Annotated in this window: 50 protein-coding genes and 1 tRNA gene; 19 read left to right on the forward strand and 32 right to left on the reverse strand. The window is 40.4% G+C overall.

Annotated features, from left to right (window positions below):
* The first annotated feature begins 366 nt into the window (after positions 1-366).
* From sbmA to B4C48_RS13945, 4 genes are all read left to right on the forward strand, one after another.
* Positions 367-1,563 (forward strand): peptide antibiotic transporter SbmA, encoded by a 1,197-nt coding sequence (gene sbmA, locus B4C48_RS13930; RefSeq protein ID WP_291357530.1) that lies wholly within the window; start codon positions 367-369, stop codon positions 1,561-1,563.
* Between the two features lie 116 nt (positions 1,564-1,679).
* Positions 1,680-2,750, forward strand: a complete 1,071-nt coding sequence (locus tag B4C48_RS13935) for a DUF1176 domain-containing protein (protein WP_291357532.1) — start codon at positions 1,680-1,682, stop codon at positions 2,748-2,750.
* 324 nt (positions 2,751-3,074) lie between these two features.
* A complete protein-coding gene (locus tag B4C48_RS13940) occupies positions 3,075-4,070 on the forward strand; it encodes a hypothetical protein (RefSeq protein WP_291357534.1) in 996 nt (331 codons plus the stop codon).
* A gap of 273 nt (positions 4,071-4,343) precedes the next feature.
* The gene (locus B4C48_RS13945) at positions 4,344-4,865 is read left to right on the forward strand and encodes a hypothetical protein (protein WP_291357536.1); all 522 of its coding nucleotides are present in this window, start codon (positions 4,344-4,346) and stop codon (positions 4,863-4,865) included.
* Between the two features lie 180 nt (positions 4,866-5,045).
* On the opposite strand, the gene B4C48_RS13950 is transcribed toward B4C48_RS13945, so the two are convergent.
* The 5 genes from B4C48_RS13950 to gatC all read right to left on the reverse strand — a co-directional run bounded on the left by B4C48_RS13950 (position 5,046) and on the right by gatC (position 10,675).
* On the reverse strand, positions 5,046-5,651 hold the full coding sequence (locus B4C48_RS13950; RefSeq protein ID WP_291357538.1) for a hypothetical protein: 606 nt from the start codon (positions 5,649-5,651) through the stop codon (positions 5,046-5,048).
* A gap of 67 nt (positions 5,652-5,718) precedes the next feature.
* Positions 5,719-7,260, reverse strand: coding sequence for an FRG domain-containing protein (locus B4C48_RS13955; protein ID WP_291357540.1), 1,542 nt, complete (start codon positions 7,258-7,260; stop codon positions 5,719-5,721).
* An 82-nt stretch (positions 7,261-7,342) separates the two neighbouring features.
* Entirely contained in the window at positions 7,343-8,830 is a 1,488-nt protein-coding gene (gene gatB / locus B4C48_RS13960) for an Asp-tRNA(Asn)/Glu-tRNA(Gln) amidotransferase subunit GatB (protein ID WP_291357542.1), read from the reverse strand.
* Positions 8,830-10,308, reverse strand: a complete 1,479-nt coding sequence (gatA, locus tag B4C48_RS13965; RefSeq protein WP_291357544.1) for an Asp-tRNA(Asn)/Glu-tRNA(Gln) amidotransferase subunit GatA — start codon at positions 10,306-10,308, stop codon at positions 8,830-8,832. The genes gatB and gatA overlap by 1 nt, the downstream gene beginning before the upstream one ends.
* Positions 10,309-10,360: 52 nt before the next feature.
* Entirely contained in the window at positions 10,361-10,675 is a 315-nt protein-coding gene (gene gatC, locus B4C48_RS13970; protein WP_291357546.1) for an Asp-tRNA(Asn)/Glu-tRNA(Gln) amidotransferase subunit GatC, read from the reverse strand.
* A gap of 132 nt (positions 10,676-10,807) precedes the next feature.
* Here gatC and B4C48_RS13975 point away from each other — a divergent pair, with 132 nt between their 5' ends.
* From B4C48_RS13975 to B4C48_RS14000, 6 genes are all read left to right on the forward strand, one after another.
* Entirely contained in the window at positions 10,808-11,854 is a 1,047-nt protein-coding gene (locus B4C48_RS13975) for a rod shape-determining protein (RefSeq protein ID WP_086174771.1), read from the forward strand.
* Between the two features lie 16 nt (positions 11,855-11,870).
* Positions 11,871-12,728, forward strand: a complete 858-nt coding sequence (gene mreC / locus B4C48_RS13980) for a rod shape-determining protein MreC (RefSeq protein ID WP_291357549.1) — start codon at positions 11,871-11,873, stop codon at positions 12,726-12,728.
* Positions 12,715-13,206, forward strand: coding sequence for a rod shape-determining protein MreD (gene mreD, locus B4C48_RS13985; RefSeq protein WP_291357551.1), 492 nt, complete (start codon positions 12,715-12,717; stop codon positions 13,204-13,206). Before mreC ends, mreD begins: the two co-directional genes overlap by 14 nt.
* Positions 13,194-13,760, forward strand: a complete 567-nt coding sequence (locus tag B4C48_RS13990; protein WP_291357553.1) for a Maf-like protein — start codon at positions 13,194-13,196, stop codon at positions 13,758-13,760. Before mreD ends, B4C48_RS13990 begins: the two co-directional genes overlap by 13 nt.
* A 41-nt stretch (positions 13,761-13,801) precedes the next feature.
* Positions 13,802-15,256, forward strand: a complete 1,455-nt coding sequence (rng, locus tag B4C48_RS13995) for a ribonuclease G (RefSeq protein WP_291357555.1) — start codon at positions 13,802-13,804, stop codon at positions 15,254-15,256.
* A 134-nt stretch (positions 15,257-15,390) separates the two neighbouring features.
* Positions 15,391-15,561: a PA1571 family protein gene (locus B4C48_RS14000; RefSeq protein WP_291357557.1), complete on the forward strand. Its 171-nt coding sequence runs from the start codon at positions 15,391-15,393 to the stop codon at positions 15,559-15,561.
* Between the two features lie 76 nt (positions 15,562-15,637).
* Here B4C48_RS14000 and B4C48_RS14005 read toward each other — a convergent pair whose 3' ends face one another.
* The gene (locus tag B4C48_RS14005; protein ID WP_291357559.1) at positions 15,638-17,023 is read right to left on the reverse strand and encodes a WS/DGAT/MGAT family O-acyltransferase; all 1,386 of its coding nucleotides are present in this window, start codon (positions 17,021-17,023) and stop codon (positions 15,638-15,640) included.
* Between the two features lie 173 nt (positions 17,024-17,196).
* Positions 17,197-17,928, reverse strand: a complete 732-nt coding sequence (locus B4C48_RS14010; protein WP_291357561.1) for a phosphoadenylyl-sulfate reductase — start codon at positions 17,926-17,928, stop codon at positions 17,197-17,199.
* A 198-nt stretch (positions 17,929-18,126) separates the two neighbouring features.
* On the opposite strand from B4C48_RS14010, the gene thrH reads away from it, so the two are divergent.
* Positions 18,127-18,744, forward strand: coding sequence for a bifunctional phosphoserine phosphatase/homoserine phosphotransferase ThrH (gene thrH, locus B4C48_RS14015; RefSeq protein ID WP_174560882.1), 618 nt, complete (start codon positions 18,127-18,129; stop codon positions 18,742-18,744).
* Positions 18,745-18,815: 71 nt separating this feature from the next.
* Here thrH and B4C48_RS14020 read toward each other — a convergent pair whose 3' ends face one another.
* The 7 genes from B4C48_RS14020 to B4C48_RS14050 form a co-directional block, all read right to left on the reverse strand.
* Positions 18,816-20,000: an OmpP1/FadL family transporter gene (locus tag B4C48_RS14020; RefSeq protein WP_291357565.1), complete on the reverse strand. Its 1,185-nt coding sequence runs from the start codon at positions 19,998-20,000 to the stop codon at positions 18,816-18,818.
* Between the two features lie 321 nt (positions 20,001-20,321).
* Positions 20,322-21,548 carry an OmpP1/FadL family transporter gene (locus B4C48_RS14025; RefSeq protein ID WP_291357567.1) on the reverse strand — a complete coding sequence of 409 codons (1,227 nt, stop codon included), beginning with the start codon at positions 21,546-21,548 and terminating at the stop codon, positions 20,322-20,324.
* 721 nt (positions 21,549-22,269) lie between these two features.
* On the reverse strand, positions 22,270-23,412 hold the full coding sequence (locus B4C48_RS14030) for a hypothetical protein (RefSeq protein WP_291357569.1): 1,143 nt from the start codon (positions 23,410-23,412) through the stop codon (positions 22,270-22,272).
* A 14-nt stretch (positions 23,413-23,426) separates the two neighbouring features.
* Positions 23,427-24,449, reverse strand: coding sequence for a nucleoid-associated protein (locus tag B4C48_RS14035; protein ID WP_291357571.1), 1,023 nt, complete (start codon positions 24,447-24,449; stop codon positions 23,427-23,429).
* Positions 24,450-24,563: 114 nt separating this feature from the next.
* The gene (gene xseB, locus B4C48_RS14040; protein ID WP_291357573.1) at positions 24,564-24,758 is read right to left on the reverse strand and encodes an exodeoxyribonuclease VII small subunit; all 195 of its coding nucleotides are present in this window, start codon (positions 24,756-24,758) and stop codon (positions 24,564-24,566) included.
* Positions 24,751-26,013 (reverse strand): exodeoxyribonuclease VII large subunit, encoded by a 1,263-nt coding sequence (gene xseA / locus B4C48_RS14045; protein WP_291357575.1) that lies wholly within the window; start codon positions 26,011-26,013, stop codon positions 24,751-24,753. Before xseA ends, xseB begins: the two co-directional genes overlap by 8 nt.
* Positions 26,014-26,099: 86 nt before the next feature.
* Complete coding sequence (locus tag B4C48_RS14050) at positions 26,100-26,447, reverse strand: hypothetical protein (protein WP_291357577.1); 348 nt, start codon at positions 26,445-26,447, stop codon at positions 26,100-26,102.
* Positions 26,448-26,729: 282 nt separating this feature from the next.
* Between B4C48_RS14050 and B4C48_RS14055 the strand changes: the two genes are divergently transcribed.
* Complete coding sequence (locus B4C48_RS14055; RefSeq protein WP_291357579.1) at positions 26,730-27,389, forward strand: hypothetical protein; 660 nt, start codon at positions 26,730-26,732, stop codon at positions 27,387-27,389.
* 141 nt (positions 27,390-27,530) lie between these two features.
* Here the strand turns inward: B4C48_RS14055 and B4C48_RS14060 are convergent, their stop codons facing one another.
* The 12 genes from B4C48_RS14060 to B4C48_RS14115 form a co-directional block, all read right to left on the reverse strand.
* Positions 27,531-28,703, reverse strand: coding sequence for a hypothetical protein (locus B4C48_RS14060; RefSeq protein ID WP_291357581.1), 1,173 nt, complete (start codon positions 28,701-28,703; stop codon positions 27,531-27,533).
* A 912-nt stretch (positions 28,704-29,615) separates the two neighbouring features.
* A complete protein-coding gene (gene ssb / locus B4C48_RS14190) occupies positions 29,616-29,846 on the reverse strand; it encodes a single-stranded DNA-binding protein (RefSeq protein ID WP_349678585.1) in 231 nt (76 codons plus the stop codon).
* Complete coding sequence (locus tag B4C48_RS14070) at positions 29,749-29,952, reverse strand: hypothetical protein (protein WP_291357582.1); 204 nt, start codon at positions 29,950-29,952, stop codon at positions 29,749-29,751. The genes ssb and B4C48_RS14070 overlap by 98 nt, the downstream gene beginning before the upstream one ends.
* A 333-nt stretch (positions 29,953-30,285) precedes the next feature.
* A complete protein-coding gene (locus B4C48_RS14075) occupies positions 30,286-32,751 on the reverse strand; it encodes a DUF927 domain-containing protein (RefSeq protein ID WP_291357584.1) in 2,466 nt (821 codons plus the stop codon).
* 5 nt (positions 32,752-32,756) lie between these two features.
* On the reverse strand, positions 32,757-33,101 hold the full coding sequence (locus B4C48_RS14080; protein ID WP_291357586.1) for a hypothetical protein: 345 nt from the start codon (positions 33,099-33,101) through the stop codon (positions 32,757-32,759).
* Entirely contained in the window at positions 33,094-33,453 is a 360-nt protein-coding gene (locus B4C48_RS14085; RefSeq protein WP_291357588.1) for a hypothetical protein, read from the reverse strand. Before B4C48_RS14085 ends, B4C48_RS14080 begins: the two co-directional genes overlap by 8 nt.
* Positions 33,450-33,668 (reverse strand): helix-turn-helix domain-containing protein, encoded by a 219-nt coding sequence (locus B4C48_RS14090; protein WP_291357590.1) that lies wholly within the window; start codon positions 33,666-33,668, stop codon positions 33,450-33,452. Before B4C48_RS14090 ends, B4C48_RS14085 begins: the two co-directional genes overlap by 4 nt.
* Positions 33,669-33,758: 90 nt before the next feature.
* A complete protein-coding gene (locus B4C48_RS14095) occupies positions 33,759-33,974 on the reverse strand; it encodes a transcriptional regulator (protein ID WP_131383918.1) in 216 nt (71 codons plus the stop codon).
* A gap of 97 nt (positions 33,975-34,071) precedes the next feature.
* Positions 34,072-34,941 (reverse strand): DUF6387 family protein, encoded by an 870-nt coding sequence (locus tag B4C48_RS14100; RefSeq protein ID WP_291357594.1) that lies wholly within the window; start codon positions 34,939-34,941, stop codon positions 34,072-34,074.
* A 46-nt stretch (positions 34,942-34,987) separates the two neighbouring features.
* Positions 34,988-36,313, reverse strand: coding sequence for a tyrosine-type recombinase/integrase (locus B4C48_RS14105; RefSeq protein WP_291357596.1), 1,326 nt, complete (start codon positions 36,311-36,313; stop codon positions 34,988-34,990).
* Positions 36,314-36,480: 167 nt separating this feature from the next.
* Positions 36,481-36,556: transfer RNA gene (locus B4C48_RS14110), tRNA-Arg, on the reverse strand.
* Between the two features lie 91 nt (positions 36,557-36,647).
* Positions 36,648-38,003: an amino acid permease gene (locus B4C48_RS14115; protein ID WP_291357598.1), complete on the reverse strand. Its 1,356-nt coding sequence runs from the start codon at positions 38,001-38,003 to the stop codon at positions 36,648-36,650.
* Positions 38,004-38,327: 324 nt separating this feature from the next.
* On the opposite strand from B4C48_RS14115, the gene prpF reads away from it, so the two are divergent.
* Both prpF and B4C48_RS14125 read left to right on the forward strand, forming a co-directional pair.
* Positions 38,328-39,518, forward strand: coding sequence for a 2-methylaconitate cis-trans isomerase PrpF (gene prpF, locus B4C48_RS14120; protein ID WP_291357600.1), 1,191 nt, complete (start codon positions 38,328-38,330; stop codon positions 39,516-39,518).
* A 222-nt stretch (positions 39,519-39,740) separates the two neighbouring features.
* Positions 39,741-40,649 (forward strand): polyprenyl synthetase family protein, encoded by a 909-nt coding sequence (locus B4C48_RS14125; RefSeq protein WP_291357602.1) that lies wholly within the window; start codon positions 39,741-39,743, stop codon positions 40,647-40,649.
* Positions 40,650-40,717: 68 nt separating this feature from the next.
* On the opposite strand, the gene putP is transcribed toward B4C48_RS14125, so the two are convergent.
* From putP to B4C48_RS14150, 5 genes are all read right to left on the reverse strand, one after another.
* Positions 40,718-42,208 carry a sodium/proline symporter PutP gene (putP, locus tag B4C48_RS14130; protein ID WP_291357604.1) on the reverse strand — a complete coding sequence of 497 codons (1,491 nt, stop codon included), beginning with the start codon at positions 42,206-42,208 and terminating at the stop codon, positions 40,718-40,720.
* Positions 42,209-42,388: 180 nt separating this feature from the next.
* Positions 42,389-43,243 carry an SPFH domain-containing protein gene (locus B4C48_RS14135; RefSeq protein ID WP_291357606.1) on the reverse strand — a complete coding sequence of 285 codons (855 nt, stop codon included), beginning with the start codon at positions 43,241-43,243 and terminating at the stop codon, positions 42,389-42,391.
* A gap of 14 nt (positions 43,244-43,257) precedes the next feature.
* Positions 43,258-43,731, reverse strand: coding sequence for an NfeD family protein (locus B4C48_RS14140; RefSeq protein WP_291357608.1), 474 nt, complete (start codon positions 43,729-43,731; stop codon positions 43,258-43,260).
* A 98-nt stretch (positions 43,732-43,829) separates the two neighbouring features.
* The gene (locus tag B4C48_RS14145; RefSeq protein WP_291357610.1) at positions 43,830-44,747 is read right to left on the reverse strand and encodes a patatin-like phospholipase family protein; all 918 of its coding nucleotides are present in this window, start codon (positions 44,745-44,747) and stop codon (positions 43,830-43,832) included.
* A 63-nt stretch (positions 44,748-44,810) separates the two neighbouring features.
* A complete protein-coding gene (locus tag B4C48_RS14150) occupies positions 44,811-45,437 on the reverse strand; it encodes a lysophospholipid acyltransferase family protein (protein WP_291357612.1) in 627 nt (208 codons plus the stop codon).
* Positions 45,438-45,583: 146 nt separating this feature from the next.
* On the opposite strand from B4C48_RS14150, the gene B4C48_RS14155 reads away from it, so the two are divergent.
* The 5 genes from B4C48_RS14155 (at position 45,584) to B4C48_RS14175 (ending at position 51,921) form a co-directional block, all read left to right on the forward strand.
* Positions 45,584-46,837: an MFS transporter gene (locus B4C48_RS14155; RefSeq protein ID WP_291357614.1), complete on the forward strand. Its 1,254-nt coding sequence runs from the start codon at positions 45,584-45,586 to the stop codon at positions 46,835-46,837.
* A gap of 126 nt (positions 46,838-46,963) precedes the next feature.
* Positions 46,964-48,082 (forward strand): porin, encoded by a 1,119-nt coding sequence (locus B4C48_RS14160; protein WP_291357616.1) that lies wholly within the window; start codon positions 46,964-46,966, stop codon positions 48,080-48,082.
* A gap of 133 nt (positions 48,083-48,215) precedes the next feature.
* Complete coding sequence (locus tag B4C48_RS14165; RefSeq protein WP_291357618.1) at positions 48,216-49,883, forward strand: phosphoethanolamine transferase; 1,668 nt, start codon at positions 48,216-48,218, stop codon at positions 49,881-49,883.
* Positions 49,884-49,892: 9 nt separating this feature from the next.
* Positions 49,893-50,570: a response regulator transcription factor gene (locus B4C48_RS14170; protein ID WP_291357620.1), complete on the forward strand. Its 678-nt coding sequence runs from the start codon at positions 49,893-49,895 to the stop codon at positions 50,568-50,570.
* 40 nt (positions 50,571-50,610) lie between these two features.
* Positions 50,611-51,921, forward strand: a complete 1,311-nt coding sequence (locus B4C48_RS14175) for a sensor histidine kinase (RefSeq protein WP_291357621.1) — start codon at positions 50,611-50,613, stop codon at positions 51,919-51,921.
* A 48-nt stretch (positions 51,922-51,969) separates the two neighbouring features.
* Here B4C48_RS14175 and B4C48_RS14180 read toward each other — a convergent pair.
* The coding region (locus B4C48_RS14180) for a phosphatase PAP2 family protein (RefSeq protein ID WP_291357623.1) at positions 51,970-52,392 on the reverse strand (423 nt) is incomplete at its 5' end.

The following is a 52,392-nucleotide window of genomic DNA, read 5'->3' on the forward strand; positions in this document are numbered from 1 at the left end:
CACTATGGATTTGATTATTTGTTCATTTTTAAGAGAGCTTTAATCTATCCAGTTTAATCTCAGTTAAGATCTGCCAAATGCTGTTTTTTAATACAGCATTTTTAATGCTGATGTTTAACAATAAGCAGCAAATTTTAAGTCGAACTGAAATGAAGAAAAATCAGCCAAGACTGAGTTAACAACTTGCCTGTTGAATTGACACTTAAAGAAAATCATTTCACCTGAAAAAACATTTCACAAACAGTGTATAAGTTGTTACAAAGATGAAAAGACTAGAATAATAGCCGCGTCATTCCTCCAGCTTAAATAGGCTGCAGGATTGAACGGCAAGTTTGAAACTAAAAAATAAAGGAACACCCCGAGCTAATGTTTAAATCTTTTTTCCCGAACCCGAAGTGGTTCTTTTTGTCGTTGGTGCTGTGGTTTGGAATCAATATTGCCTTGTGGTATTCCGGTGGCAATAGTTGGGGAACCGTTTTAGGCTTTGCACCTGGCTATGCCACTGCAGAATTACCGATTGGGGTAAGTCGCTTTTGGTCACCTTCATTTTTATGGTTCTACCTGTGGTTCATCGTTTCCACCGTCATTTTTGCCCTGTTCTGGCGGTTTAAGTCCAGCAATCCATGGCAGGGCTGGTCGGTCTGGGGTTCGGCTTTTATTCTGTTCAATATCTGGTTTGCGGTACAGGTCAATGTGGTGGTGAATGCCTGGTACAGCCCGTTTTATGACCTGATTCAGAAAATGCTGAGCAGTGGTGGAGGCAATGTCAATTTACTCTACAGTGAAACCTTGACCTTCCTGTATGTCGCGATGGTCTATGTAACCATTGCGGTGTTTAACCTGTTCTTTGTCAGTCATTATATTTTCCGCTGGCGTACCGCCATGAATGACTATTACACCGCGCATTGGGAACAGTTGCGTCATATTGAAGGGGCTTCGCAGCGTATTCAGGAAGATACCATGCGTTTTGCCAAAACCACCGAGAGTTTGGGAGTGAGTTTCATTCAGGCGCTGATGACTTTAATGGCATTTTTACCGGTGTTATTACAGTTGTCATCGCACGTGAAACAACTACCAGTGATTGGTGAAATTCCTTATGCACTGGTCTGGGCTGCCATTAGCTGGGCAGTGCTGGGCACCGTGGTGTTAATGCTGGTCGGTTATAAATTGCCGGGTCTGGAATTTAATAACCAGAAAGTTGAAGCTGCTTACCGGAAAGAACTGGTGTATGGCGAGGACTATGCTGATCGTGCCGATCCGCTGACCTTAAAAGAATTGTTCAATCGCGTGCGTTTTAATTATTTCCGCCTGTATTTCCATTATGCCTATTTCAACCTGGTGCGAATCTGGTACATGCAACTGGACAATCTGTATGGTTTATTCGTGCTGTTCCCGAGTATTGCCGCAGGGACGATTACACTGGGCCTGATGATGCAGATTGCCAATGTCTTTGGTAAGGTACGTGAGTCATTTCAGTATTTAATTGAGTCTTGGCCAACGATTATTGAATTGCTTTCGATTTATAAGCGTTTACGGGCCTTTGAATCGACTTTGCATAATTAATCAATACTTAAATTCAGCAATAAACCCGCATAATGCGGGTTTTTTTATACTGTTTTATATTCCACAATCATGAAAACGCTGAGCTATAGTGATCAAAAAGGGAAAGGACAAGAAAAATGAAAAGGTTTTATACGTGGACTTCGCTTTGCTGTCTGGCCGTGAGCAGTCCTTTAATATTTGCCAAAGAAATACAAGGCGTGTCTTTTTCACATCAGGATTGGGAGGTGTATTGCAGTAATACCGGCACCTGTCGGGCAGCGGGCTATCAGGATGATGATCTGCAAAGCATGCCAGCCACAATCTTGTTGACCCGTAAAGCCGGGGCAAAACAAACTGTGCAAGGGAGATTTGCATTATCCAGTTTTGATCAAGACTTAAATAGCAAAAAACTGAATAATCTACACTTTTTTATAAATAATAAAGATTATGGCCAAGTAAATATTAACATTTCAGAGCAACTGCTGACAGGAACGCTAAATAGCAAACAGCTCAATGCACTGTTACGACAGAGCCGGAAAAAAGCCAACATCGTATTTAAAAATGCTTATTACACCTGGCAGGTTTCTGATGCGGGCATGACAGCTTCACTGTTGAAAATGGATGATTTTCAAAAACGTATAGGGACGATAGGGGCTTTGGTCAAGCCCGGCACTGCAAGTGAGGCGAAAGTATTGGCGGCGCAGCCTAAACGAGTAGTCACCAAAGTGAAAACCGCAGCAAGACCGTATTTAATCCTTCAGCCCAAAACTAAACCGTACCAAAACCTGCATAAGTTACTCATGGCTGCCGGGTCGACACAGCCAGATGCCGCTGAATTTTGTGAAGGTATTTATGATGGAGAGGGTGCCAAACCGCAAGCGATTGAACTCTATAAGCTCACTAATAACAAAGTTCTAGCCACCACACTATGCTGGCGCGGTGCCTATAATGAAGGTTATGGGGCTTGGGTAATGAATCAATCTTTAACAGGCAAAGCGACTTTTGTGACTGAATCTGCATCGGATTTTGCCGCCGGCGAAATCAGCAGTGCGCAAAAGGGTCGCGGTATTGGCGATTGCTGGAAAATGGGTGAATGGATTTGGCAGGGACAAGCTTTTGTTCAAACTGTAGATCGTTGGTCGGGTATGTGTAAAGGTTTTGCTGGTGGTGCCTGGGATCTGGATCTCATTGAAGCCGTGGTGAAATAACCCATTTCATTTATGCTTTTGATTACGCCAGCTAGTTATTTGTATAAAAGAATAAATTTTCATCAGTTTATGATGGAAATTGTCGAATAGCTTCAGGAATAACTGAAGCTTCACCAATCATTAAAAAAAATAAGCTGACGCAAAAATGTTATCCGGTTCAGATTTTAGGGTTAAAAGCTTTAAAAAATTGGCAGTTATTTTGCATTTTTATGCAAAAATGCATTCTTAAGCTCATGAGAATTAATAATAAAATCAAAGTGCTGTATTTGTTATTTCCCCGATTTTCATATATTTTCTAAAGACAGCATTAGTGAGCATTAATACGTGAATTTCAAAACATTCATCTTGATTGGCGGAGTGGGTATCACTTTACATGGCTGTACCAGTTTTAATGCTTTAAGCTCAGATGAACCCGTTCAAAATTTTGCTTCAGCGCAGGAAATGCTTGTTCAAAAAAATATTAATCAGCCTAATGGACAGGCGAAAGAATATGTTTATTCTTGGGGACCAAAACAGAATGAGAAAGAACCTCAGTCTTTATATCCAAGAAAATATTTAAGCAATTACTGTACTGCCAAGAAGGGTAAATTCACGCTGCTCTATAAGAGTTCCATGGCTTTGGTGAAAAATGTAAACGATAAAAAACGCTTGTCAGCATCCGGCAATGTCAAACAGGGCATAGGCGCCTATAAATGTGTACAAAATAACGGACAAAGCTGGATTGCATCGATTGAACCGGTGGCTGAACGTAAACTCAATGATGGCAGTGAAGCCCGGTTAGTAAGTTTACAAACTAGGCTGATGTCTGCGGATGATGCAAAAAAGTTTTATAAAAATATCAGTATAAGCACCAATGTTACCGATAAAAAAATTAATTCCAGTGATACAGGTAATAAAAAAGCACTGAATAAATCTGTCCTTCAAAAAGAGGCGGATGCTAAAAAAGAAACCGATCTGAAAAAAGAAAGCAAACCTACACTAGAGGTAGCTGAAAAACAGCCGTTAAAAGTCGCGGAAAGCCCACAGCAGCAACAGATGAAATTTTATGTCGCTGCACGGCGGGATTTAAATAGCGGTAAAAATCAGATCACTGCCTGTAATAATGCACAGCGGGCTTATAACTATGGCAAGTTGCAGGGAACCGACGGAACCCGGGTTTATACTGAGTCGGGGATGCTGGTAGCGCGCTGTTTAACCAGTGTGCCAAGTTATAGCAGCCGTTTTTCCAATGCCAAAGCTCAGGCGGTAAAAATTTTGCAGAATCTGGCCAATAATTATAATCATGCCGGAGCGAAGAATATGCTCAGGCAGATGAAGTAGGACTATTTTTTATTCTTAATCTCTCCTTCCTCTAGCATTCTCAAAATACATTCTGAGGATGCTTTCACTTGCCTTTCTTTTAAAGTAGCGTCTTAAAAAGTGCTGAACAGAGAGAGGGATTCCTAATCTCAAATTCACATTTACACTAATATGCACCAAATCAGATTAGGTTTTTGCTCGGGCTTGAGTATTGCTATAAATTACAGAGTAATAATACGAGCAAGGCGCGAGTCTATGATACAAAGTAGCTGATTGTTAAAAAGAGATTCGCTTATGTCACGCCAAACTGAGGTTATCCGTCGCAGATTTACAGCTAAAATTCGGTGGGGATTAATGGCAATGGCCTTGATGGGTACCACCCAAATAGCTATTGCGGGGCCAACAGTCGATCAGCTGAGTAACTGTCTGGTGAAATCTACCACGGCAGCAGATAAAACGACTGTATTGCAATGGACCTTTATCGCGTTATCTGCACATCCGGAATTGAAAAAATTTAGCAATGTAAATGAAGAACAAAGAACCCAGCTGGATAAAAATTTAGCCCAAGTATTGCAGCGTATATTGGTCGAGCAATGTTCTGCACAGACCAAAGCGGTAATTACTGCGGAAGGTGTACAAGCGGTGGGTGATAGTTTTCAGGAGCTTGGACAGATTACTGGTGAGGAAATTTTAGAAAATCCTGAAGTGAAAAGTCAGCTCAAAGGTGTGCTGCGTTATGTCGATTTAAATAAATTGGTGATGACGTTTTTGACGCCTGATGTGTGGAATAAGTTGGGGACTATTCGGAATAAATAAGTAAAAAAGTCCCCCTTTAGAAAAGGGGGATTTAGGGGATTTTTCAAGATCATCATAAAATCCTCTCCCTAGTCCTCTCCTTTGCCAAAGGAGAGAGAATTAAGCGTATCAAATTAATTAAATGACACTCCCTCTCCCATTGGGAGAGGGTTGGGGTGAGGGATAATTTAAAAGAGAAAATTAAATAAGATCAGTATAAAATTTCTCATACTCATCATTCACCGCTTCACCTCGCAGCAAATAGCCTTTCGGTTGAATATAACTATAAATTTCCCGTGCAGGTTGCTCATGCCAACCAATATTAAAAGCACACAGTTTTGGGAAAAATGTCATGTGACTATAGTTCAAATTGTTATGAATCCAATATGCCAACTGTTGCCAATTACTTGGGTCTTTCTCATAAAGTTCCAAGAATGATGGAATGACAATACACGCCGTTGCACCGTAACCTTTTTCATCAGGGTAGTCCCAAATGTGGCTCGCAAAGTTTTTCTCATTGCTGGCGCAGTTATGTCCTTTTTCATTGCCCAATTGATTTACGCTTGGTGAACGATATGCAGATCGAATGGCGATACGACCAAACTTGTCTTGCAGTGGCTCAAGCAGTTGCTCGCAAAGTTGTGTGCCTGTGCGAATGGCAATATCAGGATGGTCAGGGTAGTTGGGGACGCCGTACCAATTGGCGATTTCGCTATACAGGAAATCACGCATAAAAAAAGACTTTGAAAGTTGAATGCGTCCTAAGTCTTCGAGTTTGGCGATAGAGGATACTTTTTTGATGGTCATATTGAGATTTTTTATATGTTGGAAGAAAAAGACTCTTTAATAATTAAAAGAGTCTAATTTAATAATATTACTTAGAATCTGCTTCGAGTTCTAATTTTGACTTTATATATTTCGCTGTATTTTCTAGACTAGGATAAATAGTACGAAGGTTAACTTTTAGCTGATCTAGCTCTTTTAAAATGGAGCTTTTGTTAGCTGATTTAATTCTAATCCGTTTTATCTTAAAGACATCATTGCCATCTTCAGGCAGGCTTGCATCTAATCCGAAAAGTAAAAAAGAGCCTGCTTGAGCTATAATCCTATCCTGTGTTAATCGTCCCTTAACACATAAAACCTTGTTTAAATCAGAAATTTTAATCTTAGGTTCAAAGTATGGCTTTTCTTGTCTAATAAAATGAATGTAACTAGCATATGCTTCATTGTTCTCGTAGTCTGTGGACTTGAAAGCCTTTCTAGGAGGAGTTTCTGATTCACATTGCTCTATGAGTTTAATTAATTCTTTTTTTTGTGATTCTGTCAATTTTGCTAAATTTGTCACACAAGAAACAGCATCTGAGTCGAAATATTTAATCTCGCTTTTCTTTATATAGAATAATATGACTTCACCATCAATATCCTTTTCTTTACCCTTATCATCTTTTTCAATTTCACAAGCAAAATATAGTGCTGCTAATGGGTTACTAGAAATATCTAACAATCTTGTTGGAAACGAATAATGTTGCATATGAGTAAGAATATCAAAGCATCTACTTTCATTTGAAAAAGATTTAGGCTCTGTTGTGAGTAAGTCCATGAATGAACTTTTTTCGGACTTTAAATAAATAGGTCCTTTTGATTTATATTGTCTAAATAAGGTTGGTTGTAAAAAATAACGCAAGGCATCTCTATGGCCTCGGAAAAATAGTTCGCGATTTTTAAGTTCATCTTCAGTGCTTAATTCATTGATTTTATCTATGAATTGAGAAACACTAGCAATTGTGTGTTGTGGTTGAGTTTCTAATTCAGCTACTACAGTTACATCTAAACTACTTATTGGAGAGGGAGAGATATATTGAGGTAATGGAAGAGGGTCATTATAGGTGGGAAATAAATTTATGTAAGTGCTGTTGTTGAATATTTGGAAATGGGGATTATTCGCTGATAGAGCAAAGATATCTCCTGATTTTAAAGCCCAATGATTTCTATATTCTTCTAATCCTTCAAATTTTAAATATTCTTTAATTGTGTTTAAATAAAAATCAAAATCCTTATTTTTTTGTTTCCAAGTTTCCTTAGTATCTTCATCTGTGTATGTGATATCTTCTCTAGTTTGAATATTTATAGAATGTAATTTATTAAATTCAACAACTATATTTTGTTCTTCAGAAGAATATGTAATGTTTAAAATTTTACCTAATGAAATTTCTTTTTCAAAACGCTCCATAGTAACTAGAGCAGGGTATTTTTTGAGTAAATCTAATTTTTCTTGGGTTAATGTTTTATATAAAATACGAATATCTTCATCTGTATATTCTAGGAAACGACTCGAATGAAAATTAATTTGATATATTTCATCATTCTGAGTAATTTGATGTTCATTGCTAACTTGTAATATATTGAAAAAACTCATTTATAAAGATAATCCTTGAAATTATAAAAACCCCGCACTAAGCGAGGTTTTTATCTCATGAAAATAACTAATTAGTCAATTATCAACCAATCAATTTCTTCATTAATTCATTGACTTGTGCAGGGTTGGCTTTACCTTTTGCAGCTTTCATTACTTGACCCACAAGACCGTTAAAGGCTTTCTCTTTACCAGACTTATATTCCTCAACCATCTTCTCGTTGGCAGCAAGCACTTCCTTAATAATCGCTTCAATTGCGCCTGTATCAGTTTCCTGTTTCAAGCCTTTTTCAGCAATAATTTCGTCCGCAGTTTTGCCTTCTTCCCACATAAAGCCGAATACTTGTTTCGCGATCTTACCGTTAATGGTGTTATCCACAATACGCGCGATCATACCGCCAAGTTTTTCCGCAGATACAGGAGAATCAGCCAAATCTAAGCCTGCTTTGTTTAGCGCCCCTGAGAATTCACCCATCACCCAGTTTGCAGACACTTTACCTTGTGCAGCACCACCCGCAGAAGCAACCACAACTTCGTAGAAGTCTGATAGCTCGCGTGTAAGCGTTAAAACGTGCGCATCGTACTCAGTCACACCAAAGTCAGCCACAAAACGCGCACGACGTGCAGCAGGAAGCTCAGGCATGGTTGCTTTAATGGCTTCGATTTGCTCATCCGCAATGACTACAGGCAACAAGTCTGGGTCAGGGAAGTAGCGGTAATCGTTCGCTTCTTCTTTCGAACGCATAGAACGCGTTTCCATTTTTACAGGGTCGAACAAACGTGTTTCTTGGTCAATCGTACCGTCCCATTCCAGGATTTCCATTTGACGTTCAATTTCAACATTGATCGCTTGTTCAATGAAACGGAATGAGTTGAGGTTTTTCAATTCACAACGTGTACCGAATGGTTGACCCGGACGACGTAAAGACACGTTACAGTCAGCACGGAATGAACCTTCCGCCATGTTACCATCAGAGATGCCTAACCAACGCACAAGTGTGTGAATCGCTTTAATGTAGGCAACCGCTTCTTCAACCGAACGCATATCGGGTTCAGATACGATTTCAAGCAGCGGAGTACCCGCACGGTTCAAATCGATGCCTGACATGCCTTCAAACTGGTCATGAATCGATTTACCTGCATCTTCCTCAAGGTGTGCACGCGTCACGCCAATACGTTTGGTTGTGCCATCTTCAAGCTGGATATCGATATGACCCAAGCCCACAATCGGGTTATCCATCTGGCTGATCTGATAGCCTTTTGGAGAGTCAGGGTAGAAATAGTTTTTACGTGCGAACACAGATGCTTGGTCAATGTAAGCATCAATCCCCAAACCAAAGCGAATTGCAAGATCAACCACTTCTTTGTTCAATACTGGCAATACGCCCGGCATCGCCAAATCTACAAGGCTGGCCTGAGTGTTTGGATCATTACCAAATTCAGTTGATGAGCCCGAGAAGATTTTAGATTTGGTCGCAAGCTGAGTGTGAATCTCGATACCAATGACAACTTCCCAACCATCAATCAGGTTAGATTTTGGTTTAGCAGCGTTCTTTCCGTTGTTTTGGGCCATTATGCATTCTCCTCAGCAATTGCAGCGCGTTTCGTATGCCAATCTGTGGCTTGTTGATACTGGTGTACCACAGACAGCAATTGCGATTCTGACCAGTAGTTCCCAATCAGCTGTAAGCCAACAGGTAGGTTATCTTGGTCAAAACCAACAGGCGCATTAATTGCAGGCAGACCTGCCAGGTTCACCGCGATGGTATAGATGTCACCCAAGTACATTTCAACAGGAGATAAATTCGCACCGATTCGATATGCAGTCGTAGGTGCAGAAGGCGCAGCAATCACATCGACAGATTCAAAGGCTTTCAGGAAGTCTTGTTGAATCAAACGACGTACTTTTTGCGCTTTTACGTAGTAGGCATCGTAATAACCGGCAGACAGGGCATACGTACCGATCAGGATACGACGTTGTACTTCAGCACCGAAACCTTCTGAACGTGAACGTTTGTACAGGTCCATCAAGTCCACTGGGTTTTCACAGCGGTAGCCATAACGCACGCCGTCATAACGTGACAGGTTAGACGATGCTTCCGCAGGGGCAATCAGGTAATAGGTCGGCACGTAGCTTTCTGTCATGTTGAGGTCAATTTCAACCAACACAGCGCCCATTTCTTCTAACTTTTTCAGAGATTCTTCAACACGTGCTTTGACGTCGGCATCCAGACCTTGAACATTGAAGTACTGCTTGGGAATACCAATACGTAAACCCTTAACTGAGGTAGCGTTCAGGTTTGCCACATAATCATCAACATCTTTTTCTACAGAGGTTGAATCTTTGGCATCATGACCTGCCATCACGTTCATCAGGTAAGCACAGTCTTCCGCAGAACGTGCCATTGGACCGCCTTGATCCAGTGATGAGGCATAGGCAATCATACCGAAACGCGATACACGACCGTAAGTTGGCTTAAGACCGGTCAGGCCACAAAAAGATGCCGGTTGACGGATTGAACCACCAGTATCGGTACCTGTCGCAAATGGAGCAAGATCAGCTGCTACAGCAGCAGCCGAACCACCTGATGAACCACCCGGTACATGGCTTAAGTTCCACGGGTTCGCTGTTGCGCCGTAATAGGAATTCTCAGAAGTTGAACCCATGGCAAATTCGTCCATGTTCACTTTACCAAGCGTTACCAGGCCCGCAGCTTTAGCTTTCGCTACAACGGTCGCGTCGTAAGGAGAGATAAAGTTGTCCAGCATTTTAGAACCGGCCGTGGTTTTAATGCCTTGGGTACAGAAAATATCTTTATGGGCAATAGGCACACCGGTTAATGCGGTGGCGTTACCGGCTTTAATTGCCGCATCAGCAGCGTCGGCTTGAGCCAATGCCTGCTCGGCAGTCACAGTCACGTATGACTTCACTTGAGCATCGATTTTATCAATGCGTTTTAAATAATGTTCTGTCAATTCGCGAGACGAAAATTTAGCCTCAGCTAAACCTTCGGAAAGTTCACGAATCGATAAGCGATGTAAATCTGTCATGAGAAATATTTCTTTACGTTTAATTTAATAAAATGGTTTAACTGAATAAAGATTATTCAATCACGCGCGGAACAAGGTACAAGCCTGCTTCAGTTGCCGGTGCAACGGCTTGATATTCTTCACGATGATTTTCTTCAGAAACCACGTCTTCACGTAAGGGCTGTGGATTGTCAAATGGACTTTTAAGCGGCTCAACACCTTCAGTGTCAATGCCTTTTAAGGTTTCCATCATGCCTAAAATTTTATTTAGACTTTGAGCATATTCAGCAGATTGCGTATCATTTAGCGACAATCGTGCAAGATGTGCGATTGCTGAAACTGTTTGTGCATTTAAATCCGCAGAATGCTGTGCATCCGATGTAGACATAATATTACCTAATCAGTATTAAAAAAATTCAAAATATCGTGCGTTATAATAAGCGATTGACTTGTTCAAATCATCACATTTAGTTAAAGTTGCCACCTTGCGTCCACATAAAGTTTAATCGAGAACGTCTCCGTGATTCTAAAAAGACTAATTGGCTTGTTTTCGCCCGATCTAGCCATTGATTTAGGTACAGCAAATACACTTATTTATGCACCAGGACGAGGCATTATATTAAATGAACCGACGGTTGTGGCAATTCGTCACAGTGGTTCACAAAAAATCGTTGCCGCTGTTGGTCTTGATGCTAAACAAATGCTTGGTCGTACACCTGCAAATATTTCTGCAATCCGCCCGATGAAAGATGGGGTAATTGCCGATTTCGAAGTGACCGAAACCATGCTGAACCAGTTTATTGGTAAAGTCCATGAAAAGCGTCTTTTCCCGCCTGCACCGCGTGTTGTGGTCTGTGTACCGTGTAAATCAACCCTGGTTGAGCGCCGTGCCATTCGTGAAGCAGTCTTCAATGCCGGTGCACGTGATGTCCGCCTGATTGAAGAGCCGATGGCAGCTGCAATCGGTGCGGGTATGCCGGTTGAACAGGCATGTGGTTCGATGGTGGTCGATGTAGGTGGTGGTACCACTGAAATCGCAATCATTTCATTACAGGGCTGTGTTTACGCAGACTCGCTACGTATTGGTGGTGATGTATTTGATGAACAGATCATTAACTACGTACGTAAAGCGCATGGCTGTGTGATTGGTGAAACCACTGCTGAAGTGATTAAAAAAGAAGTGGGTATGGCATTGCCGGATGAAGGTGCTCCAATACTCGAAATCGAAGTGCGTGGTCGTAACCTGGCAGAAGGTGTGCCTCGTGCAATTACCGTGACTTCGGTTGAAATTGCCCAAGCCATTTCTGATCCATTACAAAATATTGTCTCTGCGGTGAAATCAGCACTTGAACAAACCCCGCCTGAATTGTCTTCTGACATTGCAGAACGTGGCATTGTATTGACAGGTGGTGGTGCATTACTGCGTAACCTGGACAAACTTCTTGCCCAAGAAACCGGTTTACCTGTAGTTGTGGCTGAAGATCCGCTGACTTGCGTGACTCGTGGGGGTGGTAAAGTCCTGGAATTCTTCGATAATCCAAATCACGATATGCTATTTGTAGGTTAAGTAAAGGACAAGGCGGGTGCAAACACAACTGTTTTCTCGACAACCGCCATCTTTTCGCTCATTTATCATTGCGGTCATCACATGTCTGGTTGTGCTGTTTTTTAACTGGCGCATGCCCCATGTGATTCAGCCCGCGCGTGATGTCTTGTACGCGGCATATAATCCGATTTATGCCCTGGCAAGTTATCCGGTGTTATCGCGAGAATGGCTCAATCAACAAACCAAGTCTGAAGCCCAGTTACGTCGTGAAAATACCGCGATGCAAGCCGAGCTGTTACAGGCTCAGGTTCGTCTGCAAAAATTATCTGAACTTTCTGCGGAAAACACCCGTTTAAGAGGTCTGCTCGATACCCCTTTGATTATTGATGGGCGCATGGAAATTGCAGAAGTGATCGGTACCGATGCAGATCCTTTAAGACATATTATTGTGATTAACCGTGGTTCCAGCAGTCAGCTCAAAGTCGGGCAAACCGTACTGGATGACAAGGGCATCATGGGGCAGATCATTAATGTCAATTCGCATAGTAGCCGTATTATGTTGTTGTCTGACAAAGAACACTCTCTTTCCGTACGTTTAGAACATACCGGGATGCGTGCCATTGTATCGGGTACAGGTGATTTAGGTCATTTGAAGATGGAATATGTTCCGACCAGTGCCAATGTCAAGGTCGGCGAAAAAGTCTATAGCTCAGGGCTGGGGGCACATTTCCCAGCGGGTTATCTGGTGGGTACAGTCTCTAAAGTGAATCGGCATAATTCGGGTGAGTTTGCCCAGATTGAAGTGATTCCAGCCGCGCAACTGGCAGGTGGACATCATGTGGTCGTCCTGTTTTCTGATTCACTAGCGATGGAGCAGCCGCATGCGACTCGCTAAATTACGTGCTGAAACCAATCGTGATCCTTTAATTGCCATTATTGTTTCAGTCATTTTCTGTTCCGTGCTGATGGTTTATCCATTGTCTTATGCAGTGTCAGGTGCACGGCCTTTATTTATGTTGCTACTCATGCTGTTTTGGGTGATGTGCCAGCCTACATGGTGCGGAATCTGGTTTGCCTTTGCCACCGGAATATTTACCGACCTGCTGCTAGATGCACCTTTGGGTATGAATGCCTTAAGTTTTGTGTTGATCACTTTTATTGTCCGGTTTTTAACCCGTGAACGACGTATTTTGACCTTCGGAAATCTGTGGGTTATCAGTTTCCTGGTGGTGCTAGCACATCTATTTTTGACCTGGGTTTTGCAAATTATGGGTGGTTTGCAATTTTCCATCACCCGACACTGGCAGCCTTTATTGACCAGTCTGCTGGTTTTCCCGGTCATGTATTTTATGTTAAAAAAATGGCGCATTTAATTCTGGCTTCGAGTTCACCGCGCCGTCGGGAACTGCTGCAACAGTTGGGTCTGGATTTCGAAATCTTCAGTCCGGACATTGATGAATCTATCATGGAAGGTGAAGATGTTGCCGCCTATGTAGAACGTCTGGCCTGTAGCAAAGCCCGGGTGGTGCTGGAGCAATTTCCGGATGCCATTGTGATTGCCGCTGACACCAGTTTAGGGGTGGACAATCAAATCTTAGGGAAACCTGAATCAAAACAACATGCTTTTGAAATGTGGCAGCGTATTTCCGGTCGCAAGCATGATGTATTTTCCGGTGTTTGTGTGCGTACAAGTACAGAAAAATCAAGTATAGTGGTACGAACGCAGGTTGAGTTTCAAAAATTAAGTCTCAATGATATGGAAGATTATTGGGCCACTGGGGAGCCGATTGGCAAAGCGGGTGGTTATGCTATTCAAGGCATCGCATCGCGTTATATTCCCCGTATAGAAGGCAGTTATAGCAATGTCGTGGGCTTGCCTTTACATGAAACCGTACAGTTATTACAGGCAGTTAAGGCACTAAATTAACTGACCTCAAAAAGAATTTTTATAATGTTTTGAGTTTTATTATGTCTGACGAGTTGTTGATTAACGTCACACCTATGGAATGTCGTGTGGCCTTAATCCAGAACGGCACGGTCAATGAGTTGTTTGTTGAGCGTACGGTTAAGCGTGGATTGGTTGGCAACATTTATAAAGGTAAAGTGGTACGTGTACTTCCGGGTATGCAGGCTGCTTTTGTCGATATTGGTCTTTCACGAACTGCTTTTCTACATATCAATGATATGGTCTGGCCGCGCAATCAACCGACTCCCAATGTTTTTGAACTGCTGCAACCTGGTCAAATTCTGACTGTCCAGGTGATGAAAGACATGCTGGGGACCAAAGGCGCGCGCCTCAGTACCGATCTTTCCATTCCTTCACGTTATCTTGTGCTGATGCCTTATGGTCATCATATTGGGGTATCACAACGCATTGAATCTGAAGAGGAGCGAGATCGACTGCGTTCAATGATCGAACGGATTCAAAGCGAGCATCAATTACCTGGTAGTGTCATTGTGCGTACCGCGGCAGAGGGGATTCCTGAAGCGGAAATTGCCCAGGATATGGCGTATTTGGCCAAGCTTTGGGAATTTATTCAGCGCAAGCAAAAAAGCATTGCCGTGCCTTCACTGATTTTTGAGGAACTGCCTCTACCACAGCGAATTATTCGTGATTTGGCCAATGCCGATACCTCTAAAATTTCTGTCGATTCACGTGAAATACATGCCAAGTTGCAAGAATTTGTACTTGAGTTTGTGCCGAGTATGCAAGACCGACTGGTTCACTATCCCGGTGAGCGTCCTATTTTTGACTTGTATAATGTCGAAGAAGATATTCAGAAGGCCCTGCAAACACGTGTAGCACTGAAGTCGGGTGGCTATCTGATGATAGACCAGACCGAAGCCATGACCACCATTGATGTGAATACGGGTTCCTATGTCGGTGGCCGGACTTTAGAAGACACCGTATTTAAAACCAATATGGAAGCGACTCAGGTGATTGCCCGTCAGCTGCGCTTACGTAATTTGGGCGGTATTATCATTATTGACTTTATTGACATGCAGGAAGCCCAGCATCGTGAAGAAGTTATGAGCCAGTTTGAACGTATGCTGGAACGTGATCATGCCAAAACCAAAATCACGCAAGTGTCCGAACTGGGTCTGGTGGAAATGACACGCAAACGCACGCGCGAATCTTTAGAGCACTTATTATGTGAATCGTGCCCGACGTGTCAGGGGCGCGGCTATGTGAAAACAGCAGAGACAGTGTGTTACGAAATTTTTCGCGAAATTTTGAGATATGCGCGTGCTTTTGAAAGTAAAAGTGGTTTTACCGTGGTGGCACATCCTTCGGTGATTGACCGATTGTTAACAGCAGAAGCACCGGCAGTGGCGGATTTAGAGCACTTTATCGGGCGTATCATCAAATTTCAGGTAGAAAATCTGTATACGCAAGAGCAATACGATATCATTCTCAGCTGAAATTGTAACAGAATATCGTTAAACACTTGTTACATCTGAAATTTTACTTTTTAAGCTTAATTTTGAATACTAGTCATACACAGTAGCCAAAGCCAAAATCTCCCAGTTTTGGCTTAGCAAAAAAGAGGTATGACATGAGTATGAGCAAAGCAATTATTAAAAAAAGTTTGAATGTTTTAGAAAATAAACCAGCTCACAGTGGTTATATTGTGGATGAGCAGGGCAAAGAAGTTCAAATTACAGCTGCCATGATTCGTTCAGCTTGCCATCAGCTATTAAATCAGTGTCGTGCAATTAAAAATTAATCTCCTGCAAATATAAAATAAAGGGGCTTTTGAAAAGCCCCTTTATTCATTTACTATTCACTTTTTAGGAATGCGGTTAACTCACCGCTCTCAACTTCTTTGGCGGGATATCTTGCCCGACAATATCTTCAAATCGCTGAATTTCATCTTCCAGATGGGTAAGCAGGTTTTGCATCTTCGGTAAGGCGTTGCGACAACCGGTCAACCCGACTTCCAATTTATCTAAATAGCTGGTCATTGTAATATTAAGTGCCTGTCCATCCAGAACAATCGAAGCCGGATAAAGCGCATCCAGTTTCGCACCATTCCAGTAGAGCGGTTCACGTGGCCCGGGTACGTTAGAAATCACGATATTGAACGCTTGGTGTTTAGGCATCATGCCTGACACAATATTTAAGCCGGCTGCACCATATACCAAGGCACTATAGTTCAAAATTTGATTTGAGTTCATGCGTTTAAAACGCTGTTTTGCATTTAACACGCTACGACGAATAATTTTTAGACGTTCTAATGGTGTTTCTTTATCCGTGCCTAAATTGGCCAAAATCATGGTAATCCGGTTAGAAACATCAGAATTATCATCACGCACGGAAGCCGGTACCATCGCAATCAGCGGTTTCTTCGGCAATGCATGTTGACTGAGCAAATATTCACGCAACGCGCCTGAACATATGGCCAAAACCACATCATTAATAGTCACCCCGAGTGCTTTGGCAATCCTGCTTAAGCGACCCAATTCAAAAGATTGTGCAGCAAAACGACGGGAAGAACTCACGCGTTGATTTAAAATACTGCTTGGTGCCTGGAAACTGGAAACATAGTCAGGATTACGTCCCATATCTTTAAAGATTGTCTGGGATAATTCATACATGACTTTTGGTGTTGCTTCGAGTTGCTCTTTTAAAGTCCCCATAATTTTTTTTATGCGACTCGTAGGTGGGGCTTTAATGCGTTTAGCGCGAGGACCTTCAACACACCAGAGTGGCACAATACTTTTTGCATCTGGATCATGCGACAGGGATTTTTCAACCAGACGCATACCGGCAATACCATCCACCATGGCATGGTGGATTTTAAAGTACATGGCAAAGCGGTTGCCCTCAATACCTTCAATAATGTTACAGGTCCACAAAGGTTTGGCACGATCAAGCAGAGCGCTATGTTCTTGGGAAATATAAGTCAGTAATTCACGGATTCGGCCTGGATGAGGCAGCGCAATATGACGAAAATGATGGTCTAAATCGAATTCTTGGTCTTCATCCCAAAATAGACCATTGAGTTTATTATTAAAAGGCGCAACAGGAAGACATTTGGATTTACGAATATCCGCTACAAGATCTTGAATAAATGTATCAGGTGCATTGTCAGGAATTTGAAATAGGAACAGTCCGCCGACGTGCATCGGTTGCTGACGTTTTTCAAGCGACAGAAAAATAAAATCAATTGGGTGTAATGGACGCATAGCGTTGAATGCCTCACTGCAATTTTGTAGCTGTTCTTATATGAACAGGCTTGTTAGAATTATATGAAAACGTCTTTTTAGTATATCTTTTTTCAAAAAGAAATGAACTGCTTTATGTGTAATCATAAGTTAAAAAAAACCACTGAATCACAGTGGTTTTTTTGAAAAAAATATTATTTTAAATTTCCTGCATGCAAACCACATTCTTTATGGGTAGCTTCTTCCCACCACCAGCGACCTTCGCGTTCATGCTGATTCGGCAATACAGGACGGGTGCAGGGTTCACAGCCAATAGAAATAAAACCACGTTCATGCAGCGGATTATAAGGGATTTCCATCATGCGGATATAGTTCCATACATCGGAACTCGACCAGTTTGCCAAGGGATTATACTTAATCAACTGCTTACCTGGACCTGAAAAACCGGCATCTGCCTGGACGACCGGAATTTCATTACGGGTACCCGGGCTTTGATCTTTACGTTGACCAGTTATCCAGCCATCCAATGTCGCCAGCTTTTTACGTAAGGGCTGAACTTTACGGATACCACAACATTCCTGATGACCATCGCGATAGAAGCTAAAGAAACCTTTTTCAGTGACCAGTTTTTGCATCACCTCTGTTTCCGGGAAACAAATTTCGATATCAATATTATAGTGTTTACGAACCTGGTCGATAAATTGATAGGTTTCTGCATGTAAACGACCGGTATCGAGACTGAAGACTCGAAACGGTTTACCTAAATGTGAAGCCATATCAATCAAAACGACATCTTCAGCACCTGAAAATGAAATAGCAATTTCACCTTCCTGACTTAAAGCAAGTTCCAGAATTTCGCTGGGAGATTTATCTGCATATTCAGAGGCAAGGGCATCGACAAGGTCAATGGTAGGGATTGTAGTCATGACAGTTCCTGGCTATAGGCTTGGACACTTAAAAACCTATATTAATTTAATTCGCAACGATTTTAATAGAATTGAAATACTCTGCTTATCACTAAAAAATAAATACTTATGAATAAAATAGATTTAAAAAACAACACCTGAAATGTCGATTTTTAAGCTATGATAACGCGAAATTTTTCACTGACATTGGGAGAACCCATGGAAATCGTATGTCTTGATCTTGAGGGTGTGTTAGTTCCAGAAATTTGGATTAACTTTGCCAAAAAAACTGGAATTAAAGCATTGGAAGCCACTACACGTGATATTCCAGACTACGATGTGTTAATGACGCAGCGCCTGAATATTCTTAAAGAACACGGTTTAGGCTTGAATGATATTCAGGAAGTAATTGCAGATATGGGACCCTTCCCGGGAGCAAAAGAATTTGTAAAATGGGTGAGCACTCATTTTCAATTGATTATTCTTTCCGATACTTTCTATGAGTTTGCTCATCCTTTAATGAAGCAACTCGATTGGCCAACCATTTTCTGCCACAAGTTGGAAACTGATGAAAATGGCATGATTACCGATTATAAACTTCGCCAGCCGGATCAGAAGCGCCAGGCAGTGAAAGCGCTGCACGGTTTGAACTTCCGTGTAATTGCAGCGGGTGATTCTTATAACGATACAACGATGCTGGGTGAGGCAGACCACGGTTTCCTATTTGATGCACCGGAAAATGTGATTGCTGAATTCCCTCAGTTCCCGCCAATTCATGGTTATGAAGCATTAAAAGAAGCCATTCGTAATGCTTCAGTGCGTAATATTCCAGCATAATATTTTAATTAGATGCATAAAAAAGGGCGCTATAAGCGCCCTTTCTTGTATGATCCTAATTTTTAATACAATTAGAAGCGGTAACCGATTTTCATACCATAACCAATTGCATGGTTATCTTCAAAATCAGCTTTTACAGCGCCGCCAGTTTGAGCCTGAGCATCGCCTAACCAGAAGTATTTAACCCCGGCTTGAATAAAGTAGTTTTCAGCAGGGCTGTATTGACCACCCAGACCTACACTCCAATAGCCTTCAGTTGGACCTAATGTTGTTACAGGGTTACCTGCACCTGAGTCATAACCAACGGCAGCAGTACCAGCCCATTTGCTATTGAACTTATGAGATAGACCTGTCGTTACAGAATATTGGTCATCTGAATAATTGATAAGGTCTTGTCCCATAATCTTTAGCAAAGCTGGGCTGACAGCAAATTGATCCCAATGTACCCAGCGTAAGTTAGCGAACGCAAGCGTATTAGGAGCTACACCCGTTTGAAGGTCAACATTCACTGACTGTGGCGTTGTTGCATTGAGCGTACTGTTTATTTCACCTAATTGGGAGAAAACATATTTTTGCTGAGCTGTCAGGATGGTTGCATAATTCGGAGATTGAGCAATCGCAGGTAACATAGATGTTTCATGTGATTTAGCTTCGTGTTTAATTTCAGAACGGTAAGTTACTGAAGCTTTTAATGCAATTTCAGGAATTTGATAGGCAAAACCGGCTAACCAGCCATACGCTTGTTCTTGCTCAACTTTAACATTGTAACCACTTAATAGAGAGTAAGCTGCACCACGTAATTTAATGTCGGCTTCAACAGTCTGCCAAACTGGACCTGCATAGAAATTCCAGTTTTCATTTGGCTGATAACCGATTAAAGCAGTGAGATTATTGGTTTTTACCTCAACCGAAGTGCCTTCAACACCATTGGAAAAGTTAGAACCATCGACTTGATAAGTCGCATCTGCACCATAAGGTTGGTCATATAAAAGACCGAGGGAAACTTTATCCGTTGCTTGAACTTTAATCGCTGCAGCAGGGAAGTAGTAGTCATCTCCCATGTCGCCAACATTATTGCCACTTTTATCTTTACCTTTAACTTCAGGGTCAAGAACAGAAATTCCAGCTTCCGCATAATTACCAGGCTGTAAAAAAGCAGAAATGGATTGGCCTGAGCGATCTAAACCAGCGGCAAAAACTGAAGTGCTTGGAAGTAGGCTGATTAAAATTGCAGAATGTATTTTATTGAGCTTCATGGTTCTTTCCCTGATGCCATTTTGTAACTAAAAGTGGTGGAAAAGTAACATAAATAAAAAAAGAGTAAATACTCTGCTTGGTTGTGAACATTGACTGATAAGCTCATTAATTGAACTTGCTAGAGTAATAATTCTATTTTTAAGAAATTATGTTTATGATTTTTAAATAAAAAGAAAATGATAACGAGACAATCAAAAGATAAAATTCATACTAACTGTTTGATTGAAAATACAGCTGTTAATTTATAAGTGTAAATTAAATATGAATTTAAGATTGAAAAAAGACCATCGCTCGCGATGGTCTTTTTCATTTATTAAATATTAGAAGCGGTAACCAATTTTAAGGCCGTATGCAAGTGCATCGTTGTCTTCAAAGTTGGCAACTGTATTAGGAGTGCCAAATTGTGCGCCAGATTGTGCTTTAGCATCGCCTAACCAGAAGTATTTCACGCCGCCAGCGATGAAGTAGTTTGGTGCTGGGCTGAATTGTAAACCTAGACCCACATTCCAGTAACCTTCAGTAGGACCAAGAGTAGATACAGGATTACCTGCACCAGAATCCCAACCTACTGATACATTACCAGCCCATTGTTCGCTTAGTTTACGTCCTACACCTACGGTTGCAGAGATTTGATCATCAGAATATGCAACTAAATCAAAGCCATTTGGTTGTCCTACTGCAGGACCAATCGCAGCGCTTGCTCTACCAAAAGCATATGGGCGGATTGCGAATTTAGACCATTCAACCCAACGAACGTTAGCAAATGCTACCGTATCTGCCATGATCCCGGTTTGGAAATCTAAGTTGACAGATTGTGGGGTTGTAATATCAGTTGAACCTTGGTTTGCATTCAGGTTAATTAAACCAGGTACTGGAAGAGCAGCTAGATTTGTACCAGTAGATGATTCTTGAATATTTACTGAGTGTTCAATCTCAGAGCGATAAGTTAAAGATGCTTTTAAAGCAATTTCTGGAATCTGGTAAGCTACACCTGCTAACCAGCCTGTAGCACTATCTTCGCCAATATTCGCTTTATAACCTGCAAATCCTGTGCTAGGTGAAGCAGTACCACTATATGCTGTACCTTGTAGTTCTACATTTCCTTTAACAGTTTGATATACGCCACCACCATAAATATTCCAGTTTACAGTTGGTTGGAAACCAAAAATTAAAGCTAAGTTTTGTGTATCAACTTCAACTTTAGTATTGCCTGTTGGGCTTGTAAACATAGTTGAAGAAGTATATTCAGCATCAGCACCAAATGGTTGGTCATAGATTAAACCAACTGAAAATTTGCTGGTAGGTTGGAATTTTAAAGCGGCACTTGGGAAGTAATAGTCTCCTGCCATGTCACCTGTGTTTTGGTTAGTAACATTGGTTTGGCCTGAAACATCTGGGTCTAGCGCAGAAATACCCGCTTCAAAATAGTTACCTGGTTGTAAAAATGCGGCAATAGACTGACCTGAACGATCCATTGCTGCTGCAAATGCACCTGTCATTGGTACTGTTGCAAGAATAATCGCTGTACTAAGTGTTTTTAATTTCATTGTCTGTCTTTCCTTGAGGTACAAATTTTTTTACTGCAGATGAGTGTTATTAATGCTTTAAATTCTTTTGGTAACATCCGTCTTTCAACTAGATATCATTTGTTACTCCATGTGACAAAAATAACACAATAAAAAAAAGAGTAAATGCTCTAGAAAAACTAATTGAAATAAAAAAACAATTTATTAGAGTTTTTAATCTAAATTTACCTTAATTTATGGTGTGAAGTAATTGAAATATAATAATAAATTAAAATTTAAGCTAAATTTTCATTTGATTAAAAAATAATCATTTATTATAAAAATCGTGGTATTAATTTGTTATATAGATCACATTATTTAAGTGCATTGATTTTGATGCTCTAGAGCATTCACTTCAATTTGGAAATTTATAGAAGAAGATTTTTGTATTTTAATAAAATAATTGTGCGCCCTGCGCGAATAGAACTTTGCTTTGAATGCATTGTTGCTATTGCATTGAAGCTTTCATGTTTTTTAATTATATCCCTATTTGTATCCTTATTTTATTAAGTACCTCGTATTGGTAAAATGTCACATTCAACATGGCTTCGAATCCTAAAAAGGGATTCAAACTAATTTAAACGTAAAAATGAGGTTATCCATGTCTAGGATACAGGGAGTAGTCTAGTTGTTGGACAATTAAAAATAAGCATGGGGTTTACCGGACGCTTACTACTTAATTGGATGAAAAGCATAAGTAGAGTTAACTAATTTTATAAAAGAATATGCAAGCAATTAGGAAACCAATAATAACAATGAACTGAATAGCTTTAAGAATATAGTTTTGGTATTTAATACGTTTCTCTAATTTTTGGTATGGTTTGGTGTTTGCTAATTGAGGAAATTTAGTATCAAGTAATTTCTGCTTTCTAATAAGTTCAAGCTCAATAGATGTAAGAGTATTTTTTTGATTTTCTGCTGAAAAAGTCATTAGTAAAGTGAAAATGAAAGCACCAAATAAAATAGATAAATTTATCCAAAAAGAACTTGGTTGATTTGGGTCTATTTTATATTGAGTTGCAATAATCACCGTCGCAACGGGTATACCAAGTATTTGTGCTTGAATATCAGTAATTACTTTATGTATTTTAACTTGTTCTTCTAACTTTTCATTTTCAATTTGATTAATAATTTTCTCATAGGAGAATTCAGCTGCAAAAACAGAATAATCATTATTAAGTCTTTCATATATTTTGTCGATGTTTTCAACAATAATTTTATATCTATCTTCAAATGGAATTTCACAGACCATTTGAACAATAATTTTAGAAAATATTGAACATTTTTGCTTATGATGAATATTATCTAGGAAAAAGCTATTAAGTTTATTTATTGATTTTTCATCAATTTTTTTCAAATCATGAATGTTAATAATTGGTGAGATGTGAATCGATTCACTACCGTGTAAGATAAACCATGAGGCTTGAATATTGTCTGAATAAGCACAAATACTACTTAGAATTTTATTAAACTCTAAAATAGATTCATATGAGTTTATTACAGTATTTTTAGTAGTTGTATAGGGGTGATATCTAATTTCATGCACATAAAAAAGTCTAGGTTTTTTGAATAGATTAGATTTATCTAATAAAAAATCTTCAACAGATATATAAAATTTTCCATATATAGAACTTTTAGGTGGCTGCACTTCTAATTCTAGTGTAGTACCAAGGACTAAAGGTTTATTACCATAATAATCCCATCCTGTATTCTCCGTATCGGAAATAGCCACCATAAAATTTTTTAACGTCTCATCATTTTCCAGGGTTATCGTGCCGAGCTTATTCCGACTGTCATATTTAGTCAGAATAGAAAGAAGATTGTACAGCTCGGCTGGGCTTAACATAGTGATAAGTTAGATTATTCAGGAATAGTCAATTCATTTTGAAGTATACGCTGATCTTCAGGGTCTTTGATATCGATAATCAGTTGTTTTTTTTCAGTATCATATCTTATTTCATTTTTTGCATCTCTATTGAATTGAAGTTTCCAGTCTCGAGATTCAACTTGAAATTTAGTAAATTTATTTATGGCTGTTTTATTAGGAACAAAACCGCTGCTTAGCTCAAGTTCTTCGGCACCTAGATATTCTTTAAATAATTCAGGATCATCAGGAAATAGATGGTTAGCAAATGATGTGAGGTCAAGTTCCTCTTTTTTATTTGCTAAATCTGTTAAATATACTGCTGATTTTTTATATAAGTCATCAATATTGACAGTGCTATTTTCTTGTTTAGCTAAATTTTGGCAATAAGTTTTAACAGCATTTACAATTTTTGTAGTTTCATTTAAGTCATGTTGAGGTTTGATACAACCCAAATATTTTTGAAAATATGAAGTTTCTTTTCCTTTACGAAGAAAACTTACATACTTATCGTTAACACCGGATTGCCATTTATCAATGTTGATACGCCCAGCATGTCTTAATTTATTTAAATCTATATAAACACTTTCACTTATTTTGTAATCATTTTTACTTACAGTGGCGCCTTTTGATTCATTAACAATAGCTACAACAATAAAATGTTCATTATTAAATAAGTATGCAGACATCACCACCCAACCACCAGTAGCTAGATCAACACCTTGAGACGTAACCTCAAGGTGTGTAAGTGCATCTTTACTAAAGTTTAAAAAATTTGGTTCTTCATCACTTAATAAGTGGGTAATAATGTATTGTTGAATAGGATATCCAATAACATTGTCTTCAAACTTGCCGAAACTTTTACTTTGAGTAATGTATTTTTTGTGAATGGCTTCTATTAGATCCTGGATTGCTGGATTAATTTCCAAGAGGGTACTGCCTGGAGATGTTGTAGGGTCGCCATGCTGTTCTTTATTAAGTTTGTGGACAATAAAGGATCTAATAATACATTCAGACATGTTGTTGATCTTATTTAAAAAATTAATTTTTAACACAAGATAGATTAAAAAAAAACCTATTATTTAAATAGGTTTTAAATATCTTAAAAAGATGGTATCTAAAGAGGAGAAATTTTATTCTTTAAAAGTATCATTCAAAGCCTGCTGCACTGCATCAACACGTGACTTACAGGCTTTGTAGGCGGACATAGACTCTTCAACGATTTTCATTAAATTATCAATATCAGGCTCTTCCTGCGACTCAAGCAATTCAGCATTCTTCTTAAGAACCTCATAGCCTTCTTTAAACGTTAATTCTTTTTTAGTCATTGCTTAATACCTGGATCACGTTGGCTTCAATGGTACCATCCTGTAATTCTACCTGGAGGCTGTCACCTGAAATTTGTTGGATAGAGCGGATAGCTTTGCCCTGGCTGCGGACAATACCGTAACCTTTGGCCATCACATTCCGGGGATTTTGTAATAGGGTTTCACGCATCAAAGATTCAACCTTGTTTGAGGCTAATTTAATTTGCTGATGAGCCAAATATCGTGTTGTATCCTTAACTAGTTCTATAGACCGGCTGGCTTCATTAATCTGGTTTTGAGCATGGGTCTTAATCACTTTGATCAAGTGATCATTCTGGCTTTGATACGCTGTGATCTGATGTTGAGATAAGAGTTTAATGGTCTGCAGCGAATCCAAGACTTCTTGAGTGCGTTCCACAATCAGATTACGGATACCGCCAATCACTTTGCTGGGTGTGTCAAAGGAACGGTGTGCAACTTCATCCAGGATAGTCCGATCCTTTTCATGACCAATACCAACCCAGATCGGAACTGATCGTTTACAGAGTAGGGCAGCCAAATCATAGTCATTCAAATAAGCCAGATCATTCACGGCACCGCCACCACGAATGATTACAATCAGATCTGGTGCAGCTTTAAAGTCTTTAGCCCATTGACGTAAACCATCGCCCAGAGAACTAATGATAGAAACTGCAGCTGTATTTCCCTGAAAGGTCGCGTTGCGATAAACGAAATGACAAACACCGGCTTTATCCAAAGCATCTGCATCTTTCTTGAAGTCACCTAGTCCTGCAGCATTTTCAGGTGCAATGACTAGGACATTTTGAATATCGAATGGAGTGGGGAGTAGTTTATTTTTATTGGCCAGACCTTCTTGAGTTAAGCGTTCTAATATCTGCTGATAGCGCCGTGCAATATCCCCTAATGTGTAACTCGAATCAATATCTTCAACATTGACTGAGAAACCGTATTGAGGACTGAAAGTAGCTTTAACCTTAATCAGAACATTCAGATCTCGAGATAATTCAATTCCACTTTCACGCTCAAATTTTAAAACCATCTTTGCTGCAGAGGATTTCCAGATCGTCGCCTTACAACTGGCAATCACTTTATCTGTGTCTTCTTCTTTTTCTGCCAGCTCTAAATAGTAGTGACCACCTTTAATGTTCAAATTTCTAATCTCAGCTTTAACCCATACCGGCTCATCAAAAGTTACACGTATAACTTCCTGGATCGTGGCGAGGTATTGACTTAGAGAGAGCTGGGTATCAAGCATAAGGCAGCTAATTTATACGATTGAGAAAATACTAAAGCTCAGGCGGTATTTCAGCAATACTAATCTAAATAGCAAGTAGTAATTATTCAGCACTGTACATTGTCTTTTTTCTTGTAGTAGTCCAATGCTATGTCCAGATCCTTCAATAGTTTTGATCTGGTGTAGTCTTTTGCTGCCAGTCTAAGTAAAGCAGGCATGTAATTGGTTTTATATTCATCTGGGTAGTCTTTACATAAGATCCTGGTCTTTTCTTCAATAGTGGTGTTAGGTGATTCTAACCGGTCTAGATACCTATTGATGATTGCATCTGATTGCTCAAATTGGGCTTTTGCTTCTTGATTAACTTTATCTGGTTCAGATGCGGTGGCTTCCTTGGGTTGTTTTTGGCAGCCTGTAAGAGTTAAGAGCAGGGTGGTGAATAGTACTTTTTTCATAATTATGTATTATTGTTATCGGTAGCAGAATTATAGGCTGAAACCAGAAAAAGAAAACCCACCATAGGGTGGGTTGAACCCAGAAGCATTTGAGGCAGCTTCAAAATGAGGCTGTCTCGTGTCTAGGATACTGGGAGCAGTCCAATATGCAGAAAAGCCTCCACGTTTAATAATGAACTTGGGGGCTTTTTCAATTCCATATTTTTCAACGCTCTAAGTATTTAAAGGTTATATTAAGTATTTATTATTTTTACTAAAAATTAGATAGTGGGGTAGAGGGATATGAAATTGTTTCAAATTTTAGGATTATTACTAATACTGGTTTCTAGTGTAGCTCAAGCTGAAAAAATACCGATTTTACCTAGTATGCAAGGATATGGAACATATGAATTTGGTTTTCTTGTTAAAAAGCTAATGCCTGTAAATCATATTTGGTGGGATCATCTTGCTAATGACAAAAATATCAAGTGGGTAACGCCTGAATCGCAAGAGGTCATCAATTATGATGGTACTGTTGAGTCTTCTAGACAAGGCTTAATTCGCATTAACGTTCTAGGAAGTACCCCAACAATTCTAAAGAATCGTAAATATGAACTTCCTTGGACAATAACTTACAAAGGTGGACAAGAAAGATTTGGAGTCACAAGTGTATTGCTGGAACCAGGAGATAACGTTAACGGTTGTTATGGTTATCCGACAAGTAATTGTTCATTCGAACATATACCATCATTGAAAAAACAAGGAATAACTGTCAAAAAGATCTGTTTAGATAAAACAAAAGGATCACTTGCTTATGAAGCTTATCAACTTTCTACTCTTGGTAAAAAAACTACTTACTTATACAAAGTTAATAATATTGGCTCGGGTGGAGATTCGACAAGTTTTGAGCTTTATTACTCCCCTAGTACACAAGCCTTTTGTTCAGAGATTGATGTTTTCTAACTATTGAAACAGCGCCTTTAAAATACTTCTAGTTGAAAGTATATAAAAATTGAATGAGCTGGGAAATTAATTTTATATATCATGAATTTAATTAATTTTTCATGTTTATATATAAACTTTAAACCCAGCTTTTATTGCCTGTTATTTATCTTCTTTCAGGTAACTCTTTAACCGATTGAGCACTAATTTTTCAGTTAAATTATCTTTGTAACTAAAGTAGACAATACCCACACCATTAATTTTACTGAGATGGAGCTTTTCCTTATCTCTTTGTTTTGTTTTTTCGAGACCTTCTTCTCCTCCAAACAGATCAACAGCCACATAATGTTGTTTCCCTTGATACTCGATAGCTAGATTTAGTTCAGGTACATAGACATCAAATCTTTGCCTATTCAACCAACTAGGTGATGCTTCTCTTTGAACTGTGAATTGAGGGAATAACACATTAATGTAATTGAACAACAATGTTTCATTAACCCATCTTTCACCTATTCTGGCTACACCTTTTAACTCTCTAATGTAGTTTTCTGCATCCCTTTCACTAATACCTTCTTGTATGGCGTGCTTAGTGATGTACGCCCCATATCTTGCTTTGAAGGATGAACTATACATATTGTGGGAATACATCAAATCTGAATTTGTTTTGGTGCAAATGTGACAAATCGACTCTTTAAATGAATTATTTTCTAACGCATTCGTAAGATGAGCGTGCCTGATCAACATACCTACGCCATCTTTAGCGAGAGCATCTTTAAAACATGAGCAAAAGTAGCTCTCACCTGTCATTTTGTTATAGAAAGTCTGCCTCCATTCCCAAACACCCAATTTTGACGGTAATAGCTCTACTGGTGGTATCATTCGTGAATACAGTTTTTTTAACAAAGCCAGTGGAAGTTCTACAGAAAGAAGATTTATTGATGTTTTGTTTTTTGTTTTCAGTTTGCTGTTTTTGATATTGTAGCTCTTGGTAATTCCTCCCCCATATTGGAGCTTGGTCAACTGCACAAATGGAGGAAGTTTAATGTCTGTAACCTCCAGATCAGTGTCCTTATCGCTGCTTAGGTCAAATTCAACATAAGGGAGTATCATCTTCCCTTTGTCTATATACTCTTTCAGAGATAAGTGGTCATCATAATACTCATTTTGGTATCTATGCCTTACATCGGTTATCAAGACTGAATCAGGAGTGCTAAGAAAATGCCTAAGAGCTTCATATAGATCTTCAAAAACAGTTGTTTTTTTTCGTTCAAGATTCTTCTGGCATAATGCGATAAAGTCATCTTCTGAAAATTCGTATCGCAACTCCACATTCATTCCTTGCCAACTGGAAAATATAACTAGAAGCCTATTCAGATTAGTTTAGTAAGTCAAATTACTTACTGAGGAAGTCCGATGATCAATCAATGCAACTCATTTGAGTTTTTATAATTTATATATAGTTTACTAGTAAGATTCATATCAAATTATTCATTAAGCAACAGAAAAAATCACTGAGAGGGATCTTTTTTGTGAGTTTTATATAGATTACTTAACTAGTAATAACAATTTGGGCGCTTTCTTCATTACTGATCTAAATATGGGTTGTATTCACTCTAATATAGAGCTGTTACACATTTTTAACTTCTATCATCGCTGAAAAGCCCCTATGCCTACTAATAAGCATGAGGGCTTTTTCAATTCCACAATACACAAATTTATTCGTTATTTTTACATTGATAAATCACTAGTCTTATGCGCTGAAAAAGTAATATTTTGCCAATCATTATCGATTCAAACAGACTAAAAAAATATGCTTGACAATTTGCTTCATGGGGTTAATTTGCGAAACAGCTAAAACAACCCTAAAAAAGCTATAAAAAAATAGAAAAAATATACATAAGTATTTGTTTTATATTGTTAAATTTTAATTTAGGGTTAATTTGTAATTGGTAGATTCGGTATGGGGCTATTTTAGGTGGTTTTTTTTGGTATTTTATGCCAATAAATATTAATAATTTCTACCTTGTTTAATAAGATTTTTATTGGATTGTATTCGCTAATTTTTGCTATTTCTTAAAGTTTAATTCGGGATCTGACGTATTTATAAATACGGCGTTCTTATTGGATGTAGCATGATAAAAATAGGGATTGCGGATAGCTAGTTCTAATTAACTTATGACTAGGTTTAGTTATCTAATTAGACTGCATCAATCTAATCAGGTAATAAAAAGTCCCTAGCTAAGGAGGCTATTCACTTAAAACAATTGCAGCACATCGGCTTTTATCTTGGTTATTTCCTTTTCTAAATATACTATCGTCTTTCCATTTACGTGTACGCAGTGCCCCCTCTATATAAACCTTTCCACCTTTCTTGAGATACTTACTGGCAATCTCGACTAAACGGTTGCTGGTGGCAATTCTGTGCCATTCTGTAGCCTGTTTGCGTTCGTCTAGGGTTCTTGTCTTTCCAATGTTCAGTAGTCACCACGCTGAATGCGGTAATGCTACCACCGTTGGGGAAATTTTTTAGTTTCAAGGTCACGGTGTAATATGCCATCACGATTGCTTTGTTTACGTTTGGCATTCGTTCTTTCTCTTATTCTGTTGGTCTATGTCTGTGTGTCTTTTTAAGTGGACATTGTGGACAAGGTGGATATAAGTAATTATCTATATGTTTTTAAATAATTAATTTAATCCACCTGCATATAAATCTGCATAGAAAAAAAGTGGACATAAAAAACATATGAAGTGGACAGGGTATATTTACTTTGAATTGTGTCCACTTTATGTCCACCTATTAAAATAAGTATATTTATATAAAGTGGACATAATAATATCTATATATAACAGTATATTAACTACAAAAAATATCTATATGTCCACCTTGTCCACTACGTCCACATGATAAAATGTATTTTCAGATATCAATATCTGTGTTCTGCATGGACTCAATACTAAAGTGCATCATTCGGGGGCGTGTACCATCGGGTAGGGTATTACTAGACCTCTTCACGTACAACTTTTTATCTCCTTCAATGAACTCCTTTATCCATCCGTGTTTAATCAATACCTTTTTGACGTTCGCCTCATTCATACCGATAGATATTTCCTTTTTAAACATAGTTGCAGAAACAAGGTAAACCTTATCTATAGGGTCGTAGTAGCCGACACGATTGTGGATACGTTGCCGGATGACTTCACCGTCTGCCTGTCTAATTACAGTTAAGTCTTCGAAGCGGCTCGCTCCATTGGATTCAAAAAAAGCCTTGATATGCTCTAGAATCTTTGTTTCTTCCATGTTCTCGCCGTTGCCTAGATTACTAAGCCAAGTATTAAAACACTGCGCTATAGCCTCAAATGCGCGTCCTTGCTGCCAACCTGTAATGCCTGCCAATGTTGCTAACTCGCCAGCAGCTGCGACCAAGGCAAAACGGCGTAAAACACGGTTAGCCTGTCCGTTCTTCGTCTGGGTGTACTGCTCAATAAAGCTATCTAATAGCTCCTGGCCTTTTTGCATCACAGCATCTTTGTTCTCAGTCAGAAACTCCAGCCATTTGATACCAGCATGACCATAATGCTGTGATGCCAATTCATTAATGCGGTTACCAATGTCCTGTGGTGCTGTACCGTAGTTAATACAATCAAATACGCCGTAGCCTTTACCTGCATCACTTGGAATATGGGCAAAACGAAGTAAAAGACCGGCATCTAATTCGATATTGCCACGGCGCAAATGCTCCTCAAGTGTTACTTCACCGGTAGAGGTATACATAATGCTAAATTGCTTAGCATCTCGGTTTTTACCTGATTTGGTACTTCGTGCTTTACCTTGTCCACCTGTCAGCATATAGACGATATCCGATACTGCTTTCGGTACAGCCTGGCGCAGTTCATCCAGGTTTAAAAAACTGTCATTTCTTAACTCGGCTTCATTTTCTAAAGCATTGTCCGTGGTTCGCCATGATTTGGATATATGCTTAGGATTCCCCCACACACTGCAGGCTGCCTTGGTAATGGTGCTCTTACCATCGGTCGATGAACCATAGATATGAAAGCCACCACTTTCGGCCCCTAAGGGCAAAACCAATTGCCCGGAAAAGGCACATGCGAATGCCAATACAGCTAAAGCATGCGGTTCAATCAGCCGGCTAAGTTCCTGCCACTCCTCAAAGGTCCCGGATACAGTATAAGGGCTTTTGTTGTCACTGTGAAAAAGTAGTTCTTCATCTTCACTGTTGCCATAGGTTTTATTGGGTGTGGCAAAGCAGTAGCCATGCCATCCGGCACGATCTACACAGCGGAAACGTTGTTCTATCGGGTAGTCCTGAATGTAGTTGATGAATACATTTTTCTTATGAGATTGGCGTGGGGGCATTAATCCATGATTGGCAATAATTTTTAAGGCTTCCTGCGCTTCACCCATAAAATGCTCATAGGGAATTAGTAGCCGGTGTAAGGTATTGTCCTTGTCATGAAACTGGATAACACGTTTCCAGTTGTCATTATTCAGGCTTCGCGCTTCGCCTAATATAATGGCTGAATGGCAGATAAAAGTTCGGGTCTGTTTAAGCTGTCCATCCTCATCCCTTTTTTCTTTAATCAAATATAGGCCAGCATCCATGATATGCAGAAATGCGCCGTTATCCATTTTGAATGGCTTGGCCAAATGGCCTTTGGGTAATAGCTTATTTGCAGGCAATTGCTCAATCGCCAGCTGAATAAAAGCTTTAACTTCTTCTACATCATCATCCTTATACAGCTCAGTCAGGAATGAACTTCCGCCGTATTCTGTATATTGGTTCAGTAATCTAACTGCAGTATTTTTTTCTAAGCTTTGGAATGATTCAAGCTGGATATGCTCAGGGCGGACCGGCATATATAACTGTGTATAACCTTCTTTTGATAATTGGTTAATCACAAACTGGATCTGCTCAAAATCAAACGGCTTGAGTTCTGTTAGATGAGCATTGCATAGATTAGGTAATATGACCAAAGCCACGGCGTAATCTGTTTGGGCTACCTTGAAAAATGCCTCTAGGCTGTGTGTGATGATAACAGGCTTGTCATGCTGAAAATCTCCATACCTTGCAAAACCTTTAGCCAATCCATCAGGCATGACAGATACAAGGCGGTTGTCTTGCATGACAGCGCATTGAACAAGCTCCATTTGCCCATCATAGATAGGCATAATCAAAGGCTGCTCATAAGTAACGCCGTTTATATCCACACTGCCATCATCAACATAGATCGGCTGCTCAGGGCTGCCAAAACGCTGTATTAATTCATGTGATGAATAAGCATCATTAAACGATACAAGCTGTGTGCATTCGTTTAAAATGGCTTTGGGTGTTATTAGTTCTTTGGGGTGGTCATAATCAAGCATTGTGACTACCCCGCATTATTATTTAAGAAAGAAATACGCTCATTATGTTTCTTTTGCCATTTAGTCCAGAACACGCAAGAAACGTCCTCCATTGCCTGATCAATATGCAAAGTCCCTGTAATAAAATTAAAACTACAATCAGGGTATTTTAATTGAGCGTCATTCTTAAACTGGTTAGCTTCCTCAATAGAGTAAAAGGGAATATTCCAGTTTCCTAGAGGATAAGCAATATCACTATCTGCAAGTCCAACGGCGATATAAAAGCAATAGCGTTTGTTATCTGCCATTGCATCATTCCATGCTTGGATTCTTTCTTTTGATTGAGACTCAGGATTAATTTGATTAGGCATGAGAATGCGCTCCGTTTGAATTTAAAGGAGCCTTGCCAATCACGACCAAATGAGGGTGGCAAAGCTGAAAAGGGTTGGTCGACAGGCTCAAACGGATACCTGCACACCCGAAGGTGTCCCTCTCCAGCTTCGCCATAAAATGCGAACGCATAGAGATATTACGCACAAAAAAACCGCAGAGAGCGGAATGTACGCCGTTTGAGAATTGATAGCCGACCAAAGCTAATTCATCATGTGGATGAACGGCTTTAGAATAAACAGAACTGTTTATACTTGCAAGAATTAAGCAAAGCACAACAAAGCAAGTGCTTAGAAATATGTCTTTTATAATGCTTAGAAATACATCTTTCATGCTGCCACCTGCTTAACAAGCTCATAACGGGCATGTCTGCCAATACCTGACTTATTGCGCTCGTTATGGGTCGCAATGTTATAACCTGTATTGCGTAAACGCTGGATGATTGCACTTAAACGGTAGCAATCGAAGAGGTCGATAGCCTCTGCTTGAGAAATGGTTTCTCCTTGCTTGAGATGGCCTAGAACTTGTTTTAATTGAGTGTTATTCATGTTCTTGCCCTCACTGGATCTGGTTCACGTTGGCATTAATTAAAAAGCCATTGGCAGAAAGCGCAAATTCTTTGTGCTGCTTCATCATGTTTAAGCCTCCAAAGTCGAAAGACTTTGCTTTTGGCTGTTATGCCACTCTAAAAGTTCTGCATAGTCGAAATAGACTGGGGCCTGCTTAGTGCTCCCTGTTTTGATTGGTCGAGGAAAATTAGCATCAGTACGCACGATATGACGCAAAGATTCACGGCTTACATCGAGTAGCTCGCAAGTTGTTTTGAATTGAACGCGGATAGGTTTGATAGTCATAAAAAAGCCCATATATGAAAGAACATGAGCATTTTCTAAAAAATTAATAAAAAAATGTGGATTGAGATGAGTCTCTAGAAATCCGGAAAAAAATTACTTAATTATTTTCCGGATTTGAGAGTGCTAGTATCGCAAGTTCATCTAAGAGGTGGGTTGGGTTCTCTAAATCCTCTAATTCAACTCCATTAGGTAGGAATAAACGATCCATGATCGGAAGGACACTTTTTCGTAGAGTTTCTTCGCCGTATTCAGATTGATTTTGATATAACGCTCTGCTTAAAACTGGTCTTTTTATAGTAATATTATGAATACAAGACCATAAATATAAATCTATATAAGCCAATAATTTATAAGATGCCCATTTAGCTAAGGTGTATTTAGCTAATTTCTTTTCTGTAGGTTTAATTTCCTTAAAACCAGCTCTCAAATTTGCAAGATTTCTTTTAAATTCTTTTTCTAGTATGTCATCTGAAAATGATAAATCGATATAGAAAGGAATTAACTTTAGATGATCTTCAAGAGATTTGTGTCTAATCACTTCTTTATAAAAAGGTTCATTGTTTTCACTAGATTGAAAAAGACCTCCATATAACCGATTTGTTCTATTGAAATCTTGTAGTGTCATAGGGCGAATAGCACCAGAGGTGACTAAATGAGGTAGTTCGTTATATTCAGTATAGATGCAAATTTCAATATTTTCGTTATGGTTTTTAGAGAAGAAATTATATTGTCTATCTAATTTAAAAGGGTTTTTAAAATAGTCGTTAATTATTAAATCTAGAAAATAATTTTTTTCTTCGTCAGTTAAACGGTGACTACAATCTATAAAATAATCAAGACAAGCATGTAGTTGGTATCTGGCCTCTAATTGAAATAACCACTCCAATGGAGAGAATCTATCCATCCCCTCATAATTTTCCAATTTGAAAGAGCGAGGCAAAACATTAGTAGTTTTTGATTTATTCATTTTAATTTCAAGTTTTAATAGATTGATTTTACGGATTGAAAATGAATTACTTCACCAATTTTGCATATTTAAAATTGATTACATCATCACTAAGCAATTGTTGAGTAAAGTCATATGGACTGATGTGTTGAACTCGATTTGCTTCTAGATAATCACTCCACCAGTTGAGCATGGCTTTACGCTCTTCCAAGTACTCTGCTTGATGTGTATAAGCTAAACGTACTTGGTCGCGCTCTTGATGACTCATTTGTTTCTCTACAGCTTCCTTCTGGAATAAAGTGCTTTGTACCAGGGCAGAACATGCCATGCCCCTGAAGCCGTGTCCGCATATATCTGTATTAGTGTCATAGCCAATACGGCGTAATGTCTTGTTTATTGTAGATTCACTAATAAAACCTTGAGGGTCACCGTTTTTTGGGAATACATTTTTTGTCATTCCGCTATATTTATGAATTTCTTTGAGCAAGATAATAGCTTGAGGTGAAAGTGGTATTAAGTGGTCTAATTTCATTTTTGCACCACGATTAGAAAACTTTTGTCCTGGAATGAACTCTCTTTCTCCCGGGATAGTCCATATGCCTTTTTGAAGATCAAACTCATTCCAACGTGCAAAACGAAACTCGCTTGAACGGACAAATGTATGAAGGGCAAATGCGGTACATAACTTCGTTATAGGGTAACCCTTATCATTTTCTAATCTTTGCAAAAGCTCAGGCAGTTGCTCTAATGGTAATTGAGGGTGGTGTTTAGACTTTTTCGTTTTGACAAAAACATCTTTTAGAAAGTAAGCGGGATTTTCTTCTATGAGGCCGCGTGATATCGCATAAGAAAATATGCTGCTAAATCTTTGGCGAGTTTTCTTTAATACTTCTGCATATCCAGATTCTTCAATGGAGCGTAAAACCTTAACCAGGTCTCTAGGTTTCACTGCATCTATCGACTGTTGCCCGATGGTGGGAAAAACATAGTCTTCTAAGTTTTTTAATGCTCTTTCGGCTGTATGTGCAATCCAGCGACCAGTATTGCTATATTCCTTATGCCAGTCTCGAGCTATAACCTCAAAACTATATGCATTATTCAATTTAGCTTTTTGTACTTCGCCGTATTCAATTGGATCTATGCCATTAGCAATTAGTTCTTCTAATTCACGGCGCTTATCCCGGGCAGTTTTTAAACTTAAAGCAGGGAAGTTGCCTAAAGTCATTAAACCGTCTTTACCGTTGGCTCTTTTGTATTTAAATCGCCATACCTTTGAGCCACTCTTTCGGATGAATAAAATAAGCCCATGGCCATCATACAAAGAGTAGTCTTTTTCCTGTGGTTTTGCTCCGGTGCACTTGGAGTCAGATAGAGGGATAGTCTTTTTGGCCATGATTGAATAAGGATACATATTGAGTAGAACTGTATATATCCTCAATCATATCCTTATATTTTGCAACTATATCCTTATATATTTACCTATATTCTTCTATGTTTTAATCTTATCTATATGAATATAAATTATTTTTAACTAAATTGTTTTGTATTTTGCTATTGGGGTGGTGCGCCCTGCGGGACTCGAACCCACGTCGGTCGCTTAGGAGGCAACTGCTCTATCCAGTTAAGCTAAGGGCGCAATGCGCAGCTAATTTAACGTAAATACTGGTAAAAAAAAAGTTATTGTCGAAACAATAACTTTTTAAATAACTTATTTTTAGAAGGTCTGCTTAAGATTTATTCATCTTGAGTGTTTTGAATAAACCAAACATCACAGCAATCCAGACCGGAATCATGAGTACAGATTCTTTAAATCCTTGGGTCCACATAATATAAAGTACCGTCACAATGAAGATCAGGACTAAATAATTACTGATAGGCGACCACAGTGCAGGGAATTTGGTTTGAATCGCAGCTTTTTTAACAGCCTGTTTGAATTTCAAATGTGTCAAGCTGATCATGGCCCAGTTAAGTACCAATGCACCCACAACTACATACATCAAGTGACCTAAAGCATCTTCTGGAACGAAGTAGTTTAAAAGCACACAACCAAAGATGAGTAACGCAGAAAATAGAACAGCAGGAATTGGTACACCTTGTTTATTCACATTGTTAAATACTTTCGGTGCATTGCCTTGCTGTGCCAGACCATAAAGCATCCGGCTATTGGCATACATGCCACTGTTATAAACAGATAACGCTGCAGTTAGGATAATGAAATTGAGTAAGTGCGCTGCCCAGCCAATACCAAGTTGACTGAAAATCATCACAAATGGACTTTTATCCAGACCACCTAAGTCAAGCTGATTCCACGGCACCAACGATAAAAGGATCGTGAGTGAGCCAATATAGAAAATCAGAATACGGAACACGACCTGGTTAATGGCTTTGGGAATCGTCTTTTCAGGGTCTTTGGCTTCTGCAGCTGCCATACCAATCAGTTCAATACCACCGAAGGCGAACATCAGGAAGGCCAGCATATAGAATAAGCCTTCAAAGCCATTCGGGAAGAAACCACCATGTGACCAAAGATTGCTAAATGAAGAGGTTGACCCTGCATCTGCGGTCAGTAATAAATACAAACCGAAAACAATCATGGAAATAACAGCAGTCACTTTAACAATGGATAGCCAGAATTCGGATTCGCCATAAAACTTCACATTGCCGAGATTGACCAGAGTAATGACAATAAAAAAGAACAGGACTGAAGCCCATGCAGGAATATGAGGCCACCAGTAATTAATATATTTAGCAACCGCGGTAAGCTCTGTCATGGCCACCAGAATATATAAGATCCAGTAATTCCAGCCCGCCAGGAAACCGGGGAATTTGCCCCAATATTTAAAGGCAAAATGGCTAAATGATCCTGCTACAGGCTCATGTACAATCATTTCACCGAGTTGGCGCATGATTAAAAAGGCGATTAAACCACCAATGGCGTATCCCAGAATGATGGAAGGACCAGCAGATTGGATGACCTGTGCGGAACCTAAGAATAAGCCTGTCCCAATTGCACCGCCCATGGCGATCAGTTGGATATGACGGTTCTTTAAGCCACGCTGAAGTTTAGAGGACTCGTTGTTCAAAGTATTCAGCCCGACAATGTGTAAGGAAAGGATTGAAAATGGATTGTAATGGATTGAAATGTATTAGCCTAGTACAGGCTAAACAGAGCGATTGTCAAAAAATAATCATATAAAAAATATTTTATATATTTATATTTTAAATCAATAGATTAATTTTATTTTTAATTACATAAAATAAAATGATAGGAATGATAAAAAAAAGTTCGTGATGGGTTTTTTATACTTAAGTCAAGAGAAGCATATATTTGATAAAAAAATCGCTATGATGCTTTTTAGCATTTTGCTGATGATGTACAACAATGATAAATGAAAGGACTAAATAGAATGAGTTTTGCTCCACAAATCAAGATTCCAGCAACCTATATGCGTGGCGGTACCAGTAAAGGTGTGTTCTTTAAACTGGATGACTTGCCGCAAGCTGCACAGCAGGCTGGAAAAGTGCGTGATCAATTATTATTGCGTGTGATTGGTAGTCCTGATCCATACGGCAAACAAATTGATGGCATGGGTGGAGCAAGTTCAAGTACCAGTAAAACCGTGATTTTGGCCAAAAGTACGCAGCCAGATCATGATGTGGATTATTTATTTGGGCAGGTTTCGATTGATCAGCCTTTTGTCGACTGGAGCGGTAACTGCGGCAACTTAACGGCTGCTGTCGGTTCATTTGCCATTAGCAATGGTTTGGTAGATGCAGAACGTATTCCTGAAAATGGCATCTGTACAGTCCGCATCTGGCAAGTGAATATTGAAAAAACCATTATTGCCCATGTACCGATGACCAATGGACAGGTACAGGAAACCGGTGATTTTGAGCTGGATGGTGTGACTTTTCCGGCTGCGGAAGTTGCCATTGAATTTCTGGACCCGGCTGATGATGGTGACGAGGGCGGGGCCATGTTCCCGACAGGCAATGTAGTCGATACCCTGGACGTTCCAGAAATCGGAATTTTTCAGGCGACCTTTATTAATGCCGGTATTCCAACCATTTTTTTAAATGCTGAAGATATTGGTTATGAGGGCACGGAATTACAGGATGCCATCAATGGCGATGCTCAAGCCTTGGCGCGTTTTGAAACCATTCGTGCTTATGGCGCTAAGCAGATGGGTCTGATTCAGGACATTGCCGAAGCGGAAAAGCGCCAACATACGCCGAAAATTGCCTTTGTTTCCAAGCCGAAAAGCTATACATCATCCAGTGGTAAAGACATTCAAAGTCAGGATGTCGATTTACTGGTGCGTGCCTTGTCGATGGGTAAACTGCATCATGCCATGATGGGAACAGCTGCGGTCGCCATTGGTACGGCTGCCGCGATTCCTGGAACGCTGGTGAATTTGGCGGCAGGTGGCGGAGCACGTGAAGCAGTACGTTTTGGTCATCCTTCAGGAACCTTGCGTGTAGGCGCGCAAGCGATTCAGGAAAATGGACAGTGGGTAGTCAAAAAAGCTGTCATGAGCCGCAGTGCCCGAGTTCTGATGGAAGGTTGGGTCAGAATTCCAGAAGATAGCTTGAAATAGCAAACTAGATAGAGAAACTTGCGAGAAAGCAGTATCATGCTGCTTGTCATTGATCCGTAAGTTAGCTTAGCTAAAACTTAAACGATGATGACGATTCAATTCTCATGCAGATGAGGAATCGCAAGTTCTCTGTCGATGGTGACAAGAGCGTTGTATATTAGATCTAGGTATCAATTTTAATTTCCCGGACCTATTAACCAAAGCAAAGTATTCGAGGCGAATGTGTCATCTTTAACTGACGTACAAGCAAATGTATTAACCCAAGCACAGCAAAGTATTCAACAAGATTTATTAACTGCATTAGACGCATTTGCTCTTCCAGAACCACTTAAAGGGGCAGTGCATCATGCAGTGATGTTGGGCGGGAAACGGGTACGTCCTGCGCTGTGTTATGCAACCGCTGCGTTAAAACCGAATGCAAATTTTGCTGCCGTGCGCCGGGCTGCCGTCGCCATTGAAATGATTCACTGTTATTCACTGGCTCATGATGATTTACCCTGTATGGATAATGATTCCTTACGTCGTGGTCAGCCGACCTGTCATGTGGCTTTTGGTGAAGATACGGCATTACTGGCCGGTGATATTTTGCAGTCAATGGCCTTTGAAATATTAGGCAGTCGTCTGTTTGATCAAGGCCCGGCAGTTGCTCCGACCATTGTTTTAAAACAGATGCAAATCTTGGCGACTGCCAGCTCGAAAATGGTCTGTGGTCAGGTGCTGGATTTGCAGGCTGAAGGCAAGCATGTGAATCAGGACGCTTTGGAAAATATTCACCGTAATAAAACCGGTGCTCTGATTTCTGCAGCCGTGATGATGGCAGCTGTGACTGTATTTGAAGGCACCGATCCTGCCATTCCAAAACTGCGTGAATATGCGCAAGCGATTGGACTGGCTTTTCAGGTCCAAGATGACATTCTGGATATTATTTCCGATACTGAAGTCCTAGGAAAAACTGCGGGTAAAGATGAGCAGGTGGACAAATCGACCTATCCTGCACTCATGGGGCTGGAAAAAGCTCAAGCCTACGCCAAAGAATTGCATGATCAAGCCTTGAATGCTTTGGACATGTTTGCTGAAAATGCAGCAGAATTGAACCAAATTTCCCAATTTTTACTGGCGCGTAAAAGCTAAAAAGTATTTTTGTACATATAAAAAAGAGGACATCAAGTCCTCTTTTTTTTATTTTTACATTCTAAAAATTATTTAGATGCTTTATACAAGCGGTCACCTTCATCGAAACGCGTGGTGACTTCAGCTGAAGGCGCTTTACCCAGTAGGCTCACGACTACAATGGCAATCATAGAAGTAATAAAGCCAGGAATAATTTCATAAACACCGGTATCACCCAACAGGTTTTTCCAGAGAATGACTACTACAGCACCTACCAGCATACCTGCAAGTGCACCATTTAAAGTCATGCGACGCCAGAACAGGGAAAGAATAATCAGTGGACCGAAGGCTGCACCAAAACCTGCCCATGCATATGCCACCAAGCCTAAAACCTTGGATTCAGGGTTACCTGCCATCCAGATAGCAAGTAAGGCAATCAGCAATACCATGAGACGGCCAACCCAGACCAGTTCGGTTTGCGTGGCATTTTTACGCAAGAATGATTTGTAAAAGTCTTCGGTTAAGGTACTTGAACAAACCAGTAACTGGCAGCTGAGGGTACTCATCACTGCGGCCAAAATCGCAGCCAGTACAATACCGGCAACCCATGGGTTAAACAGAATTTTAGTCAGTTCCATAAATACAGTTTCAGGATTGGCCGTCACTGCACCTGCAAGTTCCGGGTGTTGCTGGAAGTAGGCAATCCCGAAGAAACCTGCTGCTACTGCACCGCCTAGACATAAAGTCATCCATGCCATACCAATACGGCGCGCATTAGGAATGGATTTCACCGAATCTGCAGCCATAAAACGCACCAAAATATGCGGCTGACCAAAGTAGCCCAAGCCCCATGCCAGCAATGACATAATCGCCACAAAGCTTAAATCGCCCATGACATTCATGGCTTGGGGACGTGCGGCTTCAAGCGCCAAGGTCATTTGAGACAGATCGGAGAAACTTAAAATCGTCACAATAGGCGTCAGCAACAAGGCAAAAATCATCAATGTCGCTTGAATAGTATCGGTCCAGCTGACCGCGAGGAAACCACCGATAAACACATAACTAATAGTGGCAATGGCACTGATCCAGAGCGCGGTGCTATAAGACAGGTCAAACATGTTTTCAAATAGACGCGCACCTGCCACCATGCCTGAAGCACAATAAATGGCAAAGAAAATCAAAATGATGAAAGCTGATGTAACACGCAAGATTTTCTTTTGGTCATTAAAACGGTTGGAGAAATAGTCTGGCAAAGTGAGGGCATTATGCTGCACTTCGGTATGCACACGAAGGCGACCGGCAACTAGCAGCCAGTTGAGCCATGCACCAATAATCAGGCCAATGGCAATCCACATTTCAGATAAGCCTGAAAGATAAATTGCACCGGGAAGTCCCATCAGCAACCAGCCACTCATATCTGAAGCACCGGCAGAGAGCGCTGTTACGAAACTACCTAAACGACGACCCCCCAAAATGTAATCAGAGAAATTGGCAGTTGCGCGATAAGCCATAAGACCAATCGCGATCATGGCGACAATATAAAAAAGAAAGGTAATTAAGGTCGGATTTAGGGAGCTCATACGGTATCCATTTACAAGGTGGACAGTAGATCGAAACAAAGGCTTATAGAAAGAAGCACAAATAATTTCAAAAAAATAACGTGAAATTTAACCATAGATTAAAAAAAAATGCTGAATTTTTTCCAGATCAAAAAAATAGACAACATAAAAGCTGTCTATCCTTCTAAAAATTATAGATTTTTAGTTATTGCGCCCCATGACACCGCGAATGGTGTTCAGGATGTCGGCAGGTAACACCACAGTCTTGGCATTATTTGACTTCGACATATCTTGTATGGCTTTGACATATTGTTCACCCAGCAGATAAGCAACCGGAATTTCCTTATCACCTACGGCTGAACTCACCATTTCAATGGCACGCTGTGAAGATTCAGCCAACACCACTTGCGCTTCGGCATCGCGGCGTGAGGCTTCGAGGCGACCATCGGCTTCTAAAATCGCAGCCTGTTTTTCACCATCTGCTTTGGTCACGGTTGCACGGCGCTGACGTTCCGCAGCTGCCTGAGCTTCCATGGCTGCCTGCATGGTGGCTGAAGGTTGGATATCCTGAATTTCTACAGTTTTCAGGGTAATTCCCCAATCGGAAATATCATCGGAAATCGCGGCTTTCAATTTGGCTTTAATGTGATCACGTGAGGAGAGGGCATCATCCAGATCCATTTCGCCGACAATAGAACGCAGTGAGGTTTGCACCAGGTTTTGAATGGCCCAGGTATAGTTTTCAATGCCGTAAACCGCTTTTTCCGGGGTGGTGATATTAATATAGGCCACCGCATTCATCAGCAGTACCGCATTGTCACGAGTAATCACTTCCTGCGAAGGAATATCCAGCACGATATCTTTGGTAGTGACTTTATAAGCCACTTCATCAATATAAGGAATGACAAAACTGAGTCCCGGTCCAAGTGTGGTATGGTATTTACCCAGACGTTGTACAATCCATTTATAACCTTGCGGAACAATCCGCACCCCTTTAAAAATGGTCACACCGGCAAAAACCAGCAGTACTAAAACAATAATTGTTCCACCAGACATCTTATTTCCTCACTTTATATATTTTCATTATTTGGATTGTGGGGTTTAACCACCAGATCATTGCCTGAAATTTCCACGACACGTACCCGATCCCCGACGCGTACAGGCGCTAAGGTACGGCAGTTCCATTCATCTGAACCCAAAACTGGCATAGGAAAACGTACCGTAATCAAGTCATGTTGCATATGGATTTGAATGACCATACCGACCTGACCGATCGTTGCTTCACGAGACAATCCGGCTTTGGTTTTATCGATCGAAAGCGGTTTGATAAATTTGAACCAGAGTAATGTGCAAAGAACGGACAAGATAATCCAGGTGATAATTTGGGTGGTGAAGCCCATCATCGGAAACATCCAGTATAAAACCCCCACCATGATGGCACCGATACCAAACCATAATGCAGCAAAAGCAGGCAGCATCAATTCAGAGAGTATGAGTAAAACACCCAATACAAACCAGTGCCAAGGTTCCAAAACAAATTCCATACATCTACTCGTGTATTGTAAAAATTGATATAGACGACTAACTGTCTATATCAATTTAGCAGATGAATAAGTCTTTGAATATTAAAAAAGCATAATTTTTAAATTCTGGATTTGGGCGCAGGTTTAAAGGCCGCGGGTGACTTTTTAAAATCGTTAATTGCCTTTTCAATAGAGCTGATTTTCAGCTGGGTGGCTTTTTCGCCTTCCAGAATAGATTCATTGCTGGCTTTTAAATCCAGGGTACCTAAATGTCCTACTTTGGGCTGAATAATCACATTGGCCTGGTTCAGTTCTTCATTGATACTTTGCTGCCCCATAATATTGATGGTCTGGTCCAGCAGGCCCCACATGTTCAGTGGCTTGTTACCGACTGGACGAGCAGAAATATCTACGGCAATCACAATATCAGCACCCATGGCTTTCGCCGTTTTTACCGGAATCGGGCTGACCAGTCCTCCATCGACATACTGTTTCCCGCCAATGGTTGCCGGGACAAAAACATTCGGGATACTGCAGGAAGCACGCACGGCCTGACCAGCATTGCCTTTAATAAATTCAGCTTTAGTGCCAGTGTCCAGACGGGTCGCAACAGCCGCAAAGCGAATCGGGAATTGTTCAATCGGTTTATTGGCAATGTGCTTGTTCACGTAATTCTGTAATTTTTGACCTTGCACCACACCTTGACTGTTCAGGGTCAAATCACGGATATCCGATTCTTTTAAAGTCAGAGCAATTTGTTGTAATTGATAAGGTGTTTTACCACTGGCATAAATACTGCCGACAAAACTTCCGGCACTGGTCCCCGTGACAATTTTGGGTTTAATGCCATGCGATTCTAAAACTTTCAGTACCCCAATATGGGCAAATCCTTTGGCACCGCCACCTCCTAAAGCTACGGCCACCACAGGCTCACGTGCTTTAAGCACAGTCGTTTGAGGAGGCGTTTTAGTCGCCTTATCACAGCCAACCAGGCTCAACGCAAGCAGACCCATGAAAGAATATTGCACAAATTTCATATTTGCAATTGGATACCAAATAGACAAAAGTGCGCACATGACAGCAGATTATGGCGATTTTGACTAGCTATTTTTTATACGATTTTGTAAAGGTTTGGCCAGCCAATCTGGATTTTTTGGAGAAAATTTACCGGTATATTGATTTAGAATCTGTTCCAGATCCTGTTCATAATTTCCTGTCGGCTGAAACACACCGAGGCAGTGAATGGCCTTGTTTTTATAATCCAGCGAAAACATCACAATCGGAATTTGGGCACCGACCGCAATACGGTAAAAACCGCTTCGAATCGCTTCCGCCTGTTTCCGTGTTCCTTCAGGGGCCATCCCGACCCAGATCTGCTCTTGGGTATGGATAAAGTCGATAATTTGCTGAGTTGTACCCTGTTGAATACTGCGATTGACCGGGACTACGCCAATCCATTGCAGCAAGGGTTTAAGCGGCGTATTAAATAAGGTGTGTTTGCCAAAAACCGTGATCTTGATTCCCAGTCCCAGTAGCGCGGTAAAGCCATGCCAAGCATCGATATTCGAGGTGTGTGGAGAAATAATCGCCACCGCTTTAGGCAGGTTGGGAAATTCACCATCAAAACTCCAGCCTTGAGCCAGAAATAATGTTTTAAAAAAATTTCGGCTCAAGTGGCTACCTCGGGCAGGCACCTGAGCGGGCAATTTCGGAAATTTCGAGCTCATGGTCGCGTATTGGATTTCCTGGCAAATCTATCGACTTTTAAATATGTTAAGCTTTTGCGAAATAAGATTCATTGGCAAAATGTTAGCCTCAATGCGGCTGGCTTGAGCAAAATCATCAATCTGGTTTTTAATCCTAAGGGCACCTTATGCCAACTACACCTCAGCTTTATATTCTGCTGTTCTCTTTATATTGGGCACAAGGTTTACCTGTTGGTTTTATGACACATGCTTTACCGGTCATTTTACGTGCCCAGGGGGTATCACTGGCACATATTGGTGGGTTTGGCTTATTGATGTTGCCGTGGTCGATTAAAATTTTCTGGGCACCATGGGTGGACCGTTTTGGCCATTCAGCATTTGGCCATTACCGCAGCTGGATTGTACCGACCCAGCTATTAAGTGTCGCTGTACTGATAGGGCTGTCGTTTCTGCCGATTCAGACATTAAATCAACCGGTTTATTTACTGACTTTTTTTGTGGCTTTACTGAGCATGAATCTGATCGGTGCAACCCAGGATATTGCCACCGATGGTCTGGCAGTCAATATGCTGAACCATCAGCAGCAACATTGGGGCAATACCTTTCAGGTGATCGGCTCAAGGCTGGGTTTCATTGTTGGTGGGGGAGCCATTTTATGGGCGCTGGACTGGCTGGATTGGCAAAGTACTTTTTTAATCTTGGCAGGACTGGTGCTACTAAATACGTTACCGATTTTAGGGCTGAAAGAACCGCAGCGATTAAAGCAGATCTCATCAAATCAGGGCACAGGAACATTTCGCTGGAACAAAATAAAAAACTATCTGGCTTATTTTTATCAAGACCAACATCTTGCTGCATGGCTTGCAGTTCTTATCACATTTAAAATTGCTGATGGTTTGGCCGGACCTTTGCTTAAACCTTTAATGGTGGATTTAGGTTTAACTTTTTCTCAAATTGGCATCTATGTGACCATGCTGGGGGCATTGGCTGCATTAACCGGGGCAGGGCTTGCCGGCCTGAGTTTGAAGTACATGTCTCGTGCCAGTGCATTGTTAAGTTTTTCTATTCTAAAAATTGTGAGCTTGGCTGCATATGCATGGCTCGCTTTTCAATATGAGTCACATGCTAACATTGAAACCTGGGTGATTTATCTGATTAATGCGGCTGAAGATATGATTTCTGCCATGTTATTGGTGGTGATGCTGACTTTAGTGATGCAATACAGCCGCAAAGCTTTGGCAGGCACCGATTTCACTTTTCAGGTGGCATTAATGGCAACGGTCAGCGGAGGACTTTATAGCCTAAGTGGAATTTTTGCTGATGTGCTGGGTTATGCCCATTATTTGCTGGCTATTACTATTATCGCAATTTTGTCTGTTGTTTTTATTTTGCGCTGGATGAGTTATGTAAATAAACAATGAGACGAGACCATTTCATAAATAGAAAACTAAAGTATTAAAAAATATATATAAATATTAAATTATTCATTTGGTAATATAAAATAAAGTTGTAACATTTGTTACAAGATAATTTGGGAATCTTAATAAATGAAAACTAAAATTGCAGCAGCGATTGCTTTAAGTGTGTTAGCCGGATCAACATTCGCAGCACCAACCTTTTATGGGGAAATTGATGCAAGTATCGACTACTTACCAGAAGATAATGCCAATACTTCTGATAAGGATGTAGTAGAAGTCAGTTCTAACAGCTCTTTCATTGGTTTAAAGGGTGAAGAAAAACTTAACGATCGTTTAAGTGCAGTTTATGCTATCGAGTGGGGTCTAAGTGCAGATGGGGATAGCACAGACTGGACTACGCGTAACCGTTTTGTCGGTTTAAAAGATGCTCAATTCGGTACCTTAAAAGTGGGTGCGCATGACACGCCACTGAAACAACTTTCAAGCCCGGTGGATAGCTTTAACAACTACGTTGCCAATAAAGCCGATATTACAGGCATCATGACCGGTGAAACTCGTGTTTCTAACGTCGTGGTGTATGAATCTCCAGCCATTGCCCTGCCTACAGGTGCAATTAAAGTAAATGCTTTATTGGCTTCTGGTGAAGATTCAGGCATTGCTAAAGGCAATGGCGCGTCTAAAACTGCTGGTCGTGGCTTAGGTGACGCATGGTCTGCATCTGTTGTTTATGACAGCCCAGTAGTTGTAGCAGGTATTGCGTATGATAAAGCGATTCCAGGCAACTTTGCCGGCCGTGGTATTTTAAATGCAGCTACGCCTGAAGTTACTGCGGCAGCAGCAGGCAGTGCGTTTGCTGCAGCAAATACAGTTCGTGCAATTGGTCGTGTAAATCTGCTCGATAATGCATTAGCACTTAAAGCACTTTACCAAACTTCTGAAGTAGAAGATGCAGCAGGCAATGAGCCACTAGCAGCGGATATCGATGATTCACAAGGCTGGTTGTTGGGTGCTGAATATAACCTTCCAACAGCTAAAGCATGGACGATAAAAGCGCAATATAGCCAAAACACCACTAGCTTTAAATCAGCAAAATCAGACTTTGATGCGCAACAAATTTTTGCAGGTCTAGATTATGCATTCAATAAACAAGTGAAAGCATATGGTTATGCAGGTTACTTGACGCTTGAACAAGGTGATTTTGAAACCAAACAACCTGTCATCGGTACAGGCTTGGAATATAAATTCTAATCAGTCCTGAATTTTTGTTTTTCCAAAAGGCGATGTAAAACATCGCCTTTTTTATTACCATTTTTTCATATTAAGTGAATTTTAAGTTTGGTAATTTAGATTAAGGCATCAGTAAAAAGATTAGCCAACAGTTATGTCAAATATAATCAGCCCTATACGCGATAAGATCAAGCCGATTTCATTAAGCCAGTTTAATTTATTGCTGGCAATCTGGCTGGGTGCGATTTTAAATTTTGCCTTTTTTCAGAAAATACAGAGTCTAACGCCATACCAAGGTCCGAAAGCCTATCTGTTTTTAATGGCAACCGTATTAGTGATTGTGGCTGTTTATAACCTGATTTTTCAGCTGATCCAGTGGAAATGGAATGCAAAAATATTTGCCACCCTATTTTTAGTGGTGGGCGGTTTTACTGCATATTTTGTCAATAGCCTGGGCGTGGTGATCTCACCTGAGCAAATTCAAAATATGATGCAAACTGATGCACGTGAACTCGGCGATTTATTGTCGTTAGAGTTTATATTGTGGACAGCTGTTTTTGTTTTATTTCCGATCTTTTGTATCAGTCTGGTTCGTATCAAAGCTGAATCTTTGCCTCGTAAAGTTACTAAAAAACTGTTGAGTGGCGTTGCCTCATTGCTGCTGATGGCTGCTTTGCTATTTCTTTTTTATGTCGATTATGCTGCGATTTTCCGGGAACATCGTGATTTAAAAGGCATGATTTCGCCGCAAAATACTATCTCGGCCACTTTGTCCTATTATCACAAATCTGCACCGAAAAAGAATTTACCTTTAATTCAGTATGGTGAAGATGCACATCTGGTTGAACCCGTAAAAGAAAATGCTAAACCTAAGCTGATGGTACTGGTGGTCGGTGAAACAGCGCGCGCAGAAAGCTTTTCCTTAAATGGTTATGCCAAAAATACCAATCCTGAGCTTTCTAAACTGGACATTATCAATTTTAATCAGGTGAGTTCATGTGGTACTGCAACAGCTGTTTCTGTTCCGTGCATGTTCTCTGGCATGCCGCGTAAAGATTATGACGAGCAGCTGGCCAGTCACCGGGAAGGACTGCTCGATATTGCTCAGCGTGCCGGCTATAAAGTGACCTGGATAGATAACAATTCAGGGTGTAAAGGTGCCTGTGACCGGGTTGAACAGTATCAGATTCCGCAACAGCTCAAAGAGAAATGGTGTGCCAAAGATGGTGACTGTTATGATGAAATTCTGGTCGACAGTCTAAAAGCTTATCTGGCTGCAATTCCTGAAACCGACAAGACTCCGCGTTTAATTGTACTGCATCAGATGGGTAGTCATGGACCTGCGTATTATCAGCGTTCTAAAGCACCGTTCCAGCCTTTTAAACCGAGCTGTGATAGCAATGCGATTCAGGGCTGTAGCAGCACAGAACTGTTGAATAGTTATGATAATTCAATTGTATATACCGACCATGTTTTAAGTTCAATCATTCAGGTATTAAAAGGCAACAGCGCTTATCAAACCGGATTCTGGTATCTGTCTGATCATGGTGAATCGACCGGAGAACACGGTTTGTATTTGCATGGCTCACCTTATGCGATTGCACCGACTCAACAAACTCATGTACCCATGCTGATGTGGTTTTCACCTGAATGGACCGAGCAAAATTCTGCGCAAATCACTTGCTTAGCCCAGCAAAAAAGCAAAGAATTAAGTCAGGATAATTTGTTCCCGAGTCTGTTAAGTTTGCTGGATGTCAAAACCCAAACCATTGATGAACAAAATAATATGTTGCAGCAATGTCAGTCAAAAAAGAAAGTATGAGTTTAACGCATGACTAAAATATTAATGATTGAAGATGATTTCATGATTGCTGAATCCAGCATGACTTTGCTGAAATATCAGCAATTTGATGTGGAATGGGTCAACAATGGAATTGACGGTTTAAAAAAACTCGCACAACAAAAGTTTGATATCGTCTTGCTCGATCTGGGCTTGCCAATGATGGATGGTATGCAGGTGTTGAAACAGATTCGCCAGCAGTGGCCGGCTTTACCGGTGCTGATTATTTCCGCACGGGATCAGCTGCAAAATCGGGTGGACGGATTAAACAATGGGGCAGATGACTATCTGATCAAGCCTTATGAATTTGATGAACTGTTGGCCCGCATCCATGCTTTATTACGCCGTAGTGGGGCAGAGTCTGCGCTTCAGGACAGTCAGCAAATTTTAAGTTATGGTGAATTGTCTTTGGATGTGGAACAGCATATTGCCAAGTTTAAAGGGCAATATATTGACCTGTCCAATCGTGAATGGGCGATTTTGATTCCTTTGGTCAGTCATCCAAACAAGATATTTTCTAAAGCCAATTTAGAAGATAAATTGTATGATCTTGATAGCGAAGTGAGCAGCAATACCATCGAAGTGTATGTGCATCACTTACGTGCCAAACTCGGTAAAGATTTTATTTGCACCATTCGTGGCTTAGGTTATCGGCTGGGACAACTATAGAATCAGCTCACAATAAAATCAGCTATAAGGTCAGAAACTGGTGCAGTCACAGTATTCATTAAAAAAACGCCTGATTATTTATGTTTCTGTTTTTAGTATTGCTTTAGGATGCTTGCTGATTTTTTCCGCTTACCGCATTGCACTGCAAGAAATTAATGAAGTGTTAGATGCACAGATGCAGAATCTGGCAGAACGTGTCGCGCAGCATGATCCAGAACCGGTACAAAGCCAGTTTGATCAAGCCAGGCATTATCACGAAGAAGACCTGTTTGTGGATGTCTGGTCCTATGCACGCGAAGAGCATAAAACCCATGCCATGAATTTATTGGTTCGTCCTGTGAAAAAAGCAGGATTTTACACCCATAAAACTGCACAAGGAGTTTGGCATACTTACGTCCTGCCTTTAAAAAATTATCAGGTACAGGTTAGCCAGCAGCAATCGACACGGCAGCATTTAGCCTTGGAACTTGCCGGCAGTATGTTTATTCCTTATTTACTGTTTATGCCCTGCGTCATCTGGGGGCTCAGCTGGATTATCAGTCGCAGCTTGCAGCCTTTGGATGATTTCAAAGCTGAATTGGCGCAACGCGATTCGGAAGAACTAAGTGCCATTCAATCAAATGCTTATCCGCTTGAAATTGTGCCGACCATTACCGAAATGAATCATTTGTTTGAGCGGATTTCCTCTGCCCAGCAGGAACAGCGACAGTTTATTGCCGATGCCGCACATGAGCTTCGCACACCCATCACCGCATTAAATTTACAGATGCAAATTCTGTTAAAACAGTTTCCGGATGCTCAGGAACTACAGAATTTGAGCAAAGGGTTAATCCGGATCCAACATCTGGTCAGTCAGTTGCTCAATCTGGCGAAACAGGATGCTTCCATTCTAGAGGTGGAAACCAAACAGAATTTCTCACTAAATCAGGTCGCCGTGAATTGCGTGGAACAGCTGATTAATCTTGCCATGCAAAAAGAAATTGATTTAGGTATGGAACGTCAGGAAGATGTATTGCTGTATTGTCAGGAATCTGCGGTACATTCCATTATTTTTAACCTGATTGATAACGCGATTAAATACACGCCTAATCACGGCGTGATTAATGTGTCTGTATTTAAGCAGGATGGTTTTGCCATGATTCAGGTTGAAGATAGCGGACCCGGAATTGCTTCAGAACTGTATGAAAAAATTCTGAAGCGCTTTTATCGCGTGCATCATCACCTGGAAATAGGCAGTGGTCTGGGGCTTTCTATTGTAGATAAAGCCACAGAACGACTCGGCGGTAAGATTTCATTTTCCAAGAGTGCCAGCTTGGGTGGCTTGCAGGTCAATGTACAATTGCCACTCTAGCAGATCACTTCTCTTAGATAATGGGTTCTAGCAGATAGGTGTAAGTAGTTAAACTTTCTCGGCTGCTTTATCCATGCTTTGGCTTGGATTAAATCTTTTATAATTGAGTAGATAAAAGCTGACATTGACGAGCCAGATAATCCAGGCAGTCCATAAGTTATGACTGAGAAAATGTGCTCCGCGCATCATTTGCGCCCAACCCATGGCAAAACCTAAAATAAGCCCCGAGATCAGAAAAAAATAGGCACGTTTTTTATCGGAAAGCCTAAATACAAAAAATCCGGCCATCAATGCAAAGCCGGTAGATGCATGTCCTCCTGGGAAACAGTGACCTTTAGTGGCAGAAAAATCCCAGAAAAAACCTTGATGGGTAGGAATGGTGATATTCCACGGACAGGCATGGGCAGACTGCGATTTTAATAAGCCAATCAGTGACGTTGAAAGGATGACCAGCCAAAAGAAATAACCATA

The sequence above is a fragment of the Acinetobacter sp. UBA3106 genome (genome assembly GCA_002365595.1).
Classification (GTDB): Bacteria; Pseudomonadota; Gammaproteobacteria; order Pseudomonadales; family Moraxellaceae; genus Acinetobacter.

Bases quoted from the DNA above. Each gene is read 5' to 3' on its own strand.
- B4C48_RS13950 (WP_291357538.1), bottom strand. From the start codon at position 5,651: ATGACCATCAAAAAAGTATCCTCTATCGCCAAACTCGAAGACTTAGGA.
- xseB (WP_291357573.1), bottom strand. From the start codon at position 24,758: ATGACTAAAAAAGAATTAACGTTTAAAGAAGGCTATGAGGTTCTTAAG.
- B4C48_RS14010 (WP_291357561.1), bottom strand. From the start codon at position 17,928: ATGACTACAATCCCTACCATTGACCTTGTCGATGCCCTTGCCTCTGAA.
- sbmA (WP_291357530.1), top strand. From the start codon at position 367: ATGTTTAAATCTTTTTTCCCGAACCCGAAGTGGTTCTTTTTGTCGTTG.
- B4C48_RS14005 (WP_291357559.1), bottom strand. From the start codon at position 17,023: ATGCGTCCATTACACCCAATTGATTTTATTTTTCTGTCGCTTGAAAAA.
- B4C48_RS14020 (WP_291357565.1), bottom strand. From the start codon at position 20,000: ATGAAGCTCAATAAAATACATTCTGCAATTTTAATCAGCCTACTTCCA.
- B4C48_RS14060 (WP_291357581.1), bottom strand. From the start codon at position 28,703: ATGAATGTGGAGTTGCGATACGAATTTTCAGAAGATGACTTTATCGCA.
- B4C48_RS14150 (WP_291357612.1), bottom strand. From the start codon at position 45,437: ATGAGCTCGAAATTTCCGAAATTGCCCGCTCAGGTGCCTGCCCGAGGT.
- gatA (WP_291357544.1), bottom strand. From the start codon at position 10,308: ATGACAGATTTACATCGCTTATCGATTCGTGAACTTTCCGAAGGTTTA.
- B4C48_RS13990 (WP_291357553.1), top strand. From the start codon at position 13,194: ATGGCGCATTTAATTCTGGCTTCGAGTTCACCGCGCCGTCGGGAACTG.
- mreD (WP_291357551.1), top strand. From the start codon at position 12,715: ATGCGACTCGCTAAATTACGTGCTGAAACCAATCGTGATCCTTTAATT.
- B4C48_RS14025 (WP_291357567.1), bottom strand. From the start codon at position 21,548: ATGAAATTAAAAACACTTAGTACAGCGATTATTCTTGCAACAGTACCA.
- B4C48_RS14135 (WP_291357606.1), bottom strand. From the start codon at position 43,243: ATGTCTGGTGGAACAATTATTGTTTTAGTACTGCTGGTTTTTGCCGGT.
- B4C48_RS14165 (WP_291357618.1), top strand. From the start codon at position 48,216: ATGTCAAATATAATCAGCCCTATACGCGATAAGATCAAGCCGATTTCA.
- B4C48_RS14160 (WP_291357616.1), top strand. From the start codon at position 46,964: ATGAAAACTAAAATTGCAGCAGCGATTGCTTTAAGTGTGTTAGCCGGA.
- B4C48_RS14030 (WP_291357569.1), bottom strand. From the start codon at position 23,412: ATGTTAAGCCCAGCCGAGCTGTACAATCTTCTTTCTATTCTGACTAAA.
- rng (WP_291357555.1), top strand. From the start codon at position 13,802: ATGTCTGACGAGTTGTTGATTAACGTCACACCTATGGAATGTCGTGTG.
- B4C48_RS13935 (WP_291357532.1), top strand. From the start codon at position 1,680: ATGAAAAGGTTTTATACGTGGACTTCGCTTTGCTGTCTGGCCGTGAGC.
- B4C48_RS14145 (WP_291357610.1), bottom strand. From the start codon at position 44,747: ATGAAATTTGTGCAATATTCTTTCATGGGTCTGCTTGCGTTGAGCCTG.
- B4C48_RS13945 (WP_291357536.1), top strand. From the start codon at position 4,344: ATGTCACGCCAAACTGAGGTTATCCGTCGCAGATTTACAGCTAAAATT.
- gatC (WP_291357546.1), bottom strand. From the start codon at position 10,675: ATGTCTACATCGGATGCACAGCATTCTGCGGATTTAAATGCACAAACA.
- B4C48_RS14085 (WP_291357588.1), bottom strand. From the start codon at position 33,453: ATGAAAGATGTATTTCTAAGCATTATAAAAGACATATTTCTAAGCACT.
- B4C48_RS13955 (WP_291357540.1), bottom strand. From the start codon at position 7,260: ATGAGTTTTTTCAATATATTACAAGTTAGCAATGAACATCAAATTACT.
- B4C48_RS14070 (WP_291357582.1), bottom strand. From the start codon at position 29,952: ATGCCAAACGTAAACAAAGCAATCGTGATGGCATATTACACCGTGACC.
- B4C48_RS14035 (WP_291357571.1), bottom strand. From the start codon at position 24,449: ATGTCTGAATGTATTATTAGATCCTTTATTGTCCACAAACTTAATAAA.
- B4C48_RS14140 (WP_291357608.1), bottom strand. From the start codon at position 43,731: ATGGAATTTGTTTTGGAACCTTGGCACTGGTTTGTATTGGGTGTTTTA.
- B4C48_RS14170 (WP_291357620.1), top strand. From the start codon at position 49,893: ATGACTAAAATATTAATGATTGAAGATGATTTCATGATTGCTGAATCC.
- B4C48_RS14090 (WP_291357590.1), bottom strand. From the start codon at position 33,668: ATGAATAACACTCAATTAAAACAAGTTCTAGGCCATCTCAAGCAAGGA.
- B4C48_RS14095 (WP_131383918.1), bottom strand. From the start codon at position 33,974: ATGACTATCAAACCTATCCGCGTTCAATTCAAAACAACTTGCGAGCTA.
- putP (WP_291357604.1), bottom strand. From the start codon at position 42,208: ATGAGCTCCCTAAATCCGACCTTAATTACCTTTCTTTTTTATATTGTC.
- B4C48_RS14155 (WP_291357614.1), top strand. From the start codon at position 45,584: ATGCCAACTACACCTCAGCTTTATATTCTGCTGTTCTCTTTATATTGG.
- xseA (WP_291357575.1), bottom strand. From the start codon at position 26,013: ATGCTTGATACCCAGCTCTCTCTAAGTCAATACCTCGCCACGATCCAG.
- prpF (WP_291357600.1), top strand. From the start codon at position 38,328: ATGAGTTTTGCTCCACAAATCAAGATTCCAGCAACCTATATGCGTGGC.
- gatB (WP_291357542.1), bottom strand. From the start codon at position 8,830: ATGGCCCAAAACAACGGAAAGAACGCTGCTAAACCAAAATCTAACCTG.
- B4C48_RS14055 (WP_291357579.1), top strand. From the start codon at position 26,730: ATGAAATTGTTTCAAATTTTAGGATTATTACTAATACTGGTTTCTAGT.
- B4C48_RS14080 (WP_291357586.1), bottom strand. From the start codon at position 33,101: ATGCCTAATCAAATTAATCCTGAGTCTCAATCAAAAGAAAGAATCCAA.
- B4C48_RS14000 (WP_291357557.1), top strand. From the start codon at position 15,391: ATGAGTATGAGCAAAGCAATTATTAAAAAAAGTTTGAATGTTTTAGAA.
- B4C48_RS14105 (WP_291357596.1), bottom strand. From the start codon at position 36,313: ATGGCCAAAAAGACTATCCCTCTATCTGACTCCAAGTGCACCGGAGCA.
- thrH (WP_174560882.1), top strand. From the start codon at position 18,127: ATGGAAATCGTATGTCTTGATCTTGAGGGTGTGTTAGTTCCAGAAATT.
- B4C48_RS14075 (WP_291357584.1), bottom strand. From the start codon at position 32,751: ATGCTTGATTATGACCACCCCAAAGAACTAATAACACCCAAAGCCATT.
- B4C48_RS14050 (WP_291357577.1), bottom strand. From the start codon at position 26,447: ATGAAAAAAGTACTATTCACCACCCTGCTCTTAACTCTTACAGGCTGC.
- B4C48_RS14100 (WP_291357594.1), bottom strand. From the start codon at position 34,941: ATGAATAAATCAAAAACTACTAATGTTTTGCCTCGCTCTTTCAAATTG.